We start from the raw sequence: 57,671 nt of genomic DNA, 5'->3' as shown, positions 1-57,671 counted from the left end.
CGCTTTTTGCATGATAGCTAGGTAGACGCCGTCTTGCTGTAGCTCTTTAATATCTTTTAAAGGTAGTAAAACGGTTTGGCGAGTGTTTTTATCAGGATTGAGGTCAAAGCGTCCTGTATAAGCAAGTTCGGTTTTATTGAGAAACTCTTCTGAATACCAATATTCATAGTTACTACGGTATTGCCACATTGATAGAAATTGTGGTAATTGCTTTTCGTCAATACGGAAAAAATTCACATCGACTTTATCTACATTCAGCGCAATAACGGGCAATCCTTGTGCTACTTTGCTCGGTAATAAGGAGCCTTTGCTTGCAAAACCAACAGTTGGGATAATCTGTGCTGTTTGCAGTTTTTTCTCAAATGGTTGCTCTATCGTACGCCCATTTATCGCCTTAATCCCTGTATTTACTGTGAGATTTAACTCTCTTGATGGCGGTAAGTGACGAAAACGTAACTCCATTTTATTATCGGATAGTTCCCAAGCACCATCCAATTTTCCTGATTTCACATCAACTAAGTTTAAATATTGACTAAAATCTTGCTCCTCATATAGCGGCACAGAGAAGGTGACAACCATTGCGCTTGCCCCATCTAGTTGCAACTCAGAGGCATCAAGAATAGTTAACTCTTTACCCGCATAGCGCTTCATCATTTCAGCTGCTGATAATTTCGGCGTAGCTCCCTTTGCCGCCGCTAACGGTGCCGTTTGAATCACTTTTTCTGTCGTTGCACTTTTTTCGGCTACGACGCTGTTTTCTTTACTATTTGTGTTGTCTGAATTATCACAACCTGTTAGTGCAATAACTGAGGCTAATGCTGCTACAATATAACGTTTTTTTGTTTTTAGACCCGCCAATGAAGCCCAACGAATATGTTGATTCATGACCGATTCTTCCTTTTATAGTTAATATATGGTGCTTTTACTTCCATCTATAAGTTGGAAGCTACAGAAATCTTGGCTGGATGTTAAAATAAGCAAAGACTGAGATAGTGCGTAAATCGGTTACACAATTTAACAGATTGTGCGATTAGTACCTATAAGACAAAGCGGAAAAAACCCTAACTATTTTAGGCATCAGTACAGATAAAACAGATATTAACGCACATAAGATAATCCATTAATGTATCTGTAGGCGGTGTTGTGATGATTTTGTAAGATACAAAGAAAAAATAGAGCCCTTCACATCAACAAAGCAGGGCACCTGTCACATCACTGGAGGGAAATAAGTTCTTCTTGGCTTAGCCCTGTACTTTCCATAATTAACTCAAGGCTAATTCCATTTTTTAAAAGTGTTCTAGCGGTGGCAAGATTTGCCTCATGTTTGCCTTTTTCAATACCTTTTTCAATGCCTTTTTCAATGCCCTCTTCCAGACCTTGTTGATGCCCTTTTTCCCAGCCTGCTTTTACACCTTTATCTTGCAAACGTTGTGCAATATTCATAATAACCTCTTGATGCTTTTCAGTTTTTTCACTCAACTGTTGGACTATTTTCTCAACATTTTCTGCATCCATCGTAAAAAATAGATAGTTGAGAATAGTGATGACATCGCTATCAGTATTATAGTGATTATTGAGCGCTTGAGCCAATAGGGAGATCACATGCTCACTTTCCTCCCGCAAATGCTTATGTTTCATAGCCAATTCCATAATTGCAACCTTACGATAATTAACAATTTCATTATCATCAATAACCGTGACATCGACTAAAGGAAAAGAACGTGTGTACAAGTTATTAGCCACATCCGCGAGAGGAAAACAGTCAGTCCATAATTGTGAATATGGATAAGGTGAACTCTCCCCGTGATAAAACAAAACAGGTACCACTAGCGGCAAGTTCTTATGCCCTTGTTGCAAATGCTGATTCATCGCTAAAAATGCATAATGCATTAATCGCCATGCCATCAATTTGTCTGGTGAAGATTGATGTTCGACGAGTAAGTAAATATACCCTTCTCCTTCTGTCGTTTGAACTGAATACAACACATCTGATAATCGTGAACGCAATTGTTTGTCTATGAAAGAAGAATTAGTGAGAGTTAATGTTTCAAAATCACATAATGCATGAATATGCTCTGGTAAATGAAAATGAAAAAAATCTTTAGCATTTTCTATTTGCGCCATGAAACCTTTAAATGCCGCATCGTGAGCTGAGTGTCGTTGTACTTTCTTCATTAGCGAACCTTATCTAAGCAGACCTATAAAAATCATTGTGATATTTATTTGCAGGCGATTTTGGTGATTGCCTTAGAAGGGAGCATCGTATTTTAAATGACCACTATAACTCGTCATATATTAAGTCGTTACTGACTACACTCACACTAGCCATATCGTTATCGACACAGCAATATTTATGACTTTAAACTATTTAACCATCAATATGGACGATGTACCCTACTATTTGTCATTACATGACAAACCTATCATCTCAATACTGAAAAGGTCATTAGTCGCTCAATTAACTCACGACAAAAGTTTCTCTGAAAAATAGCATGATTCTGAAACGCTATATGTAATGACGCTCGCTGCTTAGGTTATTTAAGCTATTGGTTTAATGAGGGATAACTACCCCACAGTGGGCCACTAACCCACTGCAGAAGCTTATTTGGTGTTTTTAATTGGGATTGAATCACGTAACCAACTGCCTAACTTACGTTGATAGAAAGGTTGAATATGTTCGGTAATAAAATGGCTAATACCCTTTTCTGCTTCATTAACTAAACAAAAATCAATGGACTCATTATCGTCTAAATATTCACACGCTAATGTTCCCGCTTGATGAATAATCTCATCGATATTCTCAGTTCCTGGCACAAACTCTAATGCCACCATTAAAATAGCTTCATCACCCTCTTGGTTTTCTTCTTGGGCAGATACTAAAAAGGCACGGCGTACCACCTTATGCTGTTTAAAACATTCAGTTAAGACCTCTACTAATGCTTCAGGCTCTTCTTCAAGTGCGCTTAATTTTAACGATGCCCCTTGAGGAATAACCAACTCAGTAAATTCGATATTGTTATCGTTACTAAAAGGTTTATTCGATTCGGATTGCTGCGACATGCTTATGCCTCATAGAAAAATAATTAACCCTATAATAAAAAAACGGGCACGAAAAGTCGCCCCCTTCGTCCCCGCTAATGTTTATTAAGATAAAACTTTTTAGCCTGCTTTTTTCATCAGTAAGTTTGCTATCGTTCTTACACCAATTCCCGTTGCACCTTCAGCCCACAGGCTCACTGGTGATTTACGGTACGTTGCTGAACAATCAATATGCACCCAGTTTTGACGATAATTCTCAACAAAATGGGATAGGAATGCGGCTGCGGTACTTGCACCTGCTGTATGGGATGGTGCAGCAATGTTATTTAGGTCTGCAAACCCCGACGGCAATTGCTGGCGGTGGAATTCAGCCAGCGGTAAGCGCCAAAACAGTTCAAACTCTTCATTTGAAGCATCCATAAGCTCAGCAACCAGTTTATCATCAAAGCTAAGCACTGAATGATAGTCGTTGCCAACTGCGGTTTTTGCAGCCCCCGTTAAAGTTGCCGCATCAATAATCAGCGATGGTTGCTCTTTACTTGCATCAATCAAGCCATCAGCCAAAACTAAACGACCTTCTGCATCTGTGTTCATCACTTCAACAGACTTGCCATTGCGGTAACGGATGATATCACCTAATTTAAAGGCATTGCTGCTAACCATATTGTCAGCCAAGCAAAGGAACAATTTAACGCGTTTTTTCAGACCACGATTAATAGCGAGTGCCAGAGAACCAACCAGCGTTGCTGCCCCACCCATATCTGCTTTCATTGAGTTCATGGATGATGAAGGTTTGATACTATAGCCACCTGAATCAAATGTGATCCCTTTCCCAACTAAGCAGGCAAAAACAGCCGCGTGTGGGTTACCTGTAGGGTTATAATCTAACGCTAATAAAGCAGGTGCACGGCTTGAACCACGACCTACCGTATGAATACCTGCATAGCCTTGCTCAAGTAGATCATCACCTTTAATGATACGGTAACTGATATCCTCAGCATTAATATGACACAACAAATCAATCGCACGTTGCGCCAGTTGCTCTGGCCCTAACTCATCCGCTGGCGCATTGATCACATCGCGTACCCAATCAATTGTACGGATACGGTTTTCTAATTCTTGGCGATCCGCTTCTGGCAAAACTGGCCACTCTATTGTTCTTGCCCCTTTTGGTGCACGGAAACCTTGCCAAAATGCCCAACTTTTTTCTAGATCCCAACCTTCACCCGTTAAAGAAACATTACGAATACCTTGGCTATCCAATTTACGCCCTGCACTTTGTACCGCGCACAACTTACCCGGATGCTTTAAATGAATAGTTATTCCTTTATCGCCAGAACTCACTAACGCCCCTTCACCCCAACAAGGTGCCGCGGCTTCAAATGAAATCATTACTGACATAATTTGTTTTGTCATCGTTTCTCCCACTTTATCTGTATCTGTTTTTTACAGGCAGCTCTTGTCTAAATCAGTCGCTGATAGAAGTAACTTAACCGATTCACGGCCAAATAGGTATCAAGATAGTGCTCATAAATAAAAACCGGACGAGTTGCCCGGTTTATCTATCAAATTTGAAAATTATTCGAACTCATCCAACCAAACCAATAAAATGGCTTCTAAGATTTTCTCGTTGGATTTTTGTGGATCATCGTCGAACTCTTCTAATTCACAAATCCATTGGTGCATATCCGTAAAGCGCACAGTTTTTGGATCCAAATCAGGATACGCATCGTACAGTGCTTCACCGATTTCTCGGCTATTCGACCATTTAAGGCTCATATTTGCTTCCCCACACAGCGGATTATATCAGTATTAATGCTCACGAGCGTGATTAATTGTATATTTTGGGATCTCAACAACCAAATCTTCGTCAGCGACCAAAGCTTGGCAGCTTAAGCGACTTTCTGGTTCTAATCCCCATGCCTTATCCAGCATGTCATCTTCTAATTCGCTGCTCTCTTCGAGAGAATCAAAGCCTTCGCGAACAATACAGTGACAAGTTGTACAAGCACATGATTTTTCACATGCATGTTCAAGTTCAATGCCAACTCGCAATGCTGCATTTAAAATTGACTCGCCCTGTTGTGCATCAACAACTGCACCTTCCGGACATAATTCTGTATGAGGTAGAAAAACTATTTTAGGCATAATTATATCTCATCCACAGATTGGCCTGATAGCGCTTGGCGAATAGAAGCATCCATTCGACGCGCCGCAAACCCCTGTGATTGCTTATCCAGTTGTTTAATGGCATTTTCAATAGCAGTAGGGTCTGTGCCTTCTACTGCTTCAATTAATATATTGACGGCATTATCAATCGCTGACTCTTCGTCGGGAGTCAATAGATTAGCATCTTGCTCTAATGCACTAGTCAAACTCTCAAGCACTCTTGCTGCTTCAACTTTTTGTTCCGCTAAACGGCGCGCATTTAAATCATCTTGCGCATTAGTCATTGAATCTTTAATCATGCTTGAAATTTCAGTATCAGTTAACCCATATGAGGGCTTCACCTGAATAGAAGCGGCTACTCCCGTCGATTTTTCCATTGCACTGACGCTTAACAAGCCATCCGCATCCACTTGGAAAGTGACACGAATATGAGCACCACCAGCAGCCATTGGCGGAATATCGCGTAATGAAAAACGTGCTAATGAACGGCAATCTGAAACCATTTCACGCTCACCTTGTACCACATGCACAGACATCGCTGTTTGTCCGTCTTTAAACGTCGTAAACTCTTGGGCACGTGCTACAGGTATCGTGGTATTACGAGGGATAATTTTTTCGACTAATCCCCCCATCGTTTCAAGACCTAACGACAATGGGATAACATCTAACAGCAACATGTCACTATCAGGCTTATTGCCCACTAAAATATCAGCTTGGATGGCAGCACCAATGGCTACTACTTTGTCAGGATCAATCGAAGTTAATGGTTGTTTACCAAAAAATTCACCAACCTTATTTCTGACTAAAGGTACGCGGGTAGAGCCACCAACCATCACCACATTTAACACGTCATCAGCATCTACTTGTGCATCTTTCAATGCACGACGGCAGGCCATTAATGTGCGTTTCACATGGTTTTGTATTAACTGTTCAAACACCTCACGCTGAATTTCTCCTTGCCATTGTGGCAATGAAATTTGTGCGGTTTCAGCCTCACTAAGTGCGATTTTCGCTTCGGTTGCAGCATTCAGTAATTGACGATTTAAATGGTGGTCACCTTGTGTCTGAATACCTGCTTGCTCGGCAATCCATTTGGCTAATGCTTGGTCAAAATCATCGCCGCCCAGTGCGGTATCGCCCCCTGTAGCAAGGACTTCAAACACACCACGACTTAGGCGCAAAATAGAAACATCAAATGTTCCGCCTCCTAAATCATAAACAGCGATGACCCCTTCTTGGCCTGAATCAAGACCATAGGCAATAGCCGCCGCTGTCGGTTCATTTAATAAACGGAGAACATGTAAACCGGCAAGGCGGGCTGCATCTTTTGTTCCTTGGCGTTGTGCGTCATCGAAATAAGCGGGTACGGTGATCACGACACCATCCATTTCTCCGCCTAATGTTTCTTCCGCTCTCTTTGCTAGCGTTTTTAAAATATCTGAAGAAACTTGGATCGGATCAACTTGCCCTGCCGCCGTTTGAATAAAAGGAAGCCCATTTTCACTAGCAGTGAAACGATAAGGTAGGTCGGGATAACGTTGTTGGATGTCAGCCAATGAACGCCCCATCATTCTTTTTACCGAAATAATGGTATTAACAGGGTCACGCTCTGCTAGCTGTTTTGCCGCCCAGCCCACTTGTTTATTATCGGATTGATAATTGACGACCGATGGTAGTAAATAACGCCCATCATGATCAGGTAAAGCCGTTGCTTCACCGCTACGTACCGTGGCGACCAAAGAGTGAGTCGTACCAAGATCAATCCCCGCCGCCAATTTACGTTGATGTGGTGCGGCTGTCATGCCTGGTTCGCTGATTTGAAGTAAAGCCATAATCGTTTCTCTTAAAAATCATCCAGTAAACGTTCTTCGAGTTGTTCAGCTTGTTGCTGTAATTTATCGAGAAAACGCAATTTACGTACCGTATCTGCCGCCAATTCCCACTGTGCACTATCGAGTTGCTCAACCATCAATGCGGAACGTGTTTTTTGCATTTGTTTTACTTTCGTCATGAACGCTGTAAGCAAATCAGTCGCATTATTATGGTGCTCAATATTATCGAGCTCTTCTCGTAGCTCTAATTGCTCCATTAAGAATGCAGTGTCGTGCATAGTATGTTGTTCGTTATTAATATCAATCCCTTGTAGTAATAACATATATTCGGCACGTTTTAGTGGATGACGAAGAGCTTGGTAAGCCGCATTGATCGTTGCCGCTTGTTGAAGCGCTTGCATTTTTTCCTGTTCCGTACAGGCAGCAAAGCGATCTGGATGGTATTGGCGCTGTAGCGATTGAAAACGTTGCGTTAATTGTTCATTATCGATCGCATAGTTGGGCGTTAACCCAAAAAGAGTAAAATAATCCATAAGTACTTAGTTTCTCGAACTGACGCACTCATGCACTTCGTCTAGTTAGCTATCAAAACTCACTCACAATGTTAAATAATCAGCGCGAATATTCGCTTTCGATAGGTGTCAGGAGCCACGAAATGCATTAGTTAAAAATATTGCCTATAAAAAGACATTATACGTGAAAGCTTTCACCACAACCGCACTCACTGCTGACATTGGGGTTATTGAATTTAAAACCTTCATTTAAGCCTTCTTTGACAAAATCTAGCTCAGTACCGTCTAAGTAGACAATGCTTTTACCATCAACGATCACTTTGACACCTTTATCTTCAAAAACGGTATCTTCTTCATTGATAATATCTGCAAATTCGAGAATATAGGCCATGCCTGAGCAACCTGATGTTCTGACACCAAGGCGTAAACCTTCACCTTTACCACGGCTTGCGAGGAAAGCTTGAATACGTTGCGCAGCACTTTCTGTTAGAGAAATAGACATTGCGAACCTCACTATAGAAACAAACAAGGCAGATACTCACTAATTGGTAGCATCCGCCTTAAAAATTAATCAATTATACCGACCGATGTTTTCATCACACGGATTTTAGTTATTTATGTCCATGTGCCCATTAGCCGGAATTAAAGCCTTATTTGCCTTGGCGTTTGCTTTTATAATCCGCAATGGCTGCTTTAATTGCATCTTCAGCAAGAATCGAACAGTGAATTTTCACTGGTGGTAATTCTAGCTCTTCAGCGATAGCTGTATTTTTAATCGCTTCGGCTTCATCTAAGCTTTTACCTTTCATCCACTCAGTGACAAGTGAACTTGAAGCTATTGCTGAGCCACAGCCGTAAGTCTTGAAACGCGCATCTTCGATGATTCCATTATCATTTACTTTGATTTGCAGTTTCATCACATCACCACAAGCTGGCGCGCCAACCATCCCGCTACCTACGCTTGGGTCGTTATTGTCGAATGAACCCACATTACGTGGATTTTCATAATGATCGATGACTTTTTCACTATATGCCATTTTTAAACTCCTGAAACTGTCTGATTAATGGTGAGACCATTCGATGCTGTTAAGATCTACGCCGTCTTTGAACATTTCCCATAAAGGAGACAGTTCACGTAAGTGGCCAATTGCGCCATGAATCTGTTTGATTGCATAGTCAATTTCTTCTTCTGTTGTAAAGCGACCTAAAGAAAAACGAATAGAACTGTGAGCAAGTTCATCATTCATTCCAAGGGCACGTAGAACATAAGAAGGTTCTAGGCTTGCAGAAGTACATGCAGAGCCAGATGATACCGCTAAATCTTTAAGAGACATCATCAGCGATTCACCTTCAACATAGTTGAAGCTGACATTCAGAATGTGTGGAGCACCGTTCTCTAAATCACCATTGAGGTAAACTTCTTCAATATCTTTAATGCCATTCCAAAGACGCATGCGCAGTTTACGTAAGCGTGCTGACTCCTCAGCCATTTCTTCTTTTGCGATACGGTAAGCCTCACCCATCCCAACGATTTGATGGACAGGTAATGTACCAGAACGCATACCACGCTCATGACCACCACCGTGTTGTTGAGCTTCAAGGCGAACACGTGGTTTACGACGCACATACAAAGCACCGATACCCATAGGGCCATACAGTTTATGTGCAGAGAATGACATCAAATCCACTTTCAGAGTGGACAGGTCGATAGGGAGTTTACCAACGCTTTGAGTGGCGTCGACATGGAAAATAATGTTGCGGCTACGGCACATTTCACCGATGGCTGCGATATCTTGAACGACACCAATTTCATTATTCACATGCATAATAGAAACAAGGATAGTATCGTCGCGTAAAGCAGCTTCTAAATCTTTCAGGTCAATCAAACCATTGCTTTGTGGTGCAAGGTAAGTCACTTCAAACCCTTCACGCTCAAGCTGGCGGCAGGTGTCTAAAACTGCTTTGTGCTCTGTTTTACAAGTGACAATGTGCTTGCCTTTCTTTTGATAGAAATTAGCGGCACCTTTGATAGCTAAGTTATCAGATTCTGTTGCACCTGAAGTAAAGACAATTTCGCGTGGATCGGCATTCACCAATTCTGCGATTTGATTACGTGCAATATCAACGGCCTCTTCTGCTTGCCACCCAAAACGGTGAGAGCGCGAAGCGGGGTTACCAAAAATGCCGTCCATTGTTAGACATTGCATCATTTTTTCAGCAACACGTGGGTCAACGGGTGTTGTTGCTGAATAATCAAGATAAATCGGTAATTTCATTGCTCACTTACTCCAAAAGACAAAATTGTCTTCATTTTCTAACGATACCTATGATGATCATTCATTCGAACCCCATCATTTTGTGTATCAACTGCAATTTATTAAAATATTATATAATTAAGCACGGACATTAATAATCGTTTCAGGTGAAAGACCACCTAATGTTGCCCGACGTTTTTCGTTATCTTGTCTATCGGCGACATCTATGACTTCTTGATTTTTCACTAATTCATCAAGGCTAATGCTGCTTAGGAAGCTTGTGATCCTATCGCTCAAATCACGCCACAGCGCATGCGTTAGACAACGGTCACCATTTTGACAACCTTCTTTGTTGCCTTGACAACGTGTCGCATCAACAGATTCATCAACCGCGGCAATTACTTGAGCAACAAAAATTTGATCAGCATCACGGCCTAGCAAATAACCACCACCTGGGCCACGAACACTCGAAACAAGCTCGTTTTTGCGTAGACGAGCGAAAAGTTGCTCAAGATAAGAGAGGGAAATTCCCTGACGCTCAGAAATATCAGCTAAAGGTACAGGCCCTGTCTGAGAGTGTAATGCGACATCTAACATCGCCGTTACTGCATAACGCCCTTTGGAAGTGAGTCTCATAACATATACTCCGTGGTAAAATATTGCCCAATTGTGACATTCCCGACTAATTTAGTCAACTATTTACCTGACTAATTTACTCAAGTATTTTTCACGGAGTGATAACTCATTTTTTTGCCCATTTTTCCATTGAAGTCAGGATACCACGTAAAATATGTAGCTCCTGAGTTTCAATGTGTGCACGGGTGTATAAACGTCTCAATTTATTCATAATTAGGCCTGGATGCGCCTTACGAATAAACCCTGATTCATTCAACACACTTTCAAGATGCACATAAAAACGCTCAATATCTTCTACCGGCGGATATTCTACCCCATCCTCCTCCGAGTTCACTGCGTTTTTTTCCTCTAGGGCTAAATAGGCCATGCGAATTTCGTAACTGACCAACTGAACCGCCATCGCAAGGTTTAATGAACCATATTCAGGATTGGTAGGTATATAAAGATGGTATTGGCATTTTTGCAACTCTTCATTGGTCAGCCCAATACGCTCACGGCCAAAAATTATGGCAACAGGCGCCGTTTTCGCTTGCATCACTGATTTTTCGCCACATTCACGCGGTGCAACCATCGGCCAAGAAAGTGTCCGAGAGCGCGCGCTCGTGCCAATGACTAATTTACACCCTTCTAGAGCTTCATCCAATGAATTGACTATCGTGGCATTGCCAATAACATCGCTGGCTCCTGCAGAAAGCGCAATCGCATGCGAGTCAGGCTGTACTTGTGGATTAACGAGATAAAGGTTGGATAAACCCATGGTTTTCATGGCTCTAGCAGTAGAGCCCATATTGCCAGTGTGTGAGGTCTCAACAAGGATAATGCGGATATTGTCTAACATGGTTTAGTCGTTTTTCTAAAAAATAATCGCAAGAGTCTAACACAAAATTGCTTATTGTGACGAACATCTATATAATCCGCCCACTCAAAGTTTTTCGTTCTTTAACATTCCAGTGGAAAAAGCCCATGCATCCGATGCTAAATATCGCCATACGTGCTGCGCGTAAGGCTGGCAACCACATAGCAAAAAGCTATGAAACGCCTGACAATGTTCAAATCACTCAAAAAGGCTCTAACGATTTCGTCACCAACGTTGACCGTGAAGCAGAACATTTAATTATCGAGGTCATCCGTAAATCTTATCCTGACCACACTATCATTACTGAAGAAAGTGGTGAGTTACTTGGTAAAGAAGATGATATTCAATGGGTAATCGATCCACTGGATGGCACCACTAACTTCACAAAACGTTTCCCTCACTTTGCTGTTTCTATCGCGGTTCGTATTAAAGGCCGTACAGAAGTCGCCGCTGTTTACGATCCTATGCGTAACGAGTTATTTACCGCTGTTCGTGGTCAAGGCGCACAATTAAATGGTTATCGCCTACGTGGTGCCGATGCTCGCGAACTCGATGGCGCGATCGTGGCAACCGGTTTCCCCTTTAAGCAAAAACAGCACGCCGTTGTGTTCATGAACATCATGAGCAAAATGTTTGAGAGCTGTGCAGACTTCCGCCGTACAGGCTCAGCGGCTCTTGACTTGTGTTACGTCGCTGCGGGTCGTGTCGATGCTTACTATGAAATTGGTTTAAAACCATGGGATTTCTTAGGTGGTGAACTGATCATGCGTGAAGCTGGCGGTATTATGACGGATTTTGTTGGCAACCATAATTACTTAGCTTCAGGTAATATTGTTGCGGGTAGCCCACGCATTGTTAAAGAGATTTTATCTGTGATGCGTGAAGAATTATCCGAGTCACTGAAACGTTAATGATTTAATAAAGGTGTTGGGGCTTCCCCCAATGCCTTTAATTCTCCCCTCTCATATAACCCACCATAAGATAACTCAATTTGATAGAAAGCATTTTAGTGTCACGTTTTTTACTATCGATTACACCACCAAAATGCCTTCTTGTTAGTGATTTTGGATTGTTCATTCACTTCATATATATATCTAACCCTGATATTTAGGAACAAACCCAAATTAACCTTATGATTGTGCTACAACTTTCGGTCTAATAAACAAAGCAGGGATCGCCAATAATGCCATTAAATAAAAGACTAAACCGTGATTGTCTGGCACACGCTCATAGATAGCCCCCACCACAACAGTGATGATAGCTAAACCGCCCCCTGTTGCTAATGCTGAATAAACACCTTGTAATGGAATAATTTCATTTTCTTTTCGAGCACTGATAAAACGCATTGCAGCGAGGTGGCATACGGTAAAGGTTCCACTGTGCAATATCTGAACAACAATAAGGACTGGTAGTGAGGTAAATGCCCCCATTAGCCCCCAACGAATGATGCCGCTGATGGCAGATAGCAAAAGTAGATTTCGTGAACTCCAACGACGAAATAGTTTGTTACTCAACATAAAAACCACAACTTCAGCAACAACGCCAAGTGCCCAGAGGCGACCTATAACGATGTCAGAATAGCCTGCTTCCTTCCAAAATAAAGAGGCATAGCCATAATATGCAGCATGTGCACCTTGCAACAAGGTGACACAAATTAGGAACGTCACTACGTTTTTATCTGCAATGAGTTGTCTAAATGAGAGTTTATCTTCTCCTGCAACTTTAGGTATGCCTTTAGGCATAATTGCAGGCGTTAACATTGCCGTGAGTAATAAAGCTAAGCAGCTAATAATTAAAGCCACCATAATGGATTGATGACCTAATATATCGGCGAAATATCCCATCGCTATGGAGCCAATAATAAAAGCGACGGAGCCCCAAAGCCTAATTTTGCCATAATCAAAGGGAAACTGCTTTTGCCATGTTCCTGCCAGCGAGTCACCGAGTGGCACTAATGGCGCAAAAAATAAGTTAAACCCAGTCATGACAAAAAATAGCCATGCCCAATGGGAACCAAAGGAAAAGGCAACAGCAAAGAGTAGAGACAATCCTGCCAATATTCTTAATGCGTTAATGAGTTTGGATTGATCTTTAACCATCGGTGTAATAAACATTGCACCAAGGAAACGCGCAGCTAACCCAATCCCTAATAACACCCCGCTCATTTCAGCATCAATACCTTCACCTTGTAGCCAAATTGGCCAGAATGGTAGAAAAATACTGTAAGCGAAAAAATAGGTAAAATAATCAATCGCTAGCCAGCGAGTTGATGGAATTACCATCACTCCTCCTTGTTTTTCAATGCAAAAAACCCGCTTTTACCAAAGTGTAGAAGCGGGTTTTGAAACTAAATTAATTTTATTTTATGCGTAAACTGGGTATTTTGCGCAGATATTCAATACGTTTTGTTTGATACGTTCAATGGTCGCTTCATCATTGAGGTTATCCAGAACATCGCACATCCAACCAGCCAGTTCACGTGCATCGCCTTCATTAAAGCCACGACGTGTGATCGCTGGCGTACCAATGCGGATACCAGAGGTAACAAATGGACTTTTCGGGTCGTTAGGTACGCTGTTTTTATTCACCGTAATGTTTGCACGACCCAATGCAGCGTCAGCATCTTTACCTGTAATACCTTTATCAACCAGATCCACTAAGAACAGATGGTTCTCTGTGCCACCGGACACTACTTTATAACCGCGTTGTTGGAAAATTTCTACCATTGCTTTCGCATTTTTCGCAACTTGTTGTTGATAAACTTTAAATTCAGGTTCCATCGCTTCTTTCAATGCGACCGCTTTACCTGCAATAACATGCATTAACGGGCCACCTTGAGAGCCAGGGAAGACGGCTGAGTTCAATTTTTTGTACAGTTCTTCGTCACCACCTTTCGCCAAAATCAGACCACCACGAGGGCCAGCTAATGTTTTATGGGTCGTTGTAGTAACGATATGTGCGTGTGGAACTGGGTTAGGATAGACGCCTGCTGCGATTAGACCCGCAACGTGAGCCATATCAACGAATAGATAAGCATTGATGCTATCTGCGATTTCACGCATTTTAGCCCAATCAACAATACCAGAATATGCAGAGAAACCACCGATGATCATTTTTGGCTTATGTTTCAATGCTTGTGCTTTGATATCTTCGTAGTCGATTTTTCCGCTTTCATCGATACCGTAAGGAACGATGTTATAAAGTTTGCCAGAGAAGTTGACTGGTGAACCATGGGTCAAGTGACCACCATGAGCAAGGTTCATACCCAATACGGTATCACCCGGTTGCAGCAACGCCATATAAACAGCCGCATTAGCCTGTGAACCTGAATGAGGTTGTACGTTAGCATAATCTGCACCAAACAGCGCTTTTGCACGATCGATAGCTAATTGCTCGACAACGTCAACATACTCACAACCACCGTAATAGCGTTTGCCTGGGTAGCCTTCTGCATATTTATTCGTTAGCTGAGATCCCTGAGCTTGCATCACTCGTGGACTGGTATAGTTTTCTGAAGCAATTAACTCAATGTGTTCTTCTTGACGGACGACTTCTTGTTCCATTGCTTCCCACAGTTGTGGATCATAATCTGCAATATTCATTTCACGCTTTAACATTCGCTTCTCCTGCCTCAGCCATTCAATAAGTTGATAACAAAACTATCGCAATAGCACACAGTGTAAACTCTTTTTCTTCAGGGTGATAGCCCTAAAGAAAAAATATACGCAAACGTTTGCATAAATTTTCTCAGTCATAAAAGACTATCAAGCATACCAAGATAAAATCAGACATATTCGCATTGCTAAAAGATTAAATCCTATTTATTGGGTGACTCTTTTATAAAGTTTCTATTTTTAAACTCTTTTTATAATAGACCTATTTACTTTGTGTGTTAAAAGTTATAAATTGCATTTAAAATACATGTTATAAAATTCATCATCGAATGAAATTATTTCAGGAGAGCCTGTATGCTAGACAGCCAAACTATCGCTATTGTTAAATCCACTATCCCAGCCATTGCTGCAACGGGTCCCAAACTAACTGCTCACTTCTACGACAGAATGTTCAAACAACATCCTGAGCTGAAAGATATTTTTAACATGACGCATCAAAGTAACGGCTCACAACGTGAAGCCTTATTTAATGCGGTTTGCGCGTATGCAACACATATTGAGACGCCCGAAGCATTGATTTCTGCTGTAGAAAAAATCGCACAAAAACATGCAAGCTTGAATATCAAACCTGAACACTACCCTATTGTCGGGGAAAATTTATTGGCTGCTATCGATGAGTTACTCAACCCAGGGCAAGAAGTGTTAGATGCTTGGGGTAAAGCTTATGGTGTCCTTGCTGATATTTTTATCAATCGTGAAGCAGAAATTTACCGCCAAAATGCAGATAAAACAGGGGGCTGGGAAGGTTTACGTGAATTCCGTGTTGCGGCTAAACAGGCGCAAAGTGATGTGATCACAAGCTTTGAGTTTGTCCCTGTCGATGGTCAGCCTGTCGCAGATTATCGTCCAGGCCAATACATCACTATTTATATCAATGATGACAGCCTAACTAACCAAGAAATTCGCCAATATTCACTGACCACAGCACCAAATGGTCGTAGTTATCGTATTGCCGTTAAACGTGAAGATAATGGTGTTGTCTCCAATTATATTCACCAAAACTTAAATGAAGGTGATATTGTTCATTTAGCGCCACCATGCGGTGATTTCTTTATTGATATCGATAATAAAACCCCTGTCACTCTCATTTCTGCGGGTGTCGGTTTAACACCGATGCTGAGCATGCTCAATTCATTAACTCAGGAAGGCCATGAAGCACAAGTTAACTGGCTACATGCCGCCGAAAATGGTGCCGTTCATGCGTTCCATCATGAGGTAAATAAACACCTTGCTCACCATCCACATAGCCAATCCGCTGTTTGGTTTAATCAGCCACGTGCAGAAGATAAACAAGGATTTGATTATCAATTTAGTGGCTTAATGGATCTTTCGCAGGTTAAAGCGTGGTTAGACGTTCCAAATATGCAGTTCTATTTCTGTGGTCCAGTTGGCTTTATGCAATACATCGCTAAACAACTGATTGAGATGGGCGTTTCAGCAGAGAATATTCATTATGAGTGCTTTGGCCCTCATAAAGTTCTACCTTTAAATTAATTTTAAATAACCTATTTAAAATTCGCGGTAACGGTTTTGCATACTAAACACTCTTTTAATCCCATTCCTGTGTTTATGCCGTTACCGCTTTTTATTAAATAATGACTAAGCTATTCCATGATGTTTGCCCCACGACCATTCCCTAAATAATGCGTATTAAGTAGGGGTCGATGGTGCGGCTCCCTTGAAATGTGACTAGAGCCGCGAAAAAAGCATGGAAATTAAATCGCCTCTTCGTCCTGTTCACCAGTACGAATACGGATCACGCGAGCAACATCGTAGACAAAAATTTTGCCATCACCAATTTTGCCAGTTTGTGCCGTCTGCATAATAGTTTCTACGCAGCTTTCGACAATATCATCGGGCACAACAATTTCAATTTTGACTTTAGGCAGGAAGTCCACCATATATTCGGCGCCACGATAAAGCTCGGTATGACCTTTTTGACGACCAAAACCTTTGACTTCTGTTACCGTCATCCCAGTGATCCCCACTTCCGCTAACGCTTCTCGGACATCATCCAGCTTAAAAGGCTTAATAATTGCATCAATTTTTTTCATAAATAATTCCTGTTATGACCAGTTTTTACGGCCAAAACCTGACGTGATTGGATAACGACGATCTTTTCCGAAATTACGCACCGTAATACGTGGTCCAACTGGCGCTTGACGGCGTTTATATTCGTTAATATCGACAAGACGCACAACGCGATGAACCGTTGCTTCATCGAAGCCTTGCTCAATCAATTGTGCCACGGAATAATCTTTTTCCACATAAGCTTCAAGTAACGCATCTAAAATATCGTATGGCGGCAAGCTATCTTGATCGAGCTGCCCTGGTGCCAGCTCCGCCGATGGTGGCCTATCGATCACACGTTGCGGTATCGCAGGAGAGATCGTATTACGATATTTCGCTAACTCAAAAACCAATGTCTTTGGTACATCTTTTAAGACATCAAAACCGCCCGCCATATCACCATATAAGGTTGAATAGCCAACGGCAGATTCACTTTTATTACTGGTCGTTAAAACTAAACGACGGCGCTTATTGGACATCGCCATTAAAATAACAGCACGGCAACGCGCCTGTAAATTCTCTTCGGTAGTATCAACAGCAGTACCTTCAAACATTGGTTGAAGTTGTGACATAAAAGCATCAAACATAGGTTCGATTGAGACAATATCAAACTCAACGCCAAGCAATTCAGCCTGCTCTTTGGCATCATGGATACTCATTTCTGAGGTATAGCGGAATGGCATCATCACGGCCTGAACGCGTTCTTTGCCAATCGCATCCACCGCTATTGCCACTGTTAATCCCGAATCAATCCCACCGGATAAACCGAGTATAGCGCCATTAAAACCATTTTTATTGATATAATCGCGAGTTGCCATCACCAAGCCTTGATAAACCTGTGCAACTGGTGACAGTGCTGGTGCTAGCTTTTCCATCGGTACCGCGGATAACTCATTAAACTGGCAATTAACGATTTGCTCATCAAAATCAACCAGCTGATGTGTGATTTTACCGTCACTCGCCAGCACTTTAGAGCCACCATCAAAAATTAACTCATCCTGACCGCCCACTTGGTTCAAATAGATGATAGGTAATTGTGTACGCTGGCAATGCCTTACCAATAAATCACTCCGACTATGATCCTTGTTACGATCATATGGGGAGGCATTAATCGTCAACAATAGTTCGGCACCGGCTTGCTTAACGGCATCCACTGGCCCATCGAACCAAATATCTTCACAAATTAATAAGCCTATACGGTAACCTTTAAAGTCAACCACACCGGTTTTATCCCCCGCAGAGAAATAGCGAAGCTCATCAAAAACACCATAGTTTGGCAGCTCTTGTTTGAAATAGCGGGTGAGGAGTTTTCCTTGGTAGAAAAAAGAGAGGGCGTTATACATTTTCCCCGCTTCTGTCCACGGGTGACCAACAACAATCGCTGTTTCCGTGCTCGCATTTTGTAAGCGTTCTAATTGCACTAAACAACGTTGGGTAAAATCCGCACGGAATAAAAGATCTTCCGGTGGATACCCCGTGAGTGACAGCTCAGAGAACACAACAATGTCAGCGATATTCTTTTGTTCTTCAAAAACTTGCAACATGCGTTCACAGTTGCCTTCAATATCGCCAACTAACCAATTTAATTGAGCTAGTGAAATATTAAGCTTACGGCTCATAAGGTATTTCTTCTCCCGAGCATTGATATTGATACCTTAATTCACTCTTCACTAGCCATTACCACGGCAGCGATAAATTGAGTGACTTAAACACGATAAATTTAGATGATAAGGCCAATTATTCTTTAAAATCATTAGCCTCTAAATCATGACGTGCCAATAATTTATAAAATTCAGTACGATTTCTGCCTGCCATGCGAGCGGCTTGTGTCACATTCCCTTTTGTCATCTGTAATAGTTTACGTAGATAGTTAAGCTCAAATTGGTTACGTGCCTCAACAAACGTTGGAAGTGCCGTATTTTCACCTTGTAACGCTTGGCTAACCAACGCTTCACTGATCACAGGTGTTGTAGTCAATGCGACGCATTGCTCAATGACATTAACCAATTGACGTACGTTGCCCGGCCAACTGGCTGACATCAAACACTTCATAGCTTCTGTCGAGAAGCTACGAACAAACGGCTTATGCCTAGATGCCGATTCACGTAGTAAATGGTTAGCTAAAATAGGTATATCCTCCGCCCTCTCATTCAGGGCTGGGATGCGCAAATTCACCACATTCAGACGATAATAGAGGTCTTCACGAAACTCATTTTTTTCCATCGCCTTCGGTAAATTACGGTGTGTTGCAGAGATAATACGCACATCAATATCTAAATCACGATTACTGCCAAGAGGACGTACCTTGCGCTCTTGTAATACGCGTAATAATTTAACTTGTAGCGGCATTGGCATATCGCCGATTTCATCAAGAAATAGCGTTCCCCCATTTGCGGCAAAGAATAGCCCTTCTCGGCTACTCACAGCCCCTGTAAAGGCCCCTTTTGCATGGCCAAATAGCTCAGATTCAAGTAATTGTTCTGGTAATGCGCCGCAGTTAATCGCGATGAATGGTTTGCGTGCCCGTGGGCTTGCCTTATGGATTGCCTGTGCTAAGACCTCTTTACCTGTACCACTCTGCCCATTAATTAATACGCTCACATCCGATTGCGCGACCATATGGGCTTGTTCTAACAGTCGGATCATCAACGGGCTGCGGGTAACAATGCCTTCACTCCACTCTTCATCACTGATTGGTGTTGAAGATAATGCCAATGCTTCATCAATGGCCTTGTAGAGCGCATCTTTATCAACAGGTTTGGTTAGGAAACTAAATACGCCGCGCTGTGTTGCTGCAACGGCGTCGGGAATTGAGCCATGGGCGGTGAGGATTATCACGGGTAAATTAGGGTGTTGCTTCTGGATCTCATCGAACAGAGCCATTCCATCCATTTCATCCATTCGCAAGTCACTAATCACCAACTCTATTTTTTCTTTTTGAAGCAATTTTAGCGCTTCTGGCCCACTTTCCGCGGTGGTGACTTTAAAACCTTCACTGCTTAAGCGCATACCCAGTAATTTCAGCAGACTAGGATCATCATCCACCAGCAGAAGATTTGCTGATTTACGGTTGGTCATTGCACTCATTCTCCGATGGGTTATTAGTTGAAGAGTTACCATCCTCAGCGACTGGTTTTTCCGTTTTAGCCGCTTCTTTTGGTTGCTTTTTATCTACCGCTTCAACCTCTTTTTCCGTTTCATTGGTAATTTGTTTGCGAGAGGAGAGTTGCCTCTCAATGTCAGTTAAATTTTCTAATTTACGTGAGGTTGTATTCAGTTCAAATACCAGTCTGGCATTTTCTTCTTTCATACGGTCAAGTTTATTGTCTGTATCTTGCTGTAGCCGCTTAAAACGAGAATTGGCTTCAGCAAGATTAATTGTTTGTACCTGTTGTTCACGCCAAAGTTGTAATAACGGGCGAATTGCCGTGGGGAAATTAAGGCTAAAAGTGTTCATACTGTCGACCATTTTGCGTCGTTCAGCAATTGTGGGTTCAGCCGCGCCCATTAAGATACTGTGCTGAAATGCGTCCGACCAATTTTCAATCTGTATCTGTGATGCCTGCTTGCGTGCTGTAGCAGGGTCGAGACGATCGGCACAGTCCATCATCCTCAACCAAAAAAGTGCATTTTCTCGCGCATTAGGCTGATAATTTTCCCAAACGCCCTCACATGCCGCATAGCGGTAATCGGTCACTTTAACTTCAGGGACAACAACTTGAGCTAACGTATCTAAAGAAGATTGCCCATTTTGAGTCGTACAACCCGTTAAAATGAGTGACAACAATAACGCGCCTATATGCACCGCTTTTTGCTTTTGGATGAATCTAGAGTTTTTTTTCGTTAACCCGATATATCGCTTTGGTAACACCGCAAAGCGTAATGCAACCAAAACATCTGTAGACCTATTTGCCATTATTATTCATTCTCTGCAGTTAAAGGCAGTTCAATTCTAAAGCAGACATCTGCTAATTTATTGGGTACTAGTGAAAGTTCACCCCCCATTTGCTTAATGCAATCATGTGCAATACTTAGCCCCAATCCGCTGCCTTTGACAGCTCCTTTTCTCACAAGCGACCCTTGGTAAAAAGGTTCAAAAATCATACTTTGTTCTGACTCAGGAATTGGTGTGCCAGTATTAGCAACTTCAATAACAAGCTTATTATCTATTCTGCGGCTTGTGATCCAAATATTACCTGATTCACTGCCATAGTGCACCGCATTGGAGTAGATATTATCAATAACCCGTCCTAGTAGCGTTGGTTCAGCAAGGCAATGGTCAATACGTAGACGAATATCCGTTTGAATATTTTTCGCTCTCGCAGGTAAATTATGAGCCATAACAATGTCTTCAATCAATTTTTGCAAATCAACATGTTGTGCTTCTGGCGGGCTATCTGCTAATTTACGATTATAATCAAGAAGCTGCTCAATAAGTTGCTGAAGATGCTTACTGCTGTTATCAAGAATTTCTACAACCTCTTTTTGTGACTCGGTAAGCGGCCCCGCCACTTCATCGGCCAGTAATTCAGTGCCTTCACGCATACTTGCTAATGGTGTTTTCAGCTCATGGGAAATATGCCGCAAAAACTCATGGCGCTGCGATTCTAACCAAGCTAAGCGTTCACTTAACCAGATAATCCGCTGCGCTAACGAGCGTAACTCTCGAGGCCCTTTAAATAATTTTAAATTATTTGTCAGCGTTCTGCCTGTGCCTAATCGGTTGATCATACGTTCGATGCCTTTCACTGGCCCGATAATCATTCGAGTAAACAAAGCAACTAAGAGCACACTCAATAAAAAGAGGATAAGGCTCTGCCAACCAAAAAGCTGTCCTTTATTGGCAATTGCTTTTTGTAATTGCTCCCCTCGACTAAATATTACGTCGCGGGTCTCTTGTATTAATGCATTATTCTGCTCTGAGAATTGGCTTAATGCTGCGGTGACTTCTTTAGGCGGTTCACTATTCTCACAAACTACCGTTTTTAATTCTTCTAACGCGCGAGTCAGTGCCGATGTATCTGCATTTTTAGGCAGTATCGTTTTTTGCCGCTCAAACATCTGCTGATAATCAGAAAACTGCTTGAGGTAGAGGGTATGTAATGAAGCATCTTTCAAAACACAGTATTGGCGATAGCTTCTTTCCATTTCTAAAGCTAGTCCACCCATCGCTTCACTTCGCCGGGTATCTAAAAGTGTTGTTTTATTGATTTGAGCAGCTTGATTACTTAATTGCTCCAAGCTTTGGTATGCCTGATAAGCCAGAACCAATAGTGGCAATAGCACTAACCAAAATGCCATGACAACCAATTGGCGCAAGGAGCGCGGAAATAGACGCCATTTACTCAATGCATTCATCTCACACCTGTTAAACGAGGTTCCATGGTAACAGAACTGAATGAATTACGTGAACTTGATGATCACCACAGTTCGATTTTCCCTCTTATTTCATAAGAGTCACGCTAGTTACAGCAAGCAATGTGCCAATCTCATTGAGAATAAACAAGAAAAATTATGGGGGGATAAATACAGGAAGGCGGAATAAAGAGTTCAACTTTATTCCGCCAGCGATTTACTGATGTGATATATGATTATCTCTTTATAATCATATAGGTGGTGCCTCACTCCACGTGTCGCCCTGTGTTTGATAAAGCTCGAAAGCGAATATCTGTGCTGTTGGACGGTAGGCACCTTACTTTGGCATCATTCTTGCTTTATGTGGTATGTTCCCACCCTAATGTGGACCGACATAATAATGTTGAATGAGCAACTGAATATTATTATGCACACATCGTGCCAACTTTTCAATATATTTATTAATTAATTGAAAGATAAGCGCTTTTATTTTTTCGGTTTCTTATTTCTTCTTTTTCACCTCTAAAATTTTTCTTTCTTTCCTCTATACTGTCTCCTTTTAAAGACACCCACCACAGCATAGAAAATTATTTTTATTTTTCAACAAATTAAATGTCTCCATTTGGAGACACCCAAATAAGGGGTTTGTCGCCAATTTTATACACCTCGAAAAAAAACCTCATCACCTGAATAAAAAAACCTCAGAATAATTAATAAAATTGATATTTATTGCGAGACCAACAGAAATTCAAATTAAAGCGAAAATAATAAACACTATGGCACCCCTAATTTTTATTGATAAAAATTAAGAGTACTTTCCAAGAAATAATTTTACTAATCTATACTTCACGACAATACTTAACTTTTACTTATTGATTTGATAATAAAGATTCGATGAGGAAATTTATGAATATGCAATCAAGTAACACAATAGAGCAGAACGATATGCAAGCCGCGTTGTATGTGCTTGAGCAAACTATTGGTTTTGTATTTCAAGCAGCACTACGCGCCGCGGTGCAGTTAAATATTGCGGATCATTTAATGCAGGAAGCAAAGACCGTTGAGCAACTGGCTGCTGAAATAAAGGCAGATGCGAGAGTCGTGAAAAAAATTCTTCGAGTACTCGCAACCCGTAAAATTTTTACTTGTTTAGATGGCACTCATTACGCATTAACGCCAGAAGCGACCTTTTTATGCACTGATCACCCCTACTCATTGCGCCCTGCTATTCTCTGGTTGACTGATAAAACCTTTTGGCTAACGAGCGCAGAGTTCACACAATCCGCTTATGGTAAGCGCGTATTTGAAGATTTATTCGGAAGTACATTCTTTGATTACTGGGAAAAGAATGCTGATCAACCAGATGGCTTTGATGAAGGGCAAGCTTCTTTATCAAAAATTGAAAACGAATTTATCCTAAAAAATTATACTTTCCCAGAAAATATCATTGTTGCCGATATTGCTGGCGGCTTAGGCAACCTGCTACTTGAAGTATTGGCACGTAATCCGTCATTAAAGGGTATCCTATTTGATAGGAAACATGTGCTAGAAAAAAATATTCTACATCGGCTCAAAGATAATACCCGTTGGACATTACAACCCGGCTCTTTTTTTGAACAGTGTCCAGAAGCTGATATCTACCTATTGAAATACATAACTCATGACTGGAGTGATGATAAGCTTATTGAGATATTTAAAACCATCCGTCGCGCCATGAAACCAACCTCAAAATTACTGGTCATGGACGCGATTATCCCCGAAGATAATCGCCCCCATTTTGGAAAGGAATTAGAGCTTATATGCTTTAGTGTTATTCACGATAGTAACGAGCATACAGAAGCTGAATTTAACGCATTGTTCTCGCAAGCAGGTCTAAAAATCAACCGAATTATTCCAACAGAAAGCCATATTGCTATCATTGAAACCGTTCCTGTCTAATCGGCAACGACGAAAAAATAGCCCCGTATTACGGGGCTATCAGATTCAGGCTACTTAGCCTAATTGCTTACGCGCATTACGGAAAATACGCATCCATGGGCCATCTTCACCCCAATTTTCTGGGTGCCAAGAGTGACTTACAGTACGGAATACACGCTCAGGATGCGGCATCATAATTGTTGCGCGGCCATCCATTGATGTCACCGAAGTAATACCATTCACTGAGCCATTAGGGTTAGCAGGGTATTGCTCTGTGACCTGCCCATAGTTATTCACAAAGCGCAGTGCTACTAATGAATGATTTTCCAATTGCTGAATATGGGCAGGATTACGCGCCTCAACCAAACCTTCACCATGAGATACCGCAATCGGCATGCGTGAACCGACCATATCTTGAAGCAATAAGGAAGGGCTCTTAGCTACCTCGACCAAACTAAAGCGCGCTTCAAATCGTTCTGAGCGATTGCGTACAAAACGAGGCCACAGTTCTGCTCCTGGGATCAACTCATATAAATTGGACATCATTTGACAACCATTACACACGCCAAGGGATAATGTATCTTGACGAGCAAAGAAAGCAGCAAATTCATCACGTACTTGGTTGTTAAACAGGATTGATTTTGCCCAACCTTCCCCAGCACCTAATACGTCACCGTATGAGAAGCCACCACATGCAACTAAGGTTTGGAAGCCTGCCAATGATAGATGCCCCGCGAGCAGATCACTCATATGGACATCAACCGCATCAAAACCAGCACGGTCAAAAGCAGCTGCCATTTCCACATGAGAGTTAACACCTTGTTCGCGCAACACCGCAACTTTAGGGCGTACACCAGACAGGATATAAGGTGCTGCGATATCCTCTGCAATATCGAAAGTAAGCTGAGTATTTAGACCAGGGTCTTGGCTATCCAACTTCGCTTTATGCTCTTCATCTGCACACGCCTCATTATCACGTAAGCGTTGCATCTGCCATGTTGTCTCAGCCCACCACTCACGTAATGTACTGCGAGATTCCTGATAAACAACAGTATCACGACTATTAATCACTAATGCATCTTCTTGGGTGACCGTACCTAGATAATGTAAACATTCACCTAAACCCGCTTCAGCAAAGCAATTTTCAACATATTGCTTATCTTGCTGTTTAATTTGGATAACGGCGCCCAACTCTTCATTAAACAGCGCGGCGAGAATATCTTCATCAAATTCGCTAATATCAACATTAATACCGCAATGGCCTGCAAATGCCATCTCAGCTAATGTCACGAACAGACCACCATCAGAGCGGTCATGGTATGCTAGCAGTTTTTGCTCTGACAATAAGCGTTGGATAGCGGCAAAGAAACCAGATAGTAATTTAGGGTCGCGCACATCCGGTGCTTTATTACCTAACTGACGGTAAACTTGCGCAAGAGCCGAGCCGCCTAAAGCATTATGCCCTTGACCAAGATCGATTAACATTAAGGCAGAGTCAACGTCCGTTTTTAATTCAGGTGTCACCGTCAAACGCACATCTTCAACACGACCGAATGCGCTAATAATCAGTGATAGTGGTGATGTCATTTCACGCTCTTCACCATTATCTTGCCAACGTGTTTTCATTGACATCGAATCTTTACCAACAGGGATAGTCAACCCTAAAGCAGGACACAGTTCTTCGCCTACCGCTTTCACAGCTTCATACAGACCTGCATCTTCCCCGGGATGCCCCGCCGCCGCCATCCAGTTAGCTGAAAGTTTTACTCGTTTTAGATCTTGCACATATGCGCTAGCAATATTAGTTAATGCTTCCCCTACCGCCATACGGGCAGAAGCGGCGAAGTCTAACAATGCAACAGGGGTTCTTTCACCAATTGACATAGCCTCGCCATAGTAGCTATCAAGACTCGCTGTTGTGACCGCGCAGTCCGCGACAGGGATCTGCCAAGGCCCAACCATCTGATCACGCGCAACCATACCAGTCACTGTACGGTCACCAATAGTAATTAAAAATGTTTTTTCCGCGACGGCTGGAAGATGCAACACGCGTTTTACTGCTTCATTTAAATGGATAGACGTTCTATCTAACGCCCCTGGTTGTGCCTTTAATGTATTCACATCACGCAACATTTTAGGGGTTTTACCTAACAGCACATCAAGAGGCATATCAATAGGTTGATTATTAAAATGCGCATCTTTTAAAACTAATTCACGCTGTTCGGTTGCTTCACCAATTACTGCAAAAGGAGCACGCTCACGCTCACAAATTGCCGTAAATAGAGCCATTTGTTCTGGAGCAACGGCTAAGACGTAACGCTCTTGAGACTCATTACACCATACTTCTAATGGGCTCATTCCAGGCTCATCATTCAGAATTTTGCGCAGTTCAAAGCAACCACCACGGCCCCCATCACTCACTAATTCAGGCATGGCATTCGATAAGCCACCCGCTCCCACATCATGGATAAATAAAATGGGGTTGTTCTCACCCAACTGCCAACAATTATCAATAACCTCTTGGCAACGTCGCTCCATTTCTGGGTTATCACGCTGCACTGATGCAAAATCCAGATCAGCATCTGATTGACCAGAAGCCATAGAAGATGCGGCACCACCACCAAGACCGATATTCATTGATGGCCCACCAAGGACGATGAGTTTTGCTCCAACAGGGATCTCACCTTTTTGCACGTGATCCGCCCTGATATTGCCAATCCCTCCAGCTAACATAATAGGTTTATGATAGCCGCGTAGCTCTTCACCGTTATGGCTGTTAACCTTTTCTTCATAGGTACGGAAGTAACCTAATAGTGCTGGGCGACCAAATTCGTTATTAAACGCCGCGCCACCTAATGGCCCTTCTAGCATAATATCGAGAGCGGTAACGATACGTTCCGGTTTGCCGAAATCTTCTTCCCATGGCTGCTCAAACCCAGGGATACGTAAATTCGATACTGAGAAACCAACTAAACCTGCTTTCGGTTTGGCACCGCGCCCTGTCGCCCCTTCATCACGAATTTCACCGCCCGAGCCCGTTGCTGCCCCCGGCCATGGAGAGATCGCTGTAGGGTGGTTATGTGTTTCGACTTTCATCAAAATATGAGCATCTTCTTGATGATAACGATAAGTACGGCTATCTGATTCTGGGAAGAAACGCCCCACGGAAGATCCTTCCATCACTGCCGCATTATCTTTATAAGCAGATAACACATAGTCTGGCGTCGTTTCAAAGGTGTTTTTAATCATTTTAAACAGCGATTTAGGCTGTTTTTCACCATCAATGATCCAATCTGCATTAAAAATTTTATGGCGGCAGTGTTCTGAGTTTGCCTGTGCAAACATATACAGTTCAACATCCGTTGGGTTGCGTTTTAACTCAGTGAATGCATTTAGAAGGTAATCAATTTCATCATCAGCAAGTGCTAACCCCATTTCTACGTTAGCTTTTTCGAGGGCAGTTCGGCCATGACGACTGATATCAATAACTTTCATTGGTGCGGGTTGATGATGAACAAACAGTGCCTCAGCTTGCTCAAAAGAGCCAAAAACACTCTCCATCATGCGGTCATGTAGTAGCGCTGCAACGTCTAGCCACTGTGCTTGTGATAGTGAATCGGCTTGCACATAGTAAGCAATACCACGTTCAATTCTTTCGACCTGAGATAAACCACAATTGTGAGCAATATCTGTCGCTTTAGATGACCAAGGAGAAATTGTTCCTGGGCGTGGTGTCACTAATATGAGTTTACCAAAAGGCTCGTGCTCCGCGAGAGAAGGACCGTATTTCAGCAAACTACGCAGTTTGCCTTGCTCGCTTTCACTTAAAGGCGCTGATAGTTCAGCAAAGTGCATATATTCAGCATAAATATCCGTAACAGGAAGCTGTTTTTCAGCAAACAACGCCAACAGGCGAGCAATACGAAATGCTGATAGAGCAGGTGAACCACGCAAAATTTCCATAGTCTTAAATTCTCTCATTTAAACGCCAGCCCTGATCATAAAAGCAGGGGAACCGGAACACATTATAGAGCAATGCGAATCAATACGAAACCGTTTGCGTGACTAAAAATAAAGCAAACCGTTAAAAATTATTAGGAACGAAATAGCACAATATTGGTTGCACGGATCATAATTGTTGAGCAAAATGTCCAAACACTGGAAATATAACCATTACTTATAACAATTTTTATTACAACACCGGCATACAAACACCCACAATTTTCTGGGCGATTGAGAGATAGCAACATTCATCTATTGACTCGCTTGGATAGCAGCTTCGATTGCTAAACAGTGCAAAGCAATCTGGACTTGAAGTATAAAGGGTATACATACGAGATATTTTTTTTGAATAACATCAAGGTTAATTATTTCATTATTGGGATTATTGCGCTTGTTGCGGCCATGATTATCGGACTGAATCTCCGCTGGCCCAATACACAAAATAATCAACTCTATCAAATCCTCTCTCGAGGTGAATTGCGAGTCAGCGCGATTAGCTCCCCCCTGATTTATCTTGACGATGAAGCGAATCTGCATGGTTTTGATTATGAGCTTGTACAAAGCTTTGCCGATTACCTCGGCGTAAAACTAATCATCACCATGAGACCCACCGTCGAGCTTATTTTTGATGATATTGAAGAGGGGAATGCAGATATCGGGGTTGCTGGTCTGCTCTATAATAAAGATAGATTACAAAAAATGAAAACTGGGCCAAGCTACCTAAATGTGACACAGCAATTGGTCTACCGAAAAGGTTCTACTCGCCCTAAGAGCTTTAATGATATTAAAGGAAAATTGGTGGTTATGGCAGGCTCTGCACACGCTAGCACCCTCAAATCATTAGCCGGTAAATACCCAGAGCTGACTTGGCAAGAAACTACCGAATACACAACCAATCAATTGTTAGAAATGGTTGCCGAAGGGCTGATTGACTATACACTTGAAGATTCAATTTCCGTTGCCCTCCAACAACGCATTCATCCAGAAATTGCTGTTGGATTCGATTTAGTCGATGATCACGCCATTACTTGGTATATGAAACGTCTTAATGACGATAGCCTAAACGCTGCTCTTCTCGACTTTTTCAATGTCAGTAATGAAATAGACTTACTCGCAAGACTTGATGAAAAATATTTCAGTCACGTTAGTTCATTCGATTATTTTGATACCATTTCATTTATTAACGCTATCAACAAAAAACTGCCCAATTATCAGCCACTATTTGAAAAATATGCCACGACCCTTGATTGGAAACTCTTAGCCGCTATTGCATGGCAAGAATCCCATTGGGATCCTTTGGCTACCTCACCAACAGGTGTACGTGGACTAATGATGCTTACAAAACCAACGGCGGAAACCATGGGTGTCGCTGATAGGTTAGACGCTGAGGAGAGTATTAAAGGAGGAGCTGCCTATCTCGAATATCTGATGCAGCGCCTGCCAGTATCCATTGCTGATGACGATAGAATTTGGTTTGCTTTAGCCGCCTATAATATGGGCTATGGCCACATGCAAGATGTTAGAAAGCTAACTGAAATGCAAGGAGGTGATCCTGACCGCTGGCTAGATGTGAAATCAAGGTTACCTCTTCTAACACAAAAAAAATATTATTCTCAACTTAACTATGGTTACGCACGGGGTCACGAAGCCTACCGCTATGTTGAAAATATTCGCCGCTACCATCAAAGTTTGGTTGGGTATTTACAAAACCAAGATAAAAAACAGCGTGCACTAGCGATTGCGGAAAAATCGCTCATTTTATTTCCGCCTCTTACAACGCCTAACGAGCAGAAGCAGGCTGTTGAAAATGCAGACACCGCAAAACAGGATGATGTGACCTCAAACGCACCACAAGCATCTTCAACACAAAATCCCCACCAAGAAAAGGTTAGCCTAAAACACGTTCAATCTACCCCAGTACAGCAGAAGTTACCCGCTATTCCCCCGAAGGATACGCTCACTTTGGGGCAATATTTTCTTTCGCCCCATACACAGGAAGGCTCCCATGCCAAGGAGCCTACAGAGCCAGTAACAACAAATAATTAGAAACTTAATCATAGCTAATCAGTATGAAAGAGGGATTAAGGTGATTTTTGCTGCTGACATCCTCCGCACTCACCTTCTGTTTGCGCCAACATCTGTTTCTGCGCTTTCTTTTGCGCTCTACGCATTTTAAAAAAATTACTTAACATCGCTGAGCAGGTTTCTTCTAAAACCCCGCCCTTCACATCCACATAATGATTTAATCCGGGGCGCTCTAAGATATTAATAAATGAACCGCAAGCACCGGTTTTAAAGTCTCTCGCCCCATAGACTAAACGCCCTATTCGACTATGTACTAATGCGCCAGCACACATAATGCATGGCTCCAACGTTACATAAAGTGTTGTGTCTAATAATCGGTAATTACTAAGCGCACGACCACCTTGCTGTAACACCATTATTTCTGCGTGAGCTGTAGGATCATGACTTTCGATTGAACGATTCCAACCCGATGCAATTAATTGATTATCTTTCACTAATAGAGCACCAACAGGTATTTCTCCTGCATCTTGAGCATTTTTCGCCAATTCTAAAGCGCGCTTCATCCAAAACTCATCAACTTCGGCTTGTGTCACAGCAACCTCTAATCTATCTATTTAAATAGATTATACCGTAAATTATTTGAGTTGCTGTAGGGCGGTAATGAGGAAATTTATCAATCACTGCATAGAGAGGAAGTTACCGTGGTTTTGATATGCCACGATAACTGATAAATAGACAACAGTGTGAACAAGGCAAAATCTCGCCTTAATTACTAAAAATCGCTAATTTTGCAGCAAACCCCATAAAAAAGCTTCCTACCGCACAGTTACCCAATTTAGCCAATATTTGTTTTTCACGTAAAAAACGCGCGATAAGATAACCACTAAAAATCAGCAGACTAAGATAAATAAAGCTGACAAGCTCCAAAATAGACGCGAGCACCAGATATGGAACCCAAGCGTGCGAGTAATTAAAGTCAATAAATTGAATAAAAAAGGAGATATAAAATAGAATCGCTTTTGGATTAGTTAAGCTTAGGATCAACGCACGCGTAAAAATTTTCTCTGATTTAACCACCATTGGCTCAGTATCTGAACTTGCTAATTTTTTTTGCTTAAAAGTCGCATAAAGAATTTTGCAACCTAAGTACAACAGGTACGCCGCGCCTAAATACCTTACGACCATAAAAAGTGTAGGTGACGCTTTTATCACTGACGCAACCCCAATAAATGAGAGAAAAATGAGTATTGCATCACCGGTAAATACGCCTAATGCTGCCCGATACCCTGCTTGAGTACCATGAGATGTACTTGATTTTAAAACATATAATGAATTTGGTCCCGGCACTATGATGATAAAAATCAACCCTGCCATATAAGTCCAGAAATTCAAAACACCAAAACTTTCAAACATAATGAAAACCTTAACCATTTTTTTCTTATTACTATCACAATCTTAACCAGTTGTGAATATTTATAAATTCAATTATTACCATAATATTTAAAAATATGAAATAAGCTAATAATAATGATTATTTTTAAATATGCCTTATTTTCATAATATCAAAGTGCTTATAAACAATTTAACTTACTAATAAATAAAGGAGCTGATATGTCTCTGATCCAATCAGGTATTCAAGCGGGTATATTTGAACAGTTTTACCCAACCACGCTTGTCTACACTGCTGCAAAAAAAATATTCTTCTTAGGCCATACTCCTCAAGATAAGGCCTACTTTATTTATAATGTTAGTGATAAAGGGATTATTGATACAAGTGCTCCTATCCATAAAGGGAAATTAAACAGCTACCTTAGCAATCTACAATATGTACAAGATTTAACGCTGAATAAACAGTATATTTATGGTTATAATTTAGAAGAAAAGACCATTCAATTCTTTGTTGTTTTAGATAATGGCAATCTTGAAAATGTTTACGACTTTACTTTTAACGCTAACGGCATGCAAATTAGAACAGCGTCGTTCTTCGTTATCAACGGCATTTTATACTATTACTACCAGTATGAAAAATCAAAAAATTGGGAATCATTCTCTGTCGTAATTGTAAAATAATAGTTTTTGATAGCTAAAGAGTTCCTTTTAAGGATTGGTAACCCCAATCCTTTATTTTAAAAGTTATCTCTTATATAAGATTAAAGCAACCACACTAAATAAGATAATTTTAGATAAGCCTTACAGTCAGCGTTTTCAATATTAATTAACCCGATAAATAATAAAACCCCACCGTCTAAAGTTTATAATCACTGTAATGCCAAACCTTTAATTCATAAAAAACCAATGATATATAATAAAGAATACCAAATAATAAAAAATTGTACATCTAAAAAACAGGCTAACTTAATACAATCGACTTCGATGTGTTTATTCTATTTTTCCCTATTAAATAGAGATAGCTCATAATCTCTAAGATAATATTACTAATACACATTCTATTTAGCACATAATAATAAATGTTATCATATTGAACAATGTTTATTATCTTTGCTATGGAAATTATAGCCACGCTTATCCCTTTTCCAGTTATGCATAATAAATAATACAATTTTTTAACATAAAAAGAAGATGTTAGGTGAAATTGATAGAATTAGTATTTAATTTCCCTATTTCCGTGTAGAATTAGTCACCTCATTAGAATTATTTATGGTAACAGATTTAACTGATTGAAATGGCACTATTAATTACTAAAAAATGTATCAATTGCGATATGTGCGAACCCGAATGCCCTAATAATGCTATCTATATGGGTGACGAAATTTATGAAATCGATGCAGACCTCTGCACTGAATGTGTCGGCCACTATGATAAACCGACCTGTCAATCGGTTTGCCCTATCAACAATACGATTATCACAGACCCACAACATATTGAAACACAAGAACAATTATGGGATAAGTTTGTCATGATCCATCATGCTGATAAAATTTAGCCTATTAGCACTTTCTACCTGTTCCCTGACACTTACTCACGACCCAGCGCTATCGCTGAGTGTTGATTACCCCCGCCGCATAACGGCGAGGTATCATCCTCTTCTTATCAAATATGCCCTCTGGATAAGAAGAGTTATTGAGCCTATTGTGTGTCAATTACACACTTTCAATAATCACTGTCGCAGCGGCATAATGGCGCTCATCCGTAATAGATACGTGAATATGCGTTACGTTCATACGCTGCGCTAGTTTTTCAGCCTCCCCCACCAATGTTAGTAGCGGTTTCCCCAAAGAGTCATTACTGACTTCAAATTGGTTAAAGGCCAATCCATTACGAATTCCGGTACCGAGCGCCTTAGCTGCCGCCTCTTTAACCGCAAAACGTTTTGCTAAGAAACGAGCTGGCTGAGCTTGTTGTTGAAACTGCGCAAATTCATTTTCAGTCAATATCCGTTTCGCTAAGCTGTCAGCTGAACGTTTAATCACCGCTTCTATTCGGGCTATTTCAACAATATCCGTACCAAGACCTACGATTGCCATTAGTAACGCGCTTCTCTGAGTAGTTTTTTCATATCTGCCACCGCATTCGCTAGGCCGCTAAATAACGCTCGCCCAATAATGGCATGCCCGATATTCAATTCATAAATTTCAGGTAATAGCGCGATCCGCTGAACATTATGATAAGTTAAACCATGGCCCGCATTTACTTTTAGGCCTTTCCCTGCCGCATAAGCTACGCCATCACGAATTCGACGATATTCGATTTCTTGTTCTTGCTCCGTTTTCGCATCTGCATATGCACCTGTATGTATCTCAATAAATGGTGCACCTGCTGCTTGCGCCGCATCAATTTGAGTGTGATCAGCATCAATAAACAGAGATACTTGAATACCGGCTTCAGTCAAGCGTTTAACAGCATCAGTAATTTTGGGTAATTGCCCCGCCACATCAAGCCCCCCTTCCGTCGTGACCTCTTCACGCTTTTCAGGTACTAGGCAGCAAAATGCAGGCTTCACTCGACATGCAATGTTAATCATTTCCTCTGTCACTGCCATTTCAAGGTTCATTCTGGTTTGAATAGTCTCTTTTAGCAGCTCAATATCCCTATCAGTAATATGGCGGCGATCTTCTCGCAAATGCACAGTAATACCATCAGCTCCTGCTTGTTCTGCAACAAATGCGGCTTGTACAGGATCAGGATACTGTGTTCCCCGTGCATTTCTCACTGTTGCGATATGATCTATGTTTACACCTAACAAAAGCTCAGCCATTTTTCACTCCCTATCATAAATACAGTCAAGTACGCTCAATGCCCCTATCCTACTGCAATTTAATATTGAGTGGGAATAAATCTCTATCGCTTCGAGCGCCTTTCCATATTTTGACGACTTTTTCAGCAAACTTATTAGATTTTGGGAAGCGGCTCGTAAAATATCGGCGTGGTGCAGATTTTGATTTGGCATACTGACCATTGTCGGTCACACTTAGCTCATGATTTTGGTGTATTACCAACAGGGGGCTTAGTAAATTGTCGGAATAGTTCGCGGCTCTTTAGCGGTTTTCCACCTAAATAGGGTTTCAAGGCTATACGAGTAAAGCGTTTAGCCGCTCTCAGTGTGTCACTGTCGGGGAATTCGCGTGCTGCCAAGGCTTTAAGGTGTTTACCAGTAAAACTAAGTTGGTCGATGACTAAACTACCAATAAAACCTTTTTCTTCTCGATAACGGTAAGTCATTGTGTCTGAAACAGGCTCGCCACTACCTGCGCAATGAAGAAAATCAACACCGTAACCAAGGTAGGATAACAAGGCTAGCTCAAATTGGCGTAACGCAGCTTCAGGTGTGTGTTCACTAGCAGCAAGTAATTGTAAGCAAGAAAGGTAATCAAAGAATAATGCTGAATACGGAGTACCAAATTCAATGACTCTCGTCACTAATTCATTGAGATATAACCCACTATAAAGTACGGTTCCCGTTAGTGGTAATGAGAGTGAAATAGGATCTGCATGGGTTAATGTTTTAATCTCACCTTTGCCACCCCAGCGGATTAACAAAGGTGTAAAGGGCTGCAAGCAGCCCCTAAAAGGTGAACGGTTTCGGCGAGCCCCTTTTGCTAATAAGCGGATTTTGCCTTCCCCTTCAGTGAAGAAATCGACTAATAAGCTCGTTTCACTAAAGGGTCTAGAATGGAGTACAAACGCACGTTGCCAGCCACTCACAATTTCACCAATAAATTTATTTTAGGTCATCAACATAGCCTAAGCTGCGTAATGCACGTTCATCATCCGCCCAGCCAGCTTTCACTTTAACCCACAGTTCAAGGTGTACTTTGGTATCAAACAGCTTTTCCATATCGATGCGGGCTTCCGTACCGATTGTTTTAAGCTTACTACCTTTATTACCAATCACCATTTTCTTTTGGCCTTCACGTTCAACAAGGATCAAGCCATTGATATGGTATCCTCCCCTTTCCATCATTTTGAACTGCTCAATTTCAACAGTCACAGAATAAGGAAGTTCATCACCTAAGAAACGCATCAATTTTTCACGAATGATTTCTGATGCCATAAATCGCTGAGAGCGGTCGGTAATATAATCTTCAGGGAAGTGATGCTCAGCTTCAGGAATGTGCTGCTTAACAATTTTTGCAATCGTATCAACGCCTTTACCTTTTTCAGCACTAATTGGCACAACGTCCAAAAAGTTCATTTTTTGGCTGACAAAGCCAATATGCGGTAACAGCACTGTTTTATCCGTGACATTATCAATTTTGTTAATTGCTAAAATCACAGGGCAGCGAAGACCTTTTAATTTGTTGAGTACCATTTCATCGTCGTCAGTCCAATTCGTGCCTTCTACGACAAAAATAACTAGCTCAACATCCCCTATTGAACTTGAAGCTGCACGGTTCATCAAACGATTGATTGCTCGTTTTTCTTCAATATGCAGGCCTGGCGTATCCACATAGATGATTTGATATTCATCTTCAGTATGGATCCCCATAATACGGTGGCGCGTCGTTTGAGGCTTTCTCGACGTAATTGAAACTTTTTGCCCCAATAGCTGGTTTAATAGCGTTGACTTACCGACATTTGGTCGCCCAACAATAGCTACAAAGCCACAGTGGGGTAATTTTTCACTCATTCAATCTCCAAAATTTTCAATGCTTGCTCCGCAGCGGCCTGCTCAGCTTTACGTCGACTTGAACCAACCCCGTTAATAGGTTGTTCAATACCACTGACTTGGCAGTGGATAGTAAATTCCTGATCATGAGCCTCACCTTTAACTTGGACAACGATATAGTTAGGCAAAGGCAAATGACGCCCCTGTAGATATTCTTGTAGTCTCGTTTTCGGGTCCTTTTGCTTGTCACCCGGGCTGATTTCATTCAACCTAGTTTGATACCAATCTAAAATAATTTTTTCTATTGTTTGGATATCACTATCGAGAAAGATCCCCCCGATCAATGCTTCCACTGTATCAGCGAGGATAGATTCACGGCGGAAACCGCCACTTTTTAGTTCGCCTGGCCCTAAACGTAAACACTCGCCAAGCTCAAATTCACGAGCAATTTCCGCCAGTGTATTTCCGCGCACTAGCGTTGCTCTCATGCGACTCATATCTCCTTCATCCACTTTCGGGAAGCGATGATATAAATCATTTGCGATCACAAAACTTAAAATAGAATCGCCAAGGAACTCTAGGCGCTCGTTATGCTTACTGTTTGCACTGCGATGCGTAAGCGCCTGAATTAAAAGATCGTGTTGATTAAACTTATAACCAAGTTTTCGTTGCAATTGCTCAAGTAAAGAGGGGTTCATGCGCGTTCAGCCATTTCTCTGATTGACAAAAAAGCACACGCAACAGACCTGTAAAAAACAAAACTGTTGCGTTTGCACTGACTCTTAACGCTTTTATCTTTCATTTATATAATAGAACTAAGCTTAAAATTCAGCATAACACTATTAATGAATAAAATGATAAGAGTTAATTAAGAAGCCAATAAATATTAATTTAAATTATATTGTACACTGAGATAAACAATAATGCTTCGGTTTATACGGGTTTTCACACGAAAACCCGTATAAATCTACCTTATGAACCTAGTGGCCCAATTCGGCTAAAGCGAATACCTGTCGGCCATTCACCTTCTTGTTTCTCAAGACTTAGCCAGATAAATACAGCGCGACCAACCAAATTTTGTTCCGGAACAAAGCCCCACATACGGCTGTCTGAGCTGTTATCTCGGTTATCCCCCATCATGAAGTAGTGTTTCTCAGGTACAATCCACTCATTTGGCGGCATATTAGGCTGTATGTAACGAGATTCCGTAATGGCCTGACGAATAATCAGAATCTGGTGCTCGACGGTATCAAGAGTTTCACTTCTTTGATATTGACGTAATGCATTTCTTGGCAATGGTTCGTCAAGAGGAATTTCATAGTTACCTTTTTGGCTATCGACCAAAGACTCCACATTGAAAAACATGGTCCACTCACTCGGCGCTAACGGACCATATTTTATTGGAAGTTGTTTCGTACAGTTATTATCTGCGCAATTCGGATAAATTGTCAGCTCTTTAGCGTTTGGATCATAAACAATTTTATCCCCCGGTAAGCCAATAACCCGTTTTACATAATCAATTGTTGGATTTTCTGGATATTTAAATACGGCAATATCACCACGCGCAGGTTTTCCCGTTTTAATTAACGTCGTTTGCGTAATGGGATCTTTTAGACCATAAGCAAACTTCTCAACCAGCATAAAATCCCCAACCAACAACGTTGGCATCATTGACCCAGATGGAATTTGAAAGGGTTCATAAATAAATGAACGAACCACCAATACAATCGCTAATACTGGGAAAATCGAGGAGCCTGTTTCAACCCACGATGGACGGCGTACAGCTTTATCCATCTCATCTTGAGTTAATGAGCCTTGACTCACTTCCTGTATATGTTTGAGCTTTTTCTTCCGCTCAGGCGAAAATTTAAAGCGATCTAAACACCAAATAATCCCCGTAATCACTGTCGCCAGTGTTAGGATCAAGGCAAAGGTGTTAGCCATTGAGACTCCTTGTAATTTTAGTTGTCTTTACCAACATGCAAAATAGCGAGGAAAGCTTCTTGAGGTAATTCAACATTACCCACTTGCTTCATGCGCTTCTTACCTTCCTTCTGCTTCTGCAACAGTTTCTTCTTACGGCTAACATCACCACCATAACATTTAGCCAGTACGTTTTTACGCAATTGTTTAACGGTAGAGCGAGCAATAATATGGTTACCAATTGCAGCTTGGATCGCGATATCAAACTGTTGACGAGGGATTAAATCCTTCATTTTTTCAACCAATTCACGACCACGATACTGTGAGTTAGCTCGGTGAGTGATCAATGCCAAGGCATCCACACGCTCGCCGTTGATCATAACATCAACACGAACCATGTCTGACGTTTGGAAACGCTTAAATGCATAATCCAAAGAAGCATAACCACGAGATGTTGATTTCAAGCGATCAAAGAAATCCAATACCACTTCTGACATTGGAATATCATACGTTAATGAAACTTGATTACCATGATAGACCATATTTGTCTGAACGCCGCGTTTTTCCACACAAAGTGTAATAACGTTGCCAAGATACTCTTTAGGCATCAGCATGTGACATTCAGCAATTGGCTCACGCAACTCTTCGATATTATTCAATGGTGGCAACTTAGCGGGGCTATCGACATAAACGATTTCACCGTTCGTTTGCACAACTTCATACACAACGGTCGGAGCCGTGGTGATCAGATCTAAATTGTATTCACGCTCTAAGCGCTCTTGAATGATCTCCATATGCAGCAGGCCAAGGAACCCGCAACGGAATCCGAAGCCAAGAGCACTAGAGGTTTCAGGCTCATAAAAGAGTGACGCATCATTCAAGCTCAACTTGCCTAGTGCATCACGGAATGCTTCATAATCGTCTGAACTGACTGGGAATAAACCTGCATAAACTTGAGGTTTAACTTTTTTAAACCCAGGTAATGCTTTATCAGCAGGATTACGAGCGCCCGTTAAAGTATCCCCGACAGGTGCCCCTGTGATATCTTTAATCGCACACACTAACCAACCAACTTCACCGCAACTGAGAGAGTCGCGATCAATTTGTTTTGGTGTGAAAATACCAAGACGATCCGCGTTGTACACTTGGCCCGTGCTCATCACCTTAATTTTATCGCCTTTGCGTAACGTACCGTTTTTAATACGGATAAGTGATACAACACCTAAATAATTATCAAACCATGAGTCGATAATAAGCGCCTGTAAAGGTGCCTCTGCGTCACCTTCTGGCGCAGGGATAGATTGCACTAAACGCTCAATAACATCTTGAACGCCAATCCCCGTTTTTGCCGAGCAACGTACCGCATCATGCGCATCAATGCCCACAATATCTTCAATTTCTTCTGCAACGCGTTCAGGATCAGCCGCTGGTAAGTCGATTTTGTTCAACACAGGAACAACTTCAAGATCCATTTCAATCGCTGTATAGCAGTTAGCTAGCGTTTGAGCTTCAACCCCTTGCCCAGCATCAACAACGAGCAGCGCACCTTCACAGGCAGCTAATGAGCGTGATACTTCATAAGAGAAGTCAACGTGGCCTGGGGTATCGATAAAGTTCAATTGATAGGTCTCACCATCGGAGGCCTTATAATCCAGCGTCACACTTTGCGCTTTGATTGTAATTCCGCGTTCACGTTCTAAATCCATAGAGTCTAGAACCTGAGCCGCCATTTCTCTGTCCGTTAAACCACCACAAATCTGAATAATACGGTCAGACAACGTGGATTTACCATGGTCGATGTGAGCAATGATAGAAAAGTTTCTTATGTTATTGATTTTCAAGGTAATATCTTCTTTTAAATTGCCTACAAAATCAGCTCTGCATAAATAGGTATCGCAGAACTAAAATGCTATGATTATCACAAGATTACTAATTAGCTGCATTTTACATAGAAGATCTCTGTAACACAAAGGTTCAATGTAAAACAACTGTAAACTATGCGGGTTTTTGCTAGATAGGAGCGCTGAACTCGCCAAACCGCCTATCAAGCAAGGCGGTTTCACTCAGCAATCAACTTGAACTGACAGTTCGTTGGGGGGTAAGCCTATTTGTAAGATAACTGGTTGAAATGCAGTCTCATCCCGCCAATAAGAGGCGATTTTACGCGCTAAAAAGAAGCCTAAAAAGCCACCAGCGACACCAGAAAGAGCAACCCAGACTTGTTCAAACCCCGCTAATTGTACTAACGCTGCAACCAGAAATAGGCCAATCAACGGGGTTAAATAAACGAGCATAGCAGAGCGCAGCAAACTCCCTTCAGGAATTCCAACCTCCACTTTTTGCCCAACAACTAAAGGTTGCTCAATGTCAACTTCGAGCTGATGTTCGGTATTTGGCCCTATTTTACTCAATGCGTATGAACCACATGCCGCGCGCGCGCTACAGCTACCACACCCAGAAGAAGCCCCATAACGCAATAACGCCCTTCCTTGGTGCCAACGAATAACTGTTGCCCACTCTTTTATCATCATCTACTCCTGAAAACGAATGCTTGCAGCGACTTGCTGTGCCGTTGATAACGGCAGTTCACCTATTATGGTAATCACATTTTGTTTCTGAGTCATTGTATAAATTGTGCGGCGGCCATTTTGGACTGGTTGTTCTAAAGGCAAGCCTTGCTCAGCTTTAGTGACATTAACCGAAAAAGTGAATAAGCCATCACTAAATAATGCGCTCTCTACCTCATCATTTTCGGCAAGTTTACGTTTTGAACGAGAGACTTCTTCAAACCCAGGAGGTAAAAGTCCAACACGCCATTTAAATGACGGACGATTATCCTGAGGGGAGACTAGCAGCGGTGGTAAATTAATCTTACTTAAATTCACCAGAGAGTCATTCACCGTTTTGCTGTCTAGCACTGTTGAAATGACGCGAAACTGTTCTAACGTTTGGTTATTGTTATCTAAGAGATCGACCCGTAATGGCAACTTATTTTCTTCATCAATCAGAAGAACATAATTAAAACGAGAGTTATCTTTAGAAATAATGCGAATGACGAGTGAAGGCTTATCACCGATATGGGTTCGCCCCGCATCGATAAAATTATAGTACGGTTTGATTTTGTCATAATCAGCAAATAATACCGAAGGCAAATTATCGACAATATGCTTCCCATTTAAGCTGAAGGCATCAAAACCGGGTTCAAAATAACTGATCCTTTCCCCTTTTTGCACTATTTCACGCCGCGTAGAATCCATTTGGATCATTTGAGAGACAGGAACATTATTAATGATCCCATGTCGATAACGGACAGGCACGATGCTTCTGGGACTAAAGGACATAAAAGACATTTCGTAGGAAAGATTTTGGGCAGCGCTCCCCATCTCTTTAAAGAGAGCTTCGGCATCTTGTTGAGATGCCGAAGCTTGATTAGATAAAATCAGGCTGCCCGCCAGGCAGATGACGGATAACCACTTATTCATTAGCGCGCTTTAGCTCCAGCGGGTGCTGTAGTAATATCATCATTATCATGATATTGCTGATTAAGCATTGAACGTCTTTCAATTTCATATTGCTGTAGCATTGCATTTACACGCTGATTTTGTTGCTCAACTTGTTGCATTTGTTGCTCGTTACCAAAAAGTTGACCATCAGAGAAATTTAAACTCACAGGTGCGCCTGCTCCAACGGGAACGGTGTTAAACACAGGTTCATCAATCACCGATTCCGTTGAATTACTTTGATTATACTGCTGCACCCCAACGATAACAGCAAGGGATACACATGCTGCAACACCAATTTGGGTGATTTGACTTGCCCATGGACGAATTTTTTGCCAGAACGGCATCGCGCCCCATGTTGCAGGTTCAGGCTGTGACTCAACAACTACCTGAGGATTAATACGCACAACTTCATTCTCTAATGCTGCGGCGACTTTACCCGCTATGTCAAAATTGATGACATCAGGTGTGTCATTACGCAGAGTATCACGAATAAGATGATAGCTCTCCCAACGTTTTTGTAACGTTGAATCACATGAAATGGCATTTAACAGTTCTACATCTAGAACTTCGCCATCCATCATTGCGGAAAGTTTCTCTCTTTGCATGCCCGAATACCTTCAGTTAATTGCATCACAATTACAGTTTAATGCCCTGATTTCGCTATTTTTTGCACGTTATCTTGTGTTCCAAAAAACAATTCAATAAACACAAACATATTAGTGCTGCTGGATCAGTGGCTGTACTTTATTATCAATAGCTTCTCTTGCTCTAAAGATACGCGAACGCACGGTGCCTACAGGACAATCCATGATCTCGGCGATCTCTTCATAGCTTAAACCATCAAGTTCTCTGAGTGTTATTGCCATTTTTAAATCTTCAGGTAACGACTCAATGGTTCGAAAAACTACTTTCTTCAATTCATCAGACAACATTAAGTTCTCTGGGTTCGATATTTCTTTCAAAGCGCTTGCAGTTTCGTAGTTTTCTGCATCGCTTGCTTCAAGATCTGACGCGGGTGGGCGCCTATCTTGAGCGACTAAATAATTTTTAGCCGTGTTTACCGCAATACGATATAGCCAAGTATAAAAAGCACTATCACCGCGAAACGACCCTATCGCACGATAAGCTTTGATAAAAGACTCCTGAGCAACGTCAGGTACATCCGCTTGTGGTACATAACGGGAAACCAAGCTTGCAACTTTGTGCTGGTATTTTACAACCAGTAAGTTGAACGCTTTTTGATCGCCCTTTTGGACTTTTTCGACCAACATCTGGTCCGTTAGTTGCTCGCTCATTACTGGGAAAATCTCCCGCGCTCAGGCTGTAAATTTGTTAACTTGATCATGTCTCCCTTCCTAAAGCAAGCGTTACTTTGAGTAGTAAAAACAAGTGAAGTTCAATTTAATACATAAAAATAGTAAAAAATTGACAAAAAACCGTGTGACTACCGATAGAGGATCTAAGTGATCCTAATTAATTTATCGCTAATTTATACATTATTCTACGTATCACACCGCTTTATTTACCCTAAGTACCAAACCTGACTCAACCCCCTAGTAGATATACAAGGCTGAACGCTATTTCACAAATAGCATTGCCAAGCCTGATAGGCTAACATGAAACTTCCAATAGATACTATACTGTGACTGCTCTCTGCCGTAAACGGCTAGGCCTGCCACTTCTTAGGGCGCAACCGTCTGTATAACGGGTTTTATGCTGCCCCTTATGGGTAGAAACGACGAGTATATACAACATGCAAACACTTATGAACGATCCCACACAGCATTACACTGATATTCTGATTATTGGCAGCGGTGTCGCTGGGCTTTCCGCCGCTTTACGACTTGCTCCTTTTCATAAAGTTACTCTCCTAAGTAAAAGCACACTCAATGAAGGGGCTTCTTATTACGCACAAGGTGGAATTGCAGCCGTTTTCGATAATACCGACAGCATTGAATCCCATGTAGAAGATACTTTAATTGCAGGCGCAGGTATTTGTGAAAGAGAGGCCGTCGAATTTATCGCCTCGAATGCCAAAGAGTGCGTTCAGTGGTTAATTGATCAAGGCGTACTATTTGACACGGAAGTGACTGAAACAGGTGAAACCCAATATCACCTCACTCGCGAAGGTGGACACAGCCATCGCAGGATCCTTCATCATGCAGATGCAACTGGCAAAGAGGTTGAAACGACTCTCGTCAACCTCGCTTTTGCGCATCCGAATATCCATGTTAAAGAGCGCTATAATGCGGTTGATCTCATTCGCTCCGATAAGATCGGATTAGCAGGCGAAAGCCGTATTGTCGGTGCCTATGTTTGGAATCGGCAAAAAGAGCACGTTGAAACGATCCGAGCAAAAATCGTTGTTTTGGCTACAGGCGGCGCCGCAAAAGTCTATCAATACACAACAAATCCCGACATCTCTTCTGGGGATGGCATTGCGATGGCATGGCGTATTGGATGTAGTGTCGCTAACTTAGAATTCAATCAATTTCATCCAACCTGCCTCTTTCATCCGCAAGCTCGCAATTTTCTATTAACGGAAGCCTTACGTGGTGAAGGAGCCTATTTGAAACGCCCTGATGGAAGCCGTTTCATGCCCGACTATGATCCACGCTGTGAATTAGCGCCGAGAGACATTGTTGCGAGAGCGATCGATCATGAAATGAAACGCTTAGGTGCTGATTGCATGTACCTTGATATTAGCCATAAACCCGCTGATTTTATTCAAAGCCACTTTCCTACCATCTATGAAAAACTGATAACACTTGGTTTGGATCTGACGAAAGAGCCGATCCCCATTGTACCCGCAGCCCATTACACATGTGGCGGTGTCAGCGTCGATCAAAACGGTATGACCGATATCCCCAACCTTTATGCCATTGGTGAAGTCAGTTATACAGGGTTACACGGAGCCAACCGCATGGCATCTAACTCGCTGTTAGAGTGCCTCGTTTACGGATGGTCCGCCTCACAGCATATTTGCCATGCGATCACGCAGATCGAGGATATTCCCGTTCTCCCTGAATGGGATGATAGCCGTGTACACAACTCAGATGAGCAAGTTGTGATTCAACATAACTGGCATGAGCTACGCCTATTTATGTGGGATTATATGGGGATCGTACGAACCACTAAGCGTTTAGAACGCGCCTTGCGACGCATCCATTTGTTACAGCAAGAAATTCACGACTATTATGCCAATTTCCGTATTTCTAATAACTTACTTGAACTGAGAAACCTCGTCCAAGTGGCTGAACTGATGGTTCGCTGCGCTTTAGAGCGTAAAGAGAGCCGCGGGCTACACTATACGTTAGACTACCCTGATCTGCTGGAGCATTCAGGCCCCACCGTACTCAAACCGTAATCTCATACCTAGCCAACCTGAGGGTTGGCTATTAATATTTCAAATAAAAATCCCGAATAAGCCGCTGAAAGTCTTCAGTATAGATGTTATTGTCTGCTTCTTTTAACACTAACGTTGAAATTTCTGGCTCAACTAATTCCCGCTTTAATCCCAACAACATACGGTGAAATGGCGTCGTTGCTTTATCTCGAATATTAACGCGATAAGCAGTAAACCAGCCATTACGATGCGCCATAAGCTCAACTTTTTCACCGACATCATAGGGTAATACAAGGCAAAATAGGCCATCTGTGGTTAAACAATCCATCGCACTATCTAATAATGCCTGATGGGTTAACGTCGCGGTATAGCGAGCTTGCTCTCGTTGTTCACTACTGCATGATACTGATGGCTCAAAATAAGGTGGATTACTGACAATCAAATCATACGCTTTTTGCCTTGATACACTAAACTGCGTTATATCTTGCTCAAAAACCTGTAGCCTCTCTCCCCACTTTGACTCAGCGAAATTCTCCTGTGCCTGTTGAGCCGCTGCTTTATCTAGTTCAACAGCATCAACGGTCATTTGCTGATTGCGTTGTGCGAGCATTAGCGCAATGAGTCCACTGCCGCTCCCTATATCTAACGCCTTTTTAGCCTGCTGAACAGGTGCCCATGCGCCAAGTAATACTCCATCGGTTCCGACTTTCATAGCGCAACGGTCATGACCAACAAAAAACTGCTTAAAGGTAAAACCACCTTTGCGATAGCTTTTTTTCACGTTATTCAACCACTCTAAATCGTATATTAATCAATCAATCTTTCATTATGTGACAATTTAAGAATGCAAATTTTACACTTTTTCTACAAAATAATTCTCACATTATGAGAATATTATTTGAGCATCAAAATTTTTACTGCTAAGTTCGAAAAAAAGGGGATACCATGAACAGTATTAACAGGACATTGAATATTTTATCTTACATCACTGCAAGCGCGGCTCCGGTAACTCCGCAAGTGATTTCTAACGCATTAAATATTCCAGTTTCTACTGTTTATCGATTATTAGCCATTCTCATAAATTGGGAATTTGTGACCCATGCAAAACAATATGGCACTTACACTGTTGGTGCGCAGAGTATCAAAACTCAAGAAAAATACTATCACCACAGTTTACTCATGAATTCATCCCAACTAGAACTCCAAGCTCTGAGTAAAAAGACCCAAGAAACGGTCGCTATTATTACATCAAACCTATGTGAAACTATCTGTGTTGACATGATTGAGAGTTCACAAGCCTTACGCTGCTCTTTTGTCATTGGCCGTGGTAATACTCTAATTAAAGGCGCTAGCGCGAAAACCTTGCTCGCCTTTCGAGATGAAGACTACCAATCATTAGTATTTGAAACTCATAAAGAACAGTTACCCTCCCCTGAAAGTATAACGCAATTAAAAAATGCACTGATGCAAATCCGCCTGCAAGGATATGGCGTTTCATGCAGTGAAATAGATGAAGGAGTCTTAGGCGTTTCAGCCCCTATTTTTAAAGGAAACGATGTGATTGCCGTCGTCTCTGTGATGGCACCTGAATTTCGTTCAACCCATCGAGTTGACGAGTTTATCTCTGAGACCTGCAAAGCAGCTCATAACATGACTAAACTAATTAATATGGAGTAATTATGGCAGCACCTTTTATCTGGCAAGGCCGTACTGATGGTGATACTGAGGAGCACCTACGTATCCATCAAGTCATGAATAAAAATACCCCTGCACAGTTTGCTTTAATTGGTTTTGCATCTGACGAAGGCGTTAGGCGCAATAAAGGACGGCTCGGTGCCAAAGCAGGACCTGATGCAATCCGTCAGCAGTTAGCTGGCCTTCCGATACATCACCCCTTGTCCATCCGTGATGCCGGCACTGTTCGCTGTGACGATGGCGATTTAGAAGCAGCGCAACGTCGTCTTTCGGATGAACTTATCAATATTTTATCATCAAATCAGACCCCCATTGTTTTAGGTGGCGGTCATGAAGTGGCTTTTGCCAGCTTTCAAGGACTGTTTGACTTCATCGCTCAAACCCAGCCTACAAAAACAATAGGTATCATTAATTTTGATGCGCATTTTGATTTACGAACGGCACCTGAAGCCACTTCCGGCACACCTTTTTTACAATCGGCACACTTATGCCAGCAGCATCATCGCCCATTTAATTATCTCTGTTTAGGTATTGCTGATCATGGTAATACGAAAGTGTTATTTGATACGGCGGATAAATTAGGTTGCCAATATATTCGTGATAAAGAACTAAATCACAGTCAATTACCTAAGGCCATAGAGCGGCTTCAACAGTTTATTAATAACGTCGATTATTTATATGTAACCGTTGATCTGGATGTCTTTTCTGCCGCAATTGCGCCTGGAGTCAGCGCTCCCGCAGCGAAAGGGATCACTACTGAGATCTTTGATGAACTGTTTTCGATGATTAAAGCCAGCAACAAAATTGCACTCTTTGATATTGCAGAGTGCAACCCAGAATTCGATATCGATAATCATACTTCAAAATTAGCAGCTTATTTGATTTACCAATTTTTATTCTAATAAACACAATAACGCGACTGATAAATCGCCCGTCGACTCAATTTGTAGCGATATAACAATAACAGTATTTGAAAAAGTACTGACAAAAAATAAAGCGGCAATGATAGATCTCTAGCATGTTCTTCTTTAGTTAATCAGCTAAGTAGAAATAGGCTTTGGGATTTCAAAACTGTCGCTAGGCAGCGTACAAGCAACCTTTAAAGTATCAATAAGGGTGCGGTTAGCCGCTAAAGACGACAAATTGCGAAAGCGGGCACACCGGGAAAATTATATGACATTACAACTAGACACATTATCTACACTCCTGCTTACTGTATTGTGCCTGCTTATGGGCATCCATTTAAAAAAACGTATCGAATGGCTACAACGTTTTTGTATCCCATCCCCAGTAATTGGTGGCTTCTTAGTAAGCCTGATTATTTGGGGGCTAAAATCCTTTAATTTAGCTGAAATCCAATTTGACACGAGTTTGCAAACCTTCTTAATGGTTGCCTTCTTTACCACGATTGGTATTGATGGCAGCTTTCGCATTCTCAAAAACGGCGGTAAGCTCCTGTTTATTTATCTGTTTATTTGCTGGTTTACAGTGATCTTCCAAGATACGTTTGGTGCCGGACTGGCGCATTTATTAGGCATTGACCCAGTCATTGGCGTTATGGCAGGTGGTGTTTCATTAACAGGAGGCCATGGCGGTGCTGCTGCATTTGGTCAAATGGCAGAAGGCTTAGGTGTGCAGTCCGCGACGGTTGCGGCGATTGCAGCGGCAACTTTTGGTTTAATCACCGGTAGCCTACTAGGCGGCCCCATTGCCTCTTTCCTGATTAAAAAATATAAGGTGACCATCCAAGCAGATGAGTCAGTGCAAAGCCCAAAAGTAACAGAAACCATTGCAGGTAAGATTGAGTCCATTGACGCCCATGCCTTTTTGAAAATGCTCGCTTTGGTACTCGGGATCATGGTAATTGGTCAATTCGCATCTGCACAATTTACCAAAGCAACGGGCTTCTCTTTGCCTAGCTATGTCGGTGCTATGATTATTGCGATTATTATTCGTAATATTAATGACCAAGTTAACCTATTTAAAATCAACCAAAAATCTGTTGATTTAATTTCTGAGGTCTCTCTCGGCCTATTCTTAACCATGGCAATGATGTCGCTAAAAATTTGGGAGCTCAAAGACGTTGCCTTACCACTCTTTATTATTCTATTCGCCCAAGTGGTTGTCCTCGTTCTATTGGTTGTATTCGTGATCTTTAAACTTTTAGGCAAAGATTACGATGCCGCTGTTATGTGTGCTGGATTAATGGGGCATGGATTAGGAGCGACACCTAATGCAATGGCAAATATGTCCTCTGTGTGCGAACGCTATAAACATGTCTCAATGAAAGCGTTCATGATCGTTCCGCTAAGTGGTGCTGTTTTAATTGATTTAGTTGGTATCCCTTATCATACTTGGTTAATTAATATCCTCAGCTAACCCCCATCGCGTGCTTTTCACCTCGGAAAAGCACGCTTTCTGGCAATATCACTGCCCGTTGAAACTTAAAACAGGTACACTTTGCTAAAAGATCGATATTTTCTGATGAACAATTTGGCTAACCTGTTTATAATCAGCGCCCCAAATAGAGGTATATCATGACTGCAACCACATTTACTGAACTTGAACTCGATGAAAGCCTGATCAACGCGCTGGCAGACAAAGGCTATGAACGCCCAACTGCAATTCAGGCTGCCGCTATCCCTGCCGCAATGGATGGGCGTGACGTTTTAGGTTCAGCCCCTACTGGTACGGGTAAAACCGCCGCATTTTTGCTGCCAGCCATCCAACACTTACTTGACTTTCCAAGGAAAAAGTCCGGTCCTCCGCGAGTGCTGATATTAACACCAACGCGTGAGCTAGCCATGCAGGTTGCAGACCAAGCAAAAGAGTTATGTGCACATAACCATCTCGATATCGCTACGATTACAGGCGGTGTCGCGTATATGAACCATGCTGAAGTTTTTAGCGAAAACCAAGATATTGTTGTCGCGACAACAGGCCGCTTGCTTCAATACATCAAAGAAGAAAATTTTGACTGTCGCGCCGTTGAAATCCTGATCCTTGATGAAGCTGATCGCATGCTCGACATGGGCTTTGCCAATGACATTGAAACAATTGCAGGTGAAACACGCTGGCGTAAACAAACTATGCTGTTCTCTGCTACCCTTGAAGGCGAAGCTATTCGTGATTTTTCTGAACGACTGCTAGAAGATCCTGTTGAAATTGATGCCGAATCGTCTCGTCGCGAACGTAAAAAAATACAACAGTTTTACTATCGTGCCGATAATTTAGAACACAAAACAGCCTTGTTGTGCCATCTGCTAAAACAAGAGGATGTGACTAAATCCATTGTTTTTGTTCGTAAGCGTGAGCGTGTCCGTGAAGTCGTACAATGGTTACGAGATGCAGGTATTGAGTCTTGTTATCTTGAAGGAGAAATGGCTCAAGCGAAACGTAATGAAGCCGTTCGTCGTTTAGTGACAGGGCAAGTCAAAGTACTCGTAGCGACCGATGTTGCATCGCGAGGACTTGATATCGATAATGTCAGTCATGTCTTTAACTTTGACATGTCGCGCACCGCTGATGTGTATCTCCACCGTATTGGTCGTACCGGTCGTGCAGGCCGCAAAGGCACCGCTATTTCACTGATAGAAGCTCATGACTATCCGCTGTTCGGTAAAGTCAGCCGTTATATTGAAGACTCCATTAAAATGCGAGTCATCGATAGTCTACGCCCAAGCACCAAAGCACCTTCAGAATCTATGATGAATAAACCAAAACCATCTAAGAAAGTGCTCGCAAAACGTAAAGAGAAAAAGAAAAAAGAAGAAGAGTCCAAAAAGAAAACCAAAGTTCGTCATCGTGACAAAAAGAACATTGGCAAACGCCGTAAACCAAATTCCTCTTCTACGGCACCAACTCGCGATAACGCTGAATAATGCAACTAACGGGCTACGGCCCGTTTTTTATTGCATCATTATCATCTGCAATTTTTCACGCATTCTTTTTCCTTGCGCAGATAACATATCCACTTTAATCATATGGTTTACTAAAACATCACGGCAATCATACCCCTGATAGTTTTTAATACGCCAATCAGCACCTTGGCTCAGCAGAAACTCAGCAACTGATAACGCATGGCTCCCTAATGCATCATGTAACGATGTGTTACCTAAATCATCTACTGCGTTGATTTCTACCCCTTCAGCTAATAAAACTTCCAGTTGCTCTAACCTTCCTGACTGCGCCGCTAAATGCAAATAAGTGCGATTTTGTGGCAATGACGTTTTTCTGATTTCATCTGTATAAGCAGAACTCAGAAGAATTTTCATAAAGCGAGGATCAGTCGAACGAACGGCATACCCTAGTAGCTCATTAAAATTCGCTGGTTTATTTCTCATTGAAAGCAAGGTAGAAAATTCAGTCACATTGCCTTGCTTAATACTGTTTTCACAGCTGTTTTGCCAATCTGCCAGAGTGCTGTCATGACTCAATGCAAAATTGCAGCTAAATTCTTCTAACTGTGTATTAAAATCATCATTAACCATCGCCTGTTTATTTACCCACGGTGTAAAATGACACATCATTTTGAGAATTTTTGGCATCGTATGGGCGATAAAATTACGTGTTAACAGACGATGAGGGAGCCAATCCCGCCATGTTTTTTCCCCTTTATAGTAATCCAACACAATTTTGTTACCTAAGGCGGGAGGAAATGGCATTACTGACTGCAACAAATCTAACCAATCATAACGAACCACATAAAAGCGAACGAGACCATCCTTTGCCACTTGTTTTGCGGTGTCGTAATCCATACCAATCTGCTTGATAGTATTCGCAGAAACACCAGCAGAGCTAAAGGCGATGCAAGGTGTCTGGCTTGCAAGAGCTGCAAATGTGGCTAATCCGCCGCCTAAAGAGTGACCTATACAAATCATATTCCCTTTAGAGACCCGATGTAGAATGTTGGTTAAATTTACCGCTTGAAAATATTGCGGTTCAAAGTAGCCCAGCCCTTGTCGTAAATCAGCATAGAAATCAACGAGTTCATCAGAACCAGCAAAACTAATAATATACAAATCATTAAAGCGACAAATATTAGCTTCAAAACCTGTTGATTTATCGCGTAGTAAGCTTGGATCAATGCCAATTTCTTTGAGTTGCAGAGCATTAAGGCGCTCAACACCATGCAGATTTTTCCAATCTTTAAGATAGACCCCATAAGCAATTAACCCAATAAGATAATCATGCGATTGAGCATGTGGGCCTAAAAGTTGTTTTGGCGATAGCGTCTGCGTCCATTGATTTTGTTCAGAGCACAGTGCCAATACACCACTTTTTCTCTGATAGATATTAATGCTTTCTTTAATTAACGATATTTCATTTAATGAGTTAGTTTGGATACTCTGATTGATAGAAGACATAGACTCTCCCCATTGAAGATGTGATAAGGGAGATCATTAAAGGCGAAATTTCAGCAGGGAAAAAGAATGTACTTTATTAGAGAAGAATAAAAAAGCCATTGAATTCAATGGCTTTTTGAATTAATTTTAAACTAATACTTCTACCTTGAACAATACAACAATTACAGGCTTTCAGTAAAAGTACGAGTGATCACGTCACGTTGTTGTTCTGGTGTCAGAGAGTTAAAACGCACTGCATAACCAGAAACACGAATTGTTAACTGTGGATATTTTTCAGGGTTTTTCACCGCATCTTCTAAGGTTTCACGGCTTAAAACGTTGACATTAAGGTGTTGACCACCTTCAACACGGACTGTTGGCTTAACTTCTAAAGGTACTTCACGGTACTCAAAAGCACCTAACTCATCCTTAGCAACAATTTGTCCTTCGTTATAATCTGCTTTTGCACAAACACAACGCGCTTCATTTTTCTCTTCATCAAGTAACCAAAAAGAGTTCAATAGCGCTGCATTGTCAGTTTTAGTAATTTGAATACCAGTAATCATGTCGACCTCCACGTTCGGGTAGGATTGGGATCAATCCACTCATTTGACTGCCAATAAAATATTTGGTCTAACCAATGTTTCTACACACTATATACCAGCTAGAACCCTCAGCTTCTTTGATATTTATCAACAATTTCAAGGGGTAATTAACCGTCATTCACCCAACACTATGTTTTAAATCAATTTTTATTATTTATAAAAATCAATTTTTTTAGTTATTTTTAAAAAATTTTTTAATCAAATAGACAAAAGCTCGCCTTTATCTCTTGGGTCTTAAACTGTAAGCTTATAGACATAATTTGTTTGTTATAGGAATTTTCATGTCAAACACACCTACTTGGCACGACGTCATTGGCTCAGAAAAAACACAGGCTTATTTTAAAGACACGCTTGCCTATGTGGCGAACGAACGTCAAAAAGGAAAAATTATTTATCCCCCACAGCAAGATGTGTTTAACGCCTTTAGATATACCGAGCTTGCCGATGTTAAAGTCGTCATTTTGGGTCAAGATCCTTATCATGGTCCGGGTCAAGCCCATGGCTTATCTTTTTCGGTTCTTCCGGGAATTAAGCCCCCTCCCTCATTGGTCAATATGTACAAAGAGTTAGAAAACGACATCCCTGGGTTTAAACGCCCCAATCATGGCTATCTGCTGAGTTGGGCGCAACAAGGGGTGCTCTTGTTAAATACAGTATTAACCGTAGAGCAAGGCAATGCGCACTCTCATGCCCATTTAGGGTGGGAAACTTTTACAGATAAAGTGATTGCTGCCATTAATGAGCATAGAGAAGGCGTTGTTTTCTTGTTGTGGGGTTCACATGCCCAAAAGAAAGGCCGTATCATTGATACTAAGCGCCATCATGTACTAAAAGCCCCTCACCCATCGCCGTTGTCAGCTCACCGGGGTTTTTTAGGTTGTGGGCACTTCTCACAAACGAATCAACTATTGCAGCAGCAAGGGCTTGAAGCCATCGATTGGACGCCTGTTATCGAAGCTTAACTTTTTGAGTGACAAAAAAACCGGGTCGCTATTGCTCACCCGGTTTCAATTTAGTTATGCGTTAATTACTTAGAAACGATAACCATTGCAGGTCTTAATAAGCGACCGTTTAAAAGATAACCTTTTTGCATCACATCAATCACTTGGTTTGGTTGATGGTCAGGCGATTCAACCATTGTCATTGCTTGATGGACTTCAGGGTTAAAGGCCACATTGGACTCACCAACGACTTCAATACCAAATTTCCCGACAGCACTTAAAAAGGTTTTAAGAGTTAAATCTAAGCCTTCTAACATTGCTTTTGATGTTTCGCTTTCATGATCAGCGGCATCAATAGCACGTTCTAAGTTATCAATCACGGGTAACAACTCATTTGAAAACTTTTCAAGCGCAAATTTATGCGCTTTTTCAATATCTTGTTCCGTACGACGACGGATATTTTCAATTTCAGCATGTGCACGTAGCATCGCTTCGCGCTCCACTTTTTGTGACGCTGCGAGTTGTTCTTCAAGCTCAGCAATACGCGCTGCTAACGCTTGTACTTCTGCCTGTGGATCCGCCTGCTGCGCTTCTTGCTCTTGCTCTAACTCCGACTTTTGCTCTTCATTTAGCTCAGGGGCTTGCTCATCATGCATGTTTTGTTCTTTACTACTCATGAATTTCTCCGCGTATTTAGCATTAATCCCATTTATTAGAGTATTATGGGGATATAAAACAGGGATTCAAGGGACGTCACGCAATGAGAGGCCAAAAAATTATGCGTAAGGGTAATAACACGCAAAAAACAAATTTTCGAACTATCGGTATTGTGGGGCATCCACGTCATCCCGAAGCTTTAGCGACCCATGAATTAATCTATAATTGGCTATTATCTAAAAATTATCATGCCATTATTGATAAACAAGTGGCCAAAGATTTAAAACTACAAAATGCGAACACAGGTAACCTTACAGAGATTGGTCAACAGGCTGATTTAGTTATTGTTGTTGGCGGTGACGGCAACATGCTAGGGGCTGCTAGAATTCTATCTCGCTACAATAATAAAGTGATTGGTGTTAACCGCGGGAACCTTGGATTTCTCACTGATCTTGACCCTGATAATGCTTTACAGCAATTATCTCGCGTGTTGGATGGCGAATATCATGAAGAACAACGTTTTTTGCTAGAAGCACAAGTAATAAAACCGAATCAGAAAGCACGAAAAAGTAGCGCAATTAATGAGGTGGTATTACACCCCGGTAAAGTCGCTCATATGATTGAATTCGAAGTGTACATTGATGATCGTTTTGCCTTTTCACAACGCTCTGATGGGTTAATTATCGCCACTCCGACAGGCTCGACAGCCTATTCACTCTCTGCTGGAGGGCCAATTCTCACACCAAATCTTGATGCAATTGTACTCGTCCCTATGTTCCCACATACGCTCTCTTCACGCCCATTAGTGATCAGCAGTGATAGTCGTATTCGCCTGAAATTTTTACGCAGTAATATTGACTATGAAGTGAGCTGTGATAGCCAAATCATGCTTCCTATACAAGATGGTGAAGAAGTCGTCATACAGCGTAGTAATAAAAGTTTAAATCTTATTCACCCAAAAGATTATAACTATTTCAATACGTTAAGCTCAAAATTAGGCTGGGCCAAAAAAACTTTCTAATTTTTTTCATCTGCCTCTTTACTGTATAAAAAAACAGGATACACTGTATACAAACACAGGTGTGTATTTTCACAGGAGAGCGCAGATGCTTACCCAACTTACCATTAATAATTTTGCTATCGTTCGTGATCTGGAAATCGATTTTCGTAGCGGTATGACCACAATTACAGGTGAAACTGGTGCAGGTAAATCTATCGCTATTGATGCACTTGGTCTCTGCTTAGGTAGCCGCGGCGATGCCAATATGGTACGTCCCGGCGCACAACGCGCTGACTTATGTGCACGCTTCTCCTTAGTGGATGCAGATATGGCTGCCAAGTGGCTCATTGAACATGAACTTGATAATCAAAGTGAATGTCTTTTACGGCGTACCATTACGTTAGATGGCCGTTCACGTGGTTTTATTAATGGTACAGCGGTGCCACTTTCACAGCTTCGTGAACTGGGCGCTCTGCTTATCCAAATCCATGGGCAACACGCACATCAGCTTTTACTCGATAATAACCATCAGAAATCACTGCTGGATGCCTATGCCAATCAACAAGAGCGTCTCTTACAAATGAAACACGCATGGCAAAAGTGGCATGATTCATGCCAACAGCTCGCCATGTTTCAAAAACAGATGCAAGAGCGTGAGTCGCGTCAACAGTTGCTTGATTATCATTTAAAAGAATTAGCTGAATTTTCACCTGTTCAAGGTGAATTTGAAAGTATTGAGCAGGAATATAAGCAACTCGCTAATTACGGGCAGTTTTTAACGCTTGGGCAAAATGCCATGCAAATTATGTCCGAGAGTGATGATACTAATATTTTGAGTTTACTCAACAGCGCCAAGCATGAATTAGCCGAGCTAGCATCCCTTGATACTAAATTTTCTAGTCTACTCGATATGCTAGAAGAAGCATCTATTCAAGTCAGCGAGGCAAGCGATGAGTTAAGGCATTATTGTGATCAGTATGAATTGGATCCTAATCGCTTGTATGAACTTGAACAGCGTATATCAAAACAAATTAGCCTTGCTCGTAAACATCATATTATGCCAGAGGCATTACCTGAGCTTTATCAGCAGTTATTAGACGAACAAGAAAAAATAGCCAACCAAAATGAAGATTGTGAAATGCTAAGTGAGCAAGTTCACCAAGATCATCAACATGCGATGGCTTGTGCTCAAGATCTGCACCAAGTTCGTTTAGAGTATGCTCAAGAACTGAGTCAACTGATCACTAATAGTATGCATCAACTTTCTATGCCTCATGGTCGGTTTACTATTGATGTTAAGTTTACCCCTGAGCATCTACAGCCAGATGGGGCAAGCAAGGTGGAGTTCAATGTCACAACAAACCCAGGGCAACCACATCAAGCACTTGCTAAAGTGGCTTCTGGAGGTGAATTATCACGTATCGCATTGGCTATTCAGGTGATCACAGCGAAAAAAATGGATACACCAGCACTGATTTTTGATGAAGTCGATGTCGGTATTAGCGGCCCAACGGCTGCTATTGTTGGGCGATTACTCCGTGAATTAGGTGAATCAACCCAAGTCATGTGTGTAACACATCTACCCCAAGTTGCAGGCTGTGGGCACCATCATTTTTATGTCAGTAAAGAAACGAACGGCATAGAAACCGAGACACATATGCAATTACTTGATAAAAAATCACGTTTACAAGAACTTGCACGTTTATTAGCAGGCAGTGAAGTGACCAAAAACACATTGGCAAATGCAAAAGAGTTACTTGCCGCATAAATTTTGACAACTTTTTTGCACTCCTATGGTCTTAGAGTCAATACGGAAGGTTTTAAAATGTATCAATGTCGATTATCATTGATGTTCTGACTCCAAAAGGAATGAGATATCCATGCGTTATAAACTGTTAACTGCTGCTGCACTATCACTCGCATTAATGTCATCAGGCTGTTCAATGATGGAGCGTCTGGTCTATCACCCTGACATTAACCAAGGTAATTACCTGACAGCGAAAGATGTTGCTAAGATACAAAAAGGAATGACTCAGCAACAGGTCGCGTATACTTTGGGCACACCAATGTTAACCGACCCGTTTGGTACTCAAACTTGGTATTATGTTTTCCGCCAAGAGCTTGGTCATGATCCCGTTAAGCAACAAACTTTGACTCTTAGCTTTGACCGTAATGGTATCCTGACTGATATCAAAAATGAGAAGGATCTTTCAGAGCAGGAATCTATGGAAGCAAAAGAAATTGAAA

The 57,671-nt window shown here is 41.7% G+C and carries 53 protein-coding genes (2 of these 53 cut by a window edge); 15 read left to right on the top strand and 38 right to left on the bottom strand.

Annotated elements, in window-relative coordinates:
• The 13 genes from PR699_RS14810 to trmJ form a co-directional block, all read right to left on the bottom strand.
• A protein-coding gene (locus PR699_RS14810) for an alpha-2-macroglobulin (protein WP_014656318.1) crosses the window boundary here: on the bottom strand, window positions 1-885 show its start. The gene continues 4,164 nt to the left of window position 1, outside the view; the window shows 885 of its 5,049 coding nt (coding positions 1-885); it begins with the start codon at window positions 883-885; its stop codon lies beyond the left edge, outside the window.
• A 327-nt stretch (window positions 886-1,212) separates the two neighbouring features.
• Window positions 1,213-2,175, bottom strand: a complete 963-nt coding sequence (locus PR699_RS14805; RefSeq protein ID WP_014656319.1) for an Rpn family recombination-promoting nuclease/putative transposase — start codon at window positions 2,173-2,175, stop codon at window positions 1,213-1,215.
• Window positions 2,176-2,601: 426 nt separating this feature from the next.
• Window positions 2,602-3,060: an enhanced serine sensitivity protein SseB C-terminal domain-containing protein gene (locus PR699_RS14800; protein WP_014656320.1), complete on the bottom strand. Its 459-nt coding sequence runs from the start codon at window positions 3,058-3,060 to the stop codon at window positions 2,602-2,604.
• A 99-nt stretch (window positions 3,061-3,159) separates the two neighbouring features.
• A complete protein-coding gene (pepB, locus tag PR699_RS14795) occupies window positions 3,160-4,455 on the bottom strand; it encodes an aminopeptidase PepB (RefSeq protein ID WP_014656321.1) in 1,296 nt (431 codons plus the stop codon).
• Between the two features lie 162 nt (window positions 4,456-4,617).
• Entirely contained in the window at window positions 4,618-4,818 is a 201-nt protein-coding gene (gene iscX, locus PR699_RS14790; RefSeq protein ID WP_004921376.1) for a Fe-S cluster assembly protein IscX, read from the bottom strand.
• A 33-nt stretch (window positions 4,819-4,851) separates the two neighbouring features.
• Window positions 4,852-5,187: an ISC system 2Fe-2S type ferredoxin gene (fdx, locus tag PR699_RS14785; RefSeq protein WP_004921377.1), complete on the bottom strand. Its 336-nt coding sequence runs from the start codon at window positions 5,185-5,187 to the stop codon at window positions 4,852-4,854.
• 2 nt (window positions 5,188-5,189) lie between these two features.
• Window positions 5,190-7,040: a Fe-S protein assembly chaperone HscA gene (gene hscA, locus PR699_RS14780; RefSeq protein WP_014656322.1), complete on the bottom strand. Its 1,851-nt coding sequence runs from the start codon at window positions 7,038-7,040 to the stop codon at window positions 5,190-5,192.
• A gap of 11 nt (window positions 7,041-7,051) precedes the next feature.
• Window positions 7,052-7,573, bottom strand: coding sequence for a co-chaperone HscB (gene hscB / locus PR699_RS14775; RefSeq protein ID WP_004921381.1), 522 nt, complete (start codon window positions 7,571-7,573; stop codon window positions 7,052-7,054).
• A gap of 157 nt (window positions 7,574-7,730) precedes the next feature.
• The gene (gene iscA / locus PR699_RS14770) at window positions 7,731-8,054 is read right to left on the bottom strand and encodes an iron-sulfur cluster assembly protein IscA (protein WP_004921385.1); all 324 of its coding nucleotides are present in this window, start codon (window positions 8,052-8,054) and stop codon (window positions 7,731-7,733) included.
• A 148-nt stretch (window positions 8,055-8,202) separates the two neighbouring features.
• Window positions 8,203-8,589, bottom strand: a complete 387-nt coding sequence (iscU, locus tag PR699_RS14765) for a Fe-S cluster assembly scaffold IscU (RefSeq protein WP_004921389.1) — start codon at window positions 8,587-8,589, stop codon at window positions 8,203-8,205.
• Window positions 8,590-8,613: 24 nt separating this feature from the next.
• On the bottom strand, window positions 8,614-9,828 hold the full coding sequence (locus PR699_RS14760) for an IscS subfamily cysteine desulfurase (RefSeq protein WP_014656323.1): 1,215 nt from the start codon (window positions 9,826-9,828) through the stop codon (window positions 8,614-8,616).
• A 117-nt stretch (window positions 9,829-9,945) separates the two neighbouring features.
• Window positions 9,946-10,443, bottom strand: coding sequence for a Fe-S cluster assembly transcriptional regulator IscR (iscR, locus tag PR699_RS14755; RefSeq protein ID WP_004921396.1), 498 nt, complete (start codon window positions 10,441-10,443; stop codon window positions 9,946-9,948).
• Window positions 10,444-10,549: 106 nt separating this feature from the next.
• Window positions 10,550-11,281 carry a tRNA (cytosine(32)/uridine(32)-2'-O)-methyltransferase TrmJ gene (trmJ, locus tag PR699_RS14750; protein WP_014656324.1) on the bottom strand — a complete coding sequence of 244 codons (732 nt, stop codon included), beginning with the start codon at window positions 11,279-11,281 and terminating at the stop codon, window positions 10,550-10,552.
• Window positions 11,282-11,406: 125 nt separating this feature from the next.
• Between trmJ and suhB the strand changes: the two genes are divergently transcribed.
• Window positions 11,407-12,210, top strand: a complete 804-nt coding sequence (gene suhB, locus PR699_RS14745; protein ID WP_004921404.1) for an inositol-1-monophosphatase — start codon at window positions 11,407-11,409, stop codon at window positions 12,208-12,210.
• A gap of 219 nt (window positions 12,211-12,429) precedes the next feature.
• Here suhB and PR699_RS14740 read toward each other — a convergent pair whose 3' ends face one another.
• Both PR699_RS14740 and glyA read right to left on the bottom strand, forming a co-directional pair.
• Window positions 12,430-13,581 (bottom strand): 3-phenylpropionate MFS transporter, encoded by a 1,152-nt coding sequence (locus PR699_RS14740; RefSeq protein ID WP_004921405.1) that lies wholly within the window; start codon window positions 13,579-13,581, stop codon window positions 12,430-12,432.
• An 81-nt stretch (window positions 13,582-13,662) separates the two neighbouring features.
• Window positions 13,663-14,916 (bottom strand): serine hydroxymethyltransferase, encoded by a 1,254-nt coding sequence (glyA, locus tag PR699_RS14735; RefSeq protein ID WP_004921412.1) that lies wholly within the window; start codon window positions 14,914-14,916, stop codon window positions 13,663-13,665.
• A 351-nt stretch (window positions 14,917-15,267) separates the two neighbouring features.
• Between glyA and hmpA the strand changes: the two genes are divergently transcribed.
• Window positions 15,268-16,467, top strand: coding sequence for an NO-inducible flavohemoprotein (hmpA, locus tag PR699_RS14730; protein ID WP_004921414.1), 1,200 nt, complete (start codon window positions 15,268-15,270; stop codon window positions 16,465-16,467).
• A 221-nt stretch (window positions 16,468-16,688) separates the two neighbouring features.
• Here hmpA and glnB read toward each other — a convergent pair whose 3' ends face one another.
• From glnB to PR699_RS14705, 5 genes are all read right to left on the bottom strand, one after another.
• Window positions 16,689-17,027, bottom strand: a complete 339-nt coding sequence (glnB, locus tag PR699_RS14725; protein ID WP_004921424.1) for a nitrogen regulatory protein P-II — start codon at window positions 17,025-17,027, stop codon at window positions 16,689-16,691.
• A gap of 12 nt (window positions 17,028-17,039) precedes the next feature.
• Complete coding sequence (locus PR699_RS14720) at window positions 17,040-18,662, bottom strand: NAD+ synthase (protein ID WP_014656326.1); 1,623 nt, start codon at window positions 18,660-18,662, stop codon at window positions 17,040-17,042.
• Between the two features lie 118 nt (window positions 18,663-18,780).
• Window positions 18,781-20,121 carry a two-component system response regulator GlrR gene (gene glrR / locus PR699_RS14715; protein ID WP_004921431.1) on the bottom strand — a complete coding sequence of 447 codons (1,341 nt, stop codon included), beginning with the start codon at window positions 20,119-20,121 and terminating at the stop codon, window positions 18,781-18,783.
• Entirely contained in the window at window positions 20,108-20,959 is an 852-nt protein-coding gene (qseG, locus tag PR699_RS14710) for a two-component system QseEF-associated lipoprotein QseG (protein ID WP_272572893.1), read from the bottom strand. The genes glrR and qseG overlap by 14 nt, the downstream gene beginning before the upstream one ends.
• Before the next feature lie 2 nt (window positions 20,960-20,961).
• Window positions 20,962-22,401, bottom strand: coding sequence for a sensor histidine kinase KdpD (locus PR699_RS14705; protein WP_014656328.1), 1,440 nt, complete (start codon window positions 22,399-22,401; stop codon window positions 20,962-20,964).
• Window positions 22,402-23,304: 903 nt separating this feature from the next.
• Between PR699_RS14705 and PR699_RS14700 the strand changes: the two genes are divergently transcribed.
• On the top strand, window positions 23,305-24,336 hold the full coding sequence (locus PR699_RS14700; protein ID WP_014656329.1) for a methyltransferase: 1,032 nt from the start codon (window positions 23,305-23,307) through the stop codon (window positions 24,334-24,336).
• A gap of 54 nt (window positions 24,337-24,390) precedes the next feature.
• Here PR699_RS14700 and purL read toward each other — a convergent pair whose 3' ends face one another.
• Window positions 24,391-28,278, bottom strand: coding sequence for a phosphoribosylformylglycinamidine synthase (purL, locus tag PR699_RS14695; protein WP_014656330.1), 3,888 nt, complete (start codon window positions 28,276-28,278; stop codon window positions 24,391-24,393).
• A gap of 384 nt (window positions 28,279-28,662) precedes the next feature.
• On the opposite strand from purL, the gene mltF reads away from it, so the two are divergent.
• Window positions 28,663-30,363 carry a membrane-bound lytic murein transglycosylase MltF gene (mltF, locus tag PR699_RS14690; RefSeq protein ID WP_014656331.1) on the top strand — a complete coding sequence of 567 codons (1,701 nt, stop codon included), beginning with the start codon at window positions 28,663-28,665 and terminating at the stop codon, window positions 30,361-30,363.
• A gap of 35 nt (window positions 30,364-30,398) precedes the next feature.
• On the opposite strand, the gene tadA is transcribed toward mltF, so the two are convergent.
• Entirely contained in the window at window positions 30,399-30,935 is a 537-nt protein-coding gene (gene tadA, locus PR699_RS14685; protein ID WP_004921454.1) for a tRNA adenosine(34) deaminase TadA, read from the bottom strand.
• 172 nt (window positions 30,936-31,107) lie between these two features.
• Window positions 31,108-31,755: a leucine efflux protein LeuE gene (gene leuE / locus PR699_RS14680; RefSeq protein WP_014656332.1), complete on the bottom strand. Its 648-nt coding sequence runs from the start codon at window positions 31,753-31,755 to the stop codon at window positions 31,108-31,110.
• A 198-nt stretch (window positions 31,756-31,953) separates the two neighbouring features.
• Here leuE and PR699_RS14675 point away from each other — a divergent pair, with 198 nt between their 5' ends.
• Together PR699_RS14675 and PR699_RS14670 are read left to right on the top strand one after the other, a co-directional pair.
• Window positions 31,954-32,412, top strand: a complete 459-nt coding sequence (locus tag PR699_RS14675; RefSeq protein ID WP_004921460.1) for a hypothetical protein — start codon at window positions 31,954-31,956, stop codon at window positions 32,410-32,412.
• A 613-nt stretch (window positions 32,413-33,025) separates the two neighbouring features.
• The gene (locus tag PR699_RS14670; protein WP_004921463.1) at window positions 33,026-33,286 is read left to right on the top strand and encodes a YfhL family 4Fe-4S dicluster ferredoxin; all 261 of its coding nucleotides are present in this window, start codon (window positions 33,026-33,028) and stop codon (window positions 33,284-33,286) included.
• A 157-nt stretch (window positions 33,287-33,443) separates the two neighbouring features.
• Here PR699_RS14670 and acpS read toward each other — a convergent pair whose 3' ends face one another.
• The 11 genes from acpS to rpoE form a co-directional block, all read right to left on the bottom strand.
• Entirely contained in the window at window positions 33,444-33,827 is a 384-nt protein-coding gene (gene acpS / locus PR699_RS14665; RefSeq protein WP_004921465.1) for a holo-ACP synthase, read from the bottom strand.
• On the bottom strand, window positions 33,827-34,558 hold the full coding sequence (pdxJ, locus tag PR699_RS14660; protein ID WP_004921469.1) for a pyridoxine 5'-phosphate synthase: 732 nt from the start codon (window positions 34,556-34,558) through the stop codon (window positions 33,827-33,829). Before pdxJ ends, acpS begins: the two co-directional genes overlap by 1 nt.
• A 218-nt stretch (window positions 34,559-34,776) precedes the next feature.
• On the bottom strand, window positions 34,777-35,505 hold the full coding sequence (gene recO, locus PR699_RS14655) for a DNA repair protein RecO (RefSeq protein WP_004921473.1): 729 nt from the start codon (window positions 35,503-35,505) through the stop codon (window positions 34,777-34,779).
• A gap of 16 nt (window positions 35,506-35,521) precedes the next feature.
• On the bottom strand, window positions 35,522-36,430 hold the full coding sequence (era, locus tag PR699_RS14650) for a GTPase Era (protein ID WP_004921475.1): 909 nt from the start codon (window positions 36,428-36,430) through the stop codon (window positions 35,522-35,524).
• On the bottom strand, window positions 36,427-37,107 hold the full coding sequence (gene rnc / locus PR699_RS14645; protein ID WP_004921478.1) for a ribonuclease III: 681 nt from the start codon (window positions 37,105-37,107) through the stop codon (window positions 36,427-36,429). The genes era and rnc overlap by 4 nt, the downstream gene beginning before the upstream one ends.
• A 274-nt stretch (window positions 37,108-37,381) precedes the next feature.
• On the bottom strand, window positions 37,382-38,353 hold the full coding sequence (gene lepB / locus PR699_RS14640; protein ID WP_004921482.1) for a signal peptidase I: 972 nt from the start codon (window positions 38,351-38,353) through the stop codon (window positions 37,382-37,384).
• Between the two features lie 17 nt (window positions 38,354-38,370).
• A complete protein-coding gene (gene lepA, locus PR699_RS14635) occupies window positions 38,371-40,167 on the bottom strand; it encodes a translation elongation factor 4 (protein WP_036943946.1) in 1,797 nt (598 codons plus the stop codon).
• A gap of 228 nt (window positions 40,168-40,395) precedes the next feature.
• Complete coding sequence (gene rseC / locus PR699_RS14630) at window positions 40,396-40,860, bottom strand: SoxR-reducing system protein RseC (protein ID WP_014656334.1); 465 nt, start codon at window positions 40,858-40,860, stop codon at window positions 40,396-40,398.
• Window positions 40,861-40,863: 3 nt separating this feature from the next.
• Entirely contained in the window at window positions 40,864-41,814 is a 951-nt protein-coding gene (rseB, locus tag PR699_RS14625; protein WP_004921489.1) for a sigma-E factor regulatory protein RseB, read from the bottom strand.
• Window positions 41,814-42,440, bottom strand: a complete 627-nt coding sequence (gene rseA, locus PR699_RS14620; RefSeq protein ID WP_014656335.1) for an anti-sigma-E factor RseA — start codon at window positions 42,438-42,440, stop codon at window positions 41,814-41,816. The genes rseB and rseA overlap by 1 nt, the downstream gene beginning before the upstream one ends.
• A gap of 111 nt (window positions 42,441-42,551) precedes the next feature.
• Entirely contained in the window at window positions 42,552-43,130 is a 579-nt protein-coding gene (rpoE, locus tag PR699_RS14615) for an RNA polymerase sigma factor RpoE (RefSeq protein ID WP_004921494.1), read from the bottom strand.
• A 470-nt stretch (window positions 43,131-43,600) separates the two neighbouring features.
• Here rpoE and nadB point away from each other — a divergent pair, with 470 nt between their 5' ends.
• A complete protein-coding gene (gene nadB / locus PR699_RS14610; protein ID WP_014656336.1) occupies window positions 43,601-45,202 on the top strand; it encodes an L-aspartate oxidase in 1,602 nt (533 codons plus the stop codon).
• A gap of 31 nt (window positions 45,203-45,233) precedes the next feature.
• On the opposite strand, the gene PR699_RS14605 is transcribed toward nadB, so the two are convergent.
• Window positions 45,234-45,962 carry a tRNA1(Val) (adenine(37)-N6)-methyltransferase gene (locus PR699_RS14605; protein WP_014656337.1) on the bottom strand — a complete coding sequence of 243 codons (729 nt, stop codon included), beginning with the start codon at window positions 45,960-45,962 and terminating at the stop codon, window positions 45,234-45,236.
• 164 nt (window positions 45,963-46,126) lie between these two features.
• On the opposite strand from PR699_RS14605, the gene PR699_RS14600 reads away from it, so the two are divergent.
• The 4 genes from PR699_RS14600 (at window position 46,127) to srmB (ending at window position 50,757) form a co-directional block, all read left to right on the top strand.
• The gene (locus PR699_RS14600) at window positions 46,127-46,858 is read left to right on the top strand and encodes an IclR family transcriptional regulator (RefSeq protein WP_014656338.1); all 732 of its coding nucleotides are present in this window, start codon (window positions 46,127-46,129) and stop codon (window positions 46,856-46,858) included.
• Window positions 46,859-46,860: 2 nt separating this feature from the next.
• The gene (gene hutG, locus PR699_RS14595; RefSeq protein WP_014656339.1) at window positions 46,861-47,778 is read left to right on the top strand and encodes a formimidoylglutamase; all 918 of its coding nucleotides are present in this window, start codon (window positions 46,861-46,863) and stop codon (window positions 47,776-47,778) included.
• Between the two features lie 271 nt (window positions 47,779-48,049).
• On the top strand, window positions 48,050-49,255 hold the full coding sequence (gltS, locus tag PR699_RS14590; RefSeq protein ID WP_014656340.1) for a sodium/glutamate symporter: 1,206 nt from the start codon (window positions 48,050-48,052) through the stop codon (window positions 49,253-49,255).
• 158 nt (window positions 49,256-49,413) lie between these two features.
• The gene (srmB, locus tag PR699_RS14585) at window positions 49,414-50,757 is read left to right on the top strand and encodes an ATP-dependent RNA helicase SrmB (RefSeq protein WP_014656341.1); all 1,344 of its coding nucleotides are present in this window, start codon (window positions 49,414-49,416) and stop codon (window positions 50,755-50,757) included.
• 27 nt (window positions 50,758-50,784) lie between these two features.
• On the opposite strand, the gene PR699_RS14580 is transcribed toward srmB, so the two are convergent.
• Window positions 50,785-52,242 carry an ankyrin repeat domain-containing protein gene (locus PR699_RS14580; protein WP_014656342.1) on the bottom strand — a complete coding sequence of 486 codons (1,458 nt, stop codon included), beginning with the start codon at window positions 52,240-52,242 and terminating at the stop codon, window positions 50,785-50,787.
• 161 nt (window positions 52,243-52,403) lie between these two features.
• Window positions 52,404-52,787, bottom strand: a complete 384-nt coding sequence (grcA, locus tag PR699_RS14575) for an autonomous glycyl radical cofactor GrcA (protein ID WP_004921525.1) — start codon at window positions 52,785-52,787, stop codon at window positions 52,404-52,406.
• A gap of 320 nt (window positions 52,788-53,107) precedes the next feature.
• Between grcA and ung the strand changes: the two genes are divergently transcribed.
• Window positions 53,108-53,788, top strand: coding sequence for a uracil-DNA glycosylase (gene ung / locus PR699_RS14570; protein WP_004921528.1), 681 nt, complete (start codon window positions 53,108-53,110; stop codon window positions 53,786-53,788).
• 65 nt (window positions 53,789-53,853) lie between these two features.
• Here ung and grpE read toward each other — a convergent pair whose 3' ends face one another.
• On the bottom strand, window positions 53,854-54,444 hold the full coding sequence (gene grpE, locus PR699_RS14565) for a nucleotide exchange factor GrpE (protein ID WP_004921530.1): 591 nt from the start codon (window positions 54,442-54,444) through the stop codon (window positions 53,854-53,856).
• Window positions 54,445-54,545: 101 nt separating this feature from the next.
• Between grpE and nadK the strand changes: the two genes are divergently transcribed.
• The 3 genes from nadK to bamE all read left to right on the top strand — a co-directional run.
• A complete protein-coding gene (gene nadK, locus PR699_RS14560) occupies window positions 54,546-55,445 on the top strand; it encodes an NAD(+) kinase (RefSeq protein ID WP_040133505.1) in 900 nt (299 codons plus the stop codon).
• Window positions 55,446-55,530: 85 nt separating this feature from the next.
• On the top strand, window positions 55,531-57,192 hold the full coding sequence (recN, locus tag PR699_RS14555) for a DNA repair protein RecN (protein WP_014656343.1): 1,662 nt from the start codon (window positions 55,531-55,533) through the stop codon (window positions 57,190-57,192).
• A 112-nt stretch (window positions 57,193-57,304) separates the two neighbouring features.
• Window positions 57,305-57,671, top strand: the 5' portion of a protein-coding gene (gene bamE, locus PR699_RS14550; RefSeq protein ID WP_004921543.1) for an outer membrane protein assembly factor BamE. Its footprint extends 113 nt past the window's final position; only the first 367 of its 480 coding nucleotides appear in the window; it begins with the start codon at window positions 57,305-57,307; its stop codon lies beyond the right edge, outside the window.

Source organism: Providencia sp. PROV268, from assembly GCF_028477805.1.
Taxonomy (GTDB): Bacteria; Pseudomonadota; Gammaproteobacteria; order Enterobacterales; family Enterobacteriaceae; genus Providencia; species Providencia stuartii.
Note: the sequence above shows the minus strand (reverse complement) of the source record. Positions and strands in the feature narration are given on the sequence as shown.

Coding starts and splice junctions, on each gene's coding strand:
- PR699_RS14805 (WP_014656319.1), bottom strand. CDS start 2,175: ATGAAGAAAGTACAACGACACTCAGCTCACGATGCGGCATTTAAAGGT.
- PR699_RS14800 (WP_014656320.1), bottom strand. CDS start 3,060: ATGTCGCAGCAATCCGAATCGAATAAACCTTTTAGTAACGATAACAAT.
- pepB (WP_014656321.1), bottom strand. CDS start 4,455: ATGACAAAACAAATTATGTCAGTAATGATTTCATTTGAAGCCGCGGCA.
- iscX (WP_004921376.1), bottom strand. CDS start 4,818: ATGAGCCTTAAATGGTCGAATAGCCGAGAAATCGGTGAAGCACTGTAC.
- fdx (WP_004921377.1), bottom strand. CDS start 5,187: ATGCCTAAAATAGTTTTTCTACCTCATACAGAATTATGTCCGGAAGGT.
- hscA (WP_014656322.1), bottom strand. CDS start 7,040: ATGGCTTTACTTCAAATCAGCGAACCAGGCATGACAGCCGCACCACAT.
- hscB (WP_004921381.1), bottom strand. CDS start 7,573: ATGGATTATTTTACTCTTTTTGGGTTAACGCCCAACTATGCGATCGAT.
- iscA (WP_004921385.1), bottom strand. CDS start 8,054: ATGTCTATTTCTCTAACAGAAAGTGCTGCGCAACGTATTCAAGCTTTC.
- iscU (WP_004921389.1), bottom strand. CDS start 8,589: ATGGCATATAGTGAAAAAGTCATCGATCATTATGAAAATCCACGTAAT.
- PR699_RS14760 (WP_014656323.1), bottom strand. CDS start 9,828: ATGAAATTACCGATTTATCTTGATTATTCAGCAACAACACCCGTTGAC.
- iscR (WP_004921396.1), bottom strand. CDS start 10,443: ATGAGACTCACTTCCAAAGGGCGTTATGCAGTAACGGCGATGTTAGAT.
- trmJ (WP_014656324.1), bottom strand. CDS start 11,281: ATGTTAGACAATATCCGCATTATCCTTGTTGAGACCTCACACACTGGC.
- suhB (WP_004921404.1), top strand. CDS start 11,407: ATGCATCCGATGCTAAATATCGCCATACGTGCTGCGCGTAAGGCTGGC.
- PR699_RS14740 (WP_004921405.1), bottom strand. CDS start 13,581: ATGGTAATTCCATCAACTCGCTGGCTAGCGATTGATTATTTTACCTAT.
- glyA (WP_004921412.1), bottom strand. CDS start 14,916: ATGTTAAAGCGTGAAATGAATATTGCAGATTATGATCCACAACTGTGG.
- hmpA (WP_004921414.1), top strand. CDS start 15,268: ATGCTAGACAGCCAAACTATCGCTATTGTTAAATCCACTATCCCAGCC.
- glnB (WP_004921424.1), bottom strand. CDS start 17,027: ATGAAAAAAATTGATGCAATTATTAAGCCTTTTAAGCTGGATGATGTC.
- PR699_RS14720 (WP_014656326.1), bottom strand. CDS start 18,662: ATGAGCCGTAAGCTTAATATTTCACTAGCTCAATTAAATTGGTTAGTT.
- glrR (WP_004921431.1), bottom strand. CDS start 20,121: ATGACCAACCGTAAATCAGCAAATCTTCTGCTGGTGGATGATGATCCT.
- qseG (WP_272572893.1), bottom strand. CDS start 20,959: ATGGCAAATAGGTCTACAGATGTTTTGGTTGCATTACGCTTTGCGGTG.
- PR699_RS14705 (WP_014656328.1), bottom strand. CDS start 22,401: ATGAATGCATTGAGTAAATGGCGTCTATTTCCGCGCTCCTTGCGCCAA.
- PR699_RS14700 (WP_014656329.1), top strand. CDS start 23,305: ATGAATATGCAATCAAGTAACACAATAGAGCAGAACGATATGCAAGCC.
- purL (WP_014656330.1), bottom strand. CDS start 28,278: ATGGAAATTTTGCGTGGTTCACCTGCTCTATCAGCATTTCGTATTGCT.
- leuE (WP_014656332.1), bottom strand. CDS start 31,755: ATGTTTGAAAGTTTTGGTGTTTTGAATTTCTGGACTTATATGGCAGGG.
- PR699_RS14675 (WP_004921460.1), top strand. CDS start 31,954: ATGTCTCTGATCCAATCAGGTATTCAAGCGGGTATATTTGAACAGTTT.
- PR699_RS14670 (WP_004921463.1), top strand. CDS start 33,026: ATGGCACTATTAATTACTAAAAAATGTATCAATTGCGATATGTGCGAA.
- acpS (WP_004921465.1), bottom strand. CDS start 33,827: ATGGCAATCGTAGGTCTTGGTACGGATATTGTTGAAATAGCCCGAATA.
- pdxJ (WP_004921469.1), bottom strand. CDS start 34,558: ATGGCTGAGCTTTTGTTAGGTGTAAACATAGATCATATCGCAACAGTG.
- era (WP_004921475.1), bottom strand. CDS start 36,430: ATGAGTGAAAAATTACCCCACTGTGGCTTTGTAGCTATTGTTGGGCGA.
- rnc (WP_004921478.1), bottom strand. CDS start 37,107: ATGAACCCCTCTTTACTTGAGCAATTGCAACGAAAACTTGGTTATAAG.
- lepB (WP_004921482.1), bottom strand. CDS start 38,353: ATGGCTAACACCTTTGCCTTGATCCTAACACTGGCGACAGTGATTACG.
- rseC (WP_014656334.1), bottom strand. CDS start 40,860: ATGATAAAAGAGTGGGCAACAGTTATTCGTTGGCACCAAGGAAGGGCG.
- rseB (WP_004921489.1), bottom strand. CDS start 41,814: ATGAATAAGTGGTTATCCGTCATCTGCCTGGCGGGCAGCCTGATTTTA.
- rseA (WP_014656335.1), bottom strand. CDS start 42,440: ATGCAAAGAGAGAAACTTTCCGCAATGATGGATGGCGAAGTTCTAGAT.
- rpoE (WP_004921494.1), bottom strand. CDS start 43,130: ATGAGCGAGCAACTAACGGACCAGATGTTGGTCGAAAAAGTCCAAAAG.
- nadB (WP_014656336.1), top strand. CDS start 43,601: ATGAACGATCCCACACAGCATTACACTGATATTCTGATTATTGGCAGC.
- PR699_RS14600 (WP_014656338.1), top strand. CDS start 46,127: ATGAACAGTATTAACAGGACATTGAATATTTTATCTTACATCACTGCA.
- hutG (WP_014656339.1), top strand. CDS start 46,861: ATGGCAGCACCTTTTATCTGGCAAGGCCGTACTGATGGTGATACTGAG.
- gltS (WP_014656340.1), top strand. CDS start 48,050: ATGACATTACAACTAGACACATTATCTACACTCCTGCTTACTGTATTG.
- srmB (WP_014656341.1), top strand. CDS start 49,414: ATGACTGCAACCACATTTACTGAACTTGAACTCGATGAAAGCCTGATC.
- PR699_RS14580 (WP_014656342.1), bottom strand. CDS start 52,242: ATGTCTTCTATCAATCAGAGTATCCAAACTAACTCATTAAATGAAATA.
- grcA (WP_004921525.1), bottom strand. CDS start 52,787: ATGATTACTGGTATTCAAATTACTAAAACTGACAATGCAGCGCTATTG.
- ung (WP_004921528.1), top strand. CDS start 53,108: ATGTCAAACACACCTACTTGGCACGACGTCATTGGCTCAGAAAAAACA.
- grpE (WP_004921530.1), bottom strand. CDS start 54,444: ATGAGTAGTAAAGAACAAAACATGCATGATGAGCAAGCCCCTGAGCTA.
- nadK (WP_040133505.1), top strand. CDS start 54,546: ATGCGTAAGGGTAATAACACGCAAAAAACAAATTTTCGAACTATCGGT.
- recN (WP_014656343.1), top strand. CDS start 55,531: ATGCTTACCCAACTTACCATTAATAATTTTGCTATCGTTCGTGATCTG.